At 71.6% G+C, this 44,959-nt stretch carries 33 protein-coding genes and 3 pseudogenes; 33 read left to right on the forward strand and 3 right to left on the reverse strand.

Translation table 11 applies throughout. The features are described from left to right. The 19 genes and pseudogenes from BM430_RS34885 to yghU form a co-directional block, all read left to right on the forward strand. Positions 1-475, forward strand: a pseudogene (locus BM430_RS34885) (hypothetical protein); the annotation flags it as partial. A gap of 440 nt (positions 476-915) precedes the next feature. Further along, positions 916-2,106 carry an acyl-CoA dehydrogenase family protein gene (locus BM430_RS28190; protein ID WP_244539694.1) on the forward strand — a complete coding sequence of 397 codons (1,191 nt, stop codon included), beginning with the start codon at positions 916-918 and terminating at the stop codon, positions 2,104-2,106. Further along, entirely contained in the window at positions 2,103-3,230 is a 1,128-nt protein-coding gene (locus BM430_RS28195) for an acyl-CoA dehydrogenase family protein (RefSeq protein ID WP_093570554.1), read from the forward strand. The genes BM430_RS28190 and BM430_RS28195 overlap by 4 nt, the downstream gene beginning before the upstream one ends. 52 nt (positions 3,231-3,282) lie before the next feature. Beyond that, positions 3,283-4,080: an enoyl-CoA hydratase/isomerase family protein gene (locus BM430_RS28200; protein WP_093570555.1), complete on the forward strand. Its 798-nt coding sequence runs from the start codon at positions 3,283-3,285 to the stop codon at positions 4,078-4,080. 67 nt (positions 4,081-4,147) lie between these two features. Beyond that, positions 4,148-5,398 carry an ABC transporter substrate-binding protein gene (locus tag BM430_RS28205; protein ID WP_093570556.1) on the forward strand — a complete coding sequence of 417 codons (1,251 nt, stop codon included), beginning with the start codon at positions 4,148-4,150 and terminating at the stop codon, positions 5,396-5,398. A 52-nt stretch (positions 5,399-5,450) separates the two neighbouring features. Continuing rightward, positions 5,451-6,335 carry a branched-chain amino acid ABC transporter permease gene (locus BM430_RS28210; protein WP_093570557.1) on the forward strand — a complete coding sequence of 295 codons (885 nt, stop codon included), beginning with the start codon at positions 5,451-5,453 and terminating at the stop codon, positions 6,333-6,335. Then, the gene (locus tag BM430_RS28215) at positions 6,332-7,357 is read left to right on the forward strand and encodes a branched-chain amino acid ABC transporter permease (RefSeq protein ID WP_093570558.1); all 1,026 of its coding nucleotides are present in this window, start codon (positions 6,332-6,334) and stop codon (positions 7,355-7,357) included. The genes BM430_RS28210 and BM430_RS28215 overlap by 4 nt, the downstream gene beginning before the upstream one ends. Next, positions 7,354-8,115 (forward strand): ABC transporter ATP-binding protein, encoded by a 762-nt coding sequence (locus tag BM430_RS28220; protein ID WP_093570559.1) that lies wholly within the window; start codon positions 7,354-7,356, stop codon positions 8,113-8,115. The genes BM430_RS28215 and BM430_RS28220 overlap by 4 nt, the downstream gene beginning before the upstream one ends. A gap of 13 nt (positions 8,116-8,128) precedes the next feature. Further along, positions 8,129-8,833 (forward strand): ABC transporter ATP-binding protein, encoded by a 705-nt coding sequence (locus tag BM430_RS28225; protein WP_093570560.1) that lies wholly within the window; start codon positions 8,129-8,131, stop codon positions 8,831-8,833. 10 nt (positions 8,834-8,843) lie between these two features. Further along, the gene (locus tag BM430_RS28230; RefSeq protein ID WP_093570561.1) at positions 8,844-10,487 is read left to right on the forward strand and encodes an AMP-binding protein; all 1,644 of its coding nucleotides are present in this window, start codon (positions 8,844-8,846) and stop codon (positions 10,485-10,487) included. Next, a complete protein-coding gene (locus BM430_RS28235; protein WP_177303194.1) occupies positions 10,484-11,227 on the forward strand; it encodes a TetR/AcrR family transcriptional regulator in 744 nt (247 codons plus the stop codon). The genes BM430_RS28230 and BM430_RS28235 overlap by 4 nt, the downstream gene beginning before the upstream one ends. 54 nt (positions 11,228-11,281) lie before the next feature. Continuing rightward, positions 11,282-11,761 carry a lipocalin-like domain-containing protein gene (locus tag BM430_RS28240; RefSeq protein WP_177303195.1) on the forward strand — a complete coding sequence of 160 codons (480 nt, stop codon included), beginning with the start codon at positions 11,282-11,284 and terminating at the stop codon, positions 11,759-11,761. A 567-nt stretch (positions 11,762-12,328) separates the two neighbouring features. Continuing rightward, entirely contained in the window at positions 12,329-12,661 is a 333-nt protein-coding gene (locus BM430_RS34890; protein ID WP_177303196.1) for a GCG_CRPN prefix-to-repeats domain-containing protein, read from the forward strand. 55 nt (positions 12,662-12,716) lie between these two features. Next, positions 12,717-13,898: a lipase family protein gene (locus tag BM430_RS28250; protein ID WP_244539695.1), complete on the forward strand. Its 1,182-nt coding sequence runs from the start codon at positions 12,717-12,719 to the stop codon at positions 13,896-13,898. A gap of 36 nt (positions 13,899-13,934) precedes the next feature. After that, positions 13,935-15,533 (forward strand): FAD-dependent monooxygenase, encoded by a 1,599-nt coding sequence (locus BM430_RS28255; RefSeq protein ID WP_210188465.1) that lies wholly within the window; start codon positions 13,935-13,937, stop codon positions 15,531-15,533. A gap of 256 nt (positions 15,534-15,789) precedes the next feature. Beyond that, the gene (locus tag BM430_RS28260) at positions 15,790-17,280 is read left to right on the forward strand and encodes an FAD-dependent monooxygenase (protein WP_093570565.1); all 1,491 of its coding nucleotides are present in this window, start codon (positions 15,790-15,792) and stop codon (positions 17,278-17,280) included. 298 nt (positions 17,281-17,578) lie between these two features. Next, complete coding sequence (locus tag BM430_RS28265) at positions 17,579-20,614, forward strand: PAS domain S-box protein (RefSeq protein ID WP_093570566.1); 3,036 nt, start codon at positions 17,579-17,581, stop codon at positions 20,612-20,614. Positions 20,615-20,689: 75 nt separating this feature from the next. Then, the gene (locus BM430_RS28270; RefSeq protein ID WP_093570567.1) at positions 20,690-22,180 is read left to right on the forward strand and encodes an FGGY-family carbohydrate kinase; all 1,491 of its coding nucleotides are present in this window, start codon (positions 20,690-20,692) and stop codon (positions 22,178-22,180) included. Positions 22,181-22,291: 111 nt separating this feature from the next. Continuing rightward, positions 22,292-23,170: a glutathione-dependent disulfide-bond oxidoreductase gene (gene yghU, locus BM430_RS28275; RefSeq protein WP_093570568.1), complete on the forward strand. Its 879-nt coding sequence runs from the start codon at positions 22,292-22,294 to the stop codon at positions 23,168-23,170. Between the two features lie 383 nt (positions 23,171-23,553). Here the strand turns inward: yghU and BM430_RS28280 are convergent, their stop codons facing one another. Continuing rightward, positions 23,554-24,255, reverse strand: coding sequence for a GntR family transcriptional regulator (locus tag BM430_RS28280; RefSeq protein ID WP_244539696.1), 702 nt, complete (start codon positions 24,253-24,255; stop codon positions 23,554-23,556). Between the two features lie 201 nt (positions 24,256-24,456). Between BM430_RS28280 and BM430_RS28285 the strand changes: the two genes are divergently transcribed. The 8 genes from BM430_RS28285 (at position 24,457) to atzF (ending at position 34,306) form a co-directional block, all read left to right on the forward strand. Next, positions 24,457-26,058 (forward strand): ABC transporter substrate-binding protein, encoded by a 1,602-nt coding sequence (locus BM430_RS28285; RefSeq protein ID WP_093570570.1) that lies wholly within the window; start codon positions 24,457-24,459, stop codon positions 26,056-26,058. Positions 26,059-26,397: 339 nt separating this feature from the next. Then, positions 26,398-27,411: an ABC transporter permease gene (locus BM430_RS28290; RefSeq protein ID WP_093570571.1), complete on the forward strand. Its 1,014-nt coding sequence runs from the start codon at positions 26,398-26,400 to the stop codon at positions 27,409-27,411. After that, positions 27,408-28,304 carry an ABC transporter permease gene (locus BM430_RS28295; protein ID WP_093570572.1) on the forward strand — a complete coding sequence of 299 codons (897 nt, stop codon included), beginning with the start codon at positions 27,408-27,410 and terminating at the stop codon, positions 28,302-28,304. Before BM430_RS28290 ends, BM430_RS28295 begins: the two co-directional genes overlap by 4 nt. After that, positions 28,301-29,965 (forward strand): dipeptide ABC transporter ATP-binding protein, encoded by a 1,665-nt coding sequence (locus BM430_RS28300; RefSeq protein ID WP_093570573.1) that lies wholly within the window; start codon positions 28,301-28,303, stop codon positions 29,963-29,965. The genes BM430_RS28295 and BM430_RS28300 overlap by 4 nt, the downstream gene beginning before the upstream one ends. Positions 29,966-30,273: 308 nt before the next feature. Beyond that, entirely contained in the window at positions 30,274-30,492 is a 219-nt protein-coding gene (locus tag BM430_RS28305; RefSeq protein WP_093570574.1) for a DUF4089 domain-containing protein, read from the forward strand. Further along, complete coding sequence (locus BM430_RS28310) at positions 30,489-31,874, forward strand: AtzE family amidohydrolase (RefSeq protein WP_093570575.1); 1,386 nt, start codon at positions 30,489-30,491, stop codon at positions 31,872-31,874. Before BM430_RS28305 ends, BM430_RS28310 begins: the two co-directional genes overlap by 4 nt. A 255-nt stretch (positions 31,875-32,129) precedes the next feature. Continuing rightward, a complete protein-coding gene (hpxZ, locus tag BM430_RS28315) occupies positions 32,130-32,519 on the forward strand; it encodes an oxalurate catabolism protein HpxZ (RefSeq protein ID WP_093570576.1) in 390 nt (129 codons plus the stop codon). Next, positions 32,516-34,306 carry an allophanate hydrolase gene (gene atzF, locus BM430_RS28320; protein ID WP_093570577.1) on the forward strand — a complete coding sequence of 597 codons (1,791 nt, stop codon included), beginning with the start codon at positions 32,516-32,518 and terminating at the stop codon, positions 34,304-34,306. The genes hpxZ and atzF overlap by 4 nt, the downstream gene beginning before the upstream one ends. Positions 34,307-34,600: 294 nt before the next feature. Here the strand turns inward: atzF and BM430_RS28325 are convergent, their stop codons facing one another. Together BM430_RS28325 and BM430_RS28330 are read right to left on the reverse strand one after the other, a co-directional pair. Beyond that, on the reverse strand, positions 34,601-34,966 hold the full coding sequence (locus BM430_RS28325; protein WP_093570578.1) for a response regulator: 366 nt from the start codon (positions 34,964-34,966) through the stop codon (positions 34,601-34,603). Between the two features lie 55 nt (positions 34,967-35,021). Beyond that, positions 35,022-35,309, reverse strand: a complete 288-nt coding sequence (locus BM430_RS28330) for an STAS domain-containing protein (protein WP_093570579.1) — start codon at positions 35,307-35,309, stop codon at positions 35,022-35,024. 205 nt (positions 35,310-35,514) lie between these two features. Here BM430_RS28330 and BM430_RS35605 point away from each other — a divergent pair, with 205 nt between their 5' ends. The 6 genes and pseudogenes from BM430_RS35605 to BM430_RS34895 all read left to right on the forward strand — a co-directional run. Next, positions 35,515-36,759 carry a methyl-accepting chemotaxis protein gene (locus tag BM430_RS35605; protein WP_093570580.1) on the forward strand — a complete coding sequence of 415 codons (1,245 nt, stop codon included), beginning with the start codon at positions 35,515-35,517 and terminating at the stop codon, positions 36,757-36,759. 509 nt (positions 36,760-37,268) lie between these two features. After that, complete coding sequence (locus BM430_RS28340) at positions 37,269-39,302, forward strand: chemotaxis protein CheA (RefSeq protein WP_093570581.1); 2,034 nt, start codon at positions 37,269-37,271, stop codon at positions 39,300-39,302. Further along, positions 39,302-39,763, forward strand: coding sequence for a chemotaxis protein CheW (locus BM430_RS28345; protein WP_093570582.1), 462 nt, complete (start codon positions 39,302-39,304; stop codon positions 39,761-39,763). The genes BM430_RS28340 and BM430_RS28345 overlap by 1 nt, the downstream gene beginning before the upstream one ends. 119 nt (positions 39,764-39,882) lie before the next feature. Next, positions 39,883-42,120 (forward strand): HAMP domain-containing methyl-accepting chemotaxis protein, encoded by a 2,238-nt coding sequence (locus BM430_RS28350; protein WP_093570583.1) that lies wholly within the window; start codon positions 39,883-39,885, stop codon positions 42,118-42,120. Positions 42,121-42,347: 227 nt separating this feature from the next. Beyond that, positions 42,348-44,440, forward strand: a pseudogene (locus BM430_RS28355) (methyl-accepting chemotaxis protein). Between the two features lie 121 nt (positions 44,441-44,561). After that, positions 44,562-44,959: pseudogene (locus BM430_RS34895) on the forward strand (methyl-accepting chemotaxis protein); the annotation flags it as partial.

Consider the following 44,959-nt stretch of genomic DNA (forward strand, 5'->3'; position numbering starts at 1 on the left):
CCATGTCGGGGTCGGCGGGCAGGTGATCCACCCGGTCCTGGACGGCGCGACGGCGCGGTTCCGGTTGCCGGCGGGTTGCGGCGACGTGCGACTGCGCTCCCTCGCGAGCACGCCGTCGGGGGTGAGCGACAGCCGGGACGGGCGCCGGCTGGGCGTCGATCTCAAGCGGCTGGCGCTGTGCGACGGGCGAGGCGTCCGGCGTGAGATCGGCCTCGACGACGCGCGCCTGGGCCGGGGCTTCTACCCGGTCGAGCCGCTTGCCTCGGGCGGCCTGCACCGCTGGACCGATGGGGATGCGCTGCTGCCCCGGAGCCTGTGGCAAGGGGACGAGGAAGGGCACGAGGGGGAGGTCACGCTCCTGGTCGAGGTCGCGAAGCGGGATCTTCTGCGCTGGCGGGCGCCGGGCGCCGGGACCGAGGCCGGTGACGCCGACAACGCAGCCCCCGCTCTCCATGTCGCTCGCCCGGCCGCCTGATCGGGACAGCGCGCGAGAGGGCACGTGACCTGATCGCGCGAAACCACGCTCGCCTCTAGACAAGCCCGCCGCGGGGTGACCCGGGCGGGCTTCGTCATTTTCCTCCTCGCGCCTGCGCGGGGGGCTCTCTGAGCGCGCCTTCCGTCGATGCGCAGCATCCGACCGGTGACGAGCTCGCCGGTGCGAGTGGGAAGGCTGATCGGGACAGGAGCCGGCTTGGCAGAGCCCAGGAACGGCATGGCGCTCGCGGATTGAGAAGGGCCGGCGCGGATTCCAACCGACCGTCCGGGAATTTGGCCCGCCGGCTCCAGCGGCCCCGACTGGGCCGCCGCGCCGTGCCCGCGGCAACGGATCGCCGGTCTGCCCCGCCCGTGAAAGCGCTTGACACGGCACGATTCCCGGCATTTTCTGACTGGCAAGTCAAAAATCATGGGATGGAAATGCTGCTGCCCCCGGAATTGCGGGCGTTTCGCGCGGAGGTGCGAGCGTTTTGCCGCGCCTCCCTGCCGGCCGACATCCACCGCAAGGTCGAGCGCAACCTGTCGCTGACGCGGGAGGACCACGCGCGGTGGCAGAAGATCCTGCACGGCCGGGGCTGGATGGGCGGGCACTGGCCCGCCGAATGGGGTGGCCGGGGCTGGGGCTCGGCGCAGCGCTGGCTGTTCGAGCAGACGCTGGCCGAGGAGGGTGCGCCGTGGCTCATCCCGCTCGGCGTCGCCTATGTCGGGCCGGTCCTCTACACCTTCGGCAACGAGGCCCAGAAGCGGCGCTTCCTGCCCCCGATTCTGTCCGCCGACGAGTTCTGGGCGCAGGGCTACTCGGAGCCGAATGCGGGATCGGATCTGGCGGGTCTCAGGACGCGCGCCGTGCGCGACGGCGACGCCTACATCCTCAACGGTCAGAAGACCTGGACGACCTACGCCCAATGGGCGGACTGGATGTTCTGCCTGGCGCGCACGCAGACGGGGGACCGGCCCCAGGACGGGGTGTCCTTCCTCCTCGTCGACATGACGGCGCCGGGCGTGACGGTCCGGGCGATCCCGACGATGGACGGCAAGCACCACGTCAACGAGGTGTTCTTCGACGACGTCAGGGTCCCGGCGGAGAACCTCGTCGGCGAGGAGGGGAAGGCCTGGACCTACGCCAAGTTCCTGCTCGTCCAGGAGCGGCTGATCTCGGCCGAAACCGGAAAGGCCCGGCATCTCCTCGGTCGCCTGCGCCGGGCCGCCGGGGAGACCCTGGAGGGCGGGCGCCCCCTCGCCGGGGACGCCTCCCTGCAGCGGCGGATCGCCGAGGCCGAGATCGACATCCGGGCGCTGGAGGCGGTGTGCCTGCGCCTGCTCGGCCGGGCTGAGGGCAACGTCCCGACCGGCGTGGAAGCGAACCTCCTGAAGATCCGCGGCACCGAGATCGAGCAGGACGTGACCGAGCTGATGATCCGCGTGACGTCCCGCCGGGGCCTGCCGTTCGATCCGGCGGCGTTCCGCCCGGACTGGAACGGGGCCGAGATCGGCCCGGACGGCGCGATCGGGCTCGCGGGCGAGTTCCTGCACCTGCGCGCCGCCACGATCTACGGCGGCTCGAACGAGATCCAGCGCGGCATCATCGCCAAGCAGGGGCTCGGCCTGTGAGCGCGGCGGCCGACGACGACCTGCGGGCGGCCCTCGTCGAGGGCGCGACGGGCTGGCTGGCCGGGGCCTACGGGTGTGAGCGCCGCCGCAGGACCCTCGCGGAATCCGGCTTCGACCGCGACGCCTGGCGGGAGATGGCGGCCTTCGGCTGGTTCGGCATCGCCGTGCCGGAGGAGCGGGGGGGCCTGGGGCTCGGGCTCGGCGACTTGGCGGCACTGATGCGGACGGTCGGGGCCGCGAACCTGCCGGAGCCCGTCGCCGCGGTGGCGGGGGTCGCGGCCCCGCTCCTCGCGCGGGCGGCGGAGAGCGGATCCGGCGCGTCCGCCGTGACCGGCGATCTGAATGGACTTCTCGCTGGCGAGCGGATCGTCGTCCTGGCCCACGCCGAACCCGCGAGCGGCTTCGACCGCGGCGTCGTGACGACCCGCGCGGTGCGGGACGGCGCGTCCTGGCGGCTCGACGGGGAGAAGAGCGCCGTCGAGGGCGGGGTGCAGGCGGACGTGCTGCTGGTGAGCGCCCGGACCGAGGCCGGCCTCGCCCTCTTCCGCGTGGGGCCGGCGCTGCCGGGCGTGACGGTGACGCCGTTCCGCTCCCTCGACGGGCGCGCCCTGGCCGACATGCGCTTCGAGGGCGCGCGGCTTCCCGACGACGCGCTCCTGCCGGTCGCCGACCCTGAGGCCGCGATCGACGCGGCGTTGGAGCGCGGCGCCCTGCTCACGATGGCGGAGGCGGTCGGCGCGATGGAGGTCCTGGTCGCCGACACCGTCGCCTATCTCAAGACGCGTCGGCAGTTCGGCCAGCCGATCGGCAAGTTCCAGGTGCTCCAGCACCGCGCCGTCGACATGCAGATCGCCCTCGAGGAGGCGCGCGCGGTCGTGGACCTCGCGGCCGAGGCCGATCCCGGCGATGCCGCCGAGCATCGACGGGCCGTCGCGACCGCCAAGGTCGTGGGTGTGCGTGCGGCCCGCCGGATCAGCCGGGAGGCGGTGCAGCTGCATGGCGGCATCGGCATCACCGAGGAGCTGCGCGTCAGCCATCTCTTCCGGCGGCTCGTCGTAGCGGAGAGCCTCTACGGCGACGACGACTATTACCTGCGCCGGTTCCAGGACGCCGCGGCGGCGTAACGACGAGAAACGACAAGAACAGTACGGCAAGAACCGATCGGGAGGAGCGACCGTGGGACTCTATGACGGCTACGAGACCATCGTGGCGGAGCGGCGCGGCCGCATCCTCACGCTGACGCTGAACCGCCCCGAGCAGCTGAACGCCGTCAATGCCAGGCTCCATACCGAGCTGTCGCGCATCTTCGTCGACGTGCGGCGCGATCCCGAAGCCGACGTGATCGTGCTCACCGGGGCAGGACGGGCGTTCTGCGCCGGCGGCGACATCGACTGGATGCAGAGCTCGATCGACCGTCCCGCCGATTTCGAGGAGACGGCGCGCGAGGCCAAGGAGATCGTGTTCGGCCAGCTCGACCTCGACAAGCCGATCATCGCCCGCGTCAACGGGCACGCGACGGGCCTGGGCGCCTCCCTCGCCCTCCTGTGCGACGTCGTCGTCATGGCGGAGACGGCGAAGATCGGCGATCCGCACGTCTCGGTCGGGCTCGTGGCCGGCGACGGCGGCGCGCTGATCTGGCCCCAGCTCGTCGGCTACGCCAAGGCCAAGCACTACCTGTTCACCGGTGACCTGATGACCGCCCGGGAGGCCGAGCGGATCGGCCTCGTGACCGACGTCGCTGCCGAGGGCGAGCTCGACGCCAAGGTCTACGGCCTCGCCGAGCGCCTCGCCTCGGGCCCGCTCAAGGCGATCAAGTGGACGAAGGTGACGGCCAACCTGCCCCTCAAGGCCCTCTTCCACTCGCATTTCGACGCCGGCGTCGCCTGGGAATGCGCCTCGAACCTGACCGCCGACCACCAGGAGGCGGTGAACGCCTTCCGGGAGAAGCGCAAGCCCGTCTTCACCGGGCGCTGACGCCGACCGACACCCGGGCGGCAGGCCCGGGATTTCAAGACGAACGAAGACGATCCGGGGAGAAACCATGATCTCACGTCGCGCCTTGCTCGCCGGCGGCGCCGGTTCCGCGCTCGCGCTCTCGGCCAACCCGCGCATCGTGGTCGGCCAGACCAACGAGCCGATCAAGATCGGCGTCGTCACGCCGCTCTCCGGCCCGCAGGAATTCATCGGCTCCTTCGTGAAGTCCGGGGCCGAGGTCGCGGCGGAGATGATCAACAAGGCCGGCGGCGTGAAGGGCCGGCCGCTCCAGCTCGAGTTCCGCGACGAGAAGGCGAACCCGGCGGCCGCCACCACGGTCGCCCGCGAGCTGCTCGGCCTCGGCTACAACCTCCAGCTCGGGACGATCTCCTCGACCGTGGCGCTCGCCTACGGCCCGCTGATGCAGCAGGAGAACGGCATCAACCTGACCTGCGGTGCCGGGACCGAGAAGCTCAACCACGAGAACTACACCCCGAACGTCTTCCGGGTCGGGGACGGCACCTACCGCATGCGGGCGCAGGCCCGCTTCATGGCCGAGAAGCATCCCGAGGTCACGAGCTGGACCGGCATCATCCCGGACCACGAATACGGCCGGACCGTCTGGGCCGTGTTCGTCGACGGCCTGCTCGAATTCTACCCGGCCCTCACCGGCAAGACGCCGACGATCGTTCCCCCCGTCCTCGTCCCCTACGGCAGCGGCGACTACCGCAACTTCATCACCCAGATGATGAAGTCGCCGGCCAAGGGCGTCGTGAACGCCACCTATGGCGGCGACGCCGCGACGTTCTTCCAGCAGGCCCGCCCCTACGGCCTGTTCCGCGACCGCATCCTGATGGACGCCGCCAACGAGTTCATCGTCGCGAACGCCCTGAAGGATCAGGTGCCCAAGCACTGGACCGGCAGCCACTGGTACTACGCCAACAACAAGTCTCAGCTCTCGCAGGACTTCTACCAGGCCTACGTCGCGAAGACCGGCAACAGGATGCCGATGGGCTGGGCCGGCGAGGCCCAGGCCGCCGTCTCGGCCTACGCCGCCGCGATCGCCAAGGCCGGCTCCACCGACACGAAGGCGGTGATCGCGGCGCTCAAGGGCCTGACCTGGGACACGGTGACCGGGCCGCGCACGATCCGGGCCGAGGACAACCAGGCGATCAAGAACCTCGAAGTCATCCAGATCGAGCCCGCCCCGGGCACGGATGTCGGCTTCAAGGTCTCGGATTCCGTCCAGATCCCGGGCGCGCCCGTGATCGAGCCCGCCACGCCCGGGCAGAAGATGACGCTGCGCTCGGCGTCCTGACCGGGCCGATCGAGGCCCTACCCGGCCCCTTCCCTCACCCGACGAGGCGCGCATGCTCGCCGACTGGCCTTCCCTGCTCTTCAACGCCCTCGGCTGGGGGATGGCGACGTTCCTGGTCGCGGCCGGGCTGACGCTCGTCTTCGGGATCCTGCACGTCCTGAACTTCTCCCATGGCGGCTTCTTCATGATCGGCGCCTACCTGGCGTTCACGATCAGCGCGGCGATCGGATCGACGAGCCTCGTCGCGTTCCTCGGGGCGAGCCTCGCCGCCGCCCTGGTGGTCGGGATCCTGGGCCTCGCGGTCGACCGCGCCGTGTTCCGGCGCCTCGCAGAGGTCGACGGGGCCTACGTGCTGGTCGCGACCTACGCGCTGCTCCTCGTCTGCAACGGCGCGGTGAAGCTGATCTGGGGGCTCAACGTGCAGAGCGCCCAGCCGCCGGCGGCCCTGTTCGAGGTCACGATCCTCGGCGACCTCGTGATGCCGCACTACGCGATCTTCGTGATCGCCGCCGGGATCGTGGTCTATCTGGCGCTCGAATGGCTGCTCAACCTGACGGCGGCCGGCAAGCTGATCCGCGCCATCGCGGCGGATCCCTGGATGGCGCAGTTGCTCGGCGTCAATGTCGGGCTCGTCTACTCCGCCACCGTCGCGCTCGGCTTCGCCCTCGCGGGGCTCGCGGGCGGGTTCCTGGTCGCCAACCAGAGCCTGTCGCCGGACCTCGCGGGCATCTTCATCATCCAGGCCTTCGGCGTCGTCATCATCGGGGGGATGGGCTCGATCCGCGGCGCCTTCCTGGCCTCGCTGCTGCTCGGCCTCGTCGACAGCTTCGGGACCGCCCTCCTGCCCGACATGCCGGGCATCCTGTTCTTCGTCGCCCTCGCGGTCCTCCTCCTCGTCAGGCCGCAGGGCCTCCTCGGCTCCGGGCGGCTGGCATGACGCGCACCCGCTCCCCCGCTCCGATCTTCCTGCTGACGCTCGCCCTCGTGGTCGGCTGCGCGCTGGCGCTCCCGGCCTTCGTGAACCGCGGCGTCGTCTTCATGGCGGGCATCGTGGCGATCAACGTCGTCCTCGGGCTCTCCTACAACTTCCTGTTCTCGACCGCGGGTCTCCTGTCCTTCGGCCAGGCCGCCTTCTCGGCGGCGGGCGCCTACGCGACGGCACTCCTGCTCCTCAACGCGCCGGGCATCCCCTTCCTGCTCGTGCTCCTGGCTTCCGCCCTCGTCGGAGCGGTCCTGGCCGTGCTGATCGGTGTCATCGCCCTGCGCCGCACCGAGGGCGTCTATTTCGCGATCCTGACGCTCGCCTTCAGCGAGCTCGTCCACGCCGTCATCGCCAAGACGCGGTTCTTCGGCCGCAACGACGGGCTCACCGGGATCCCGCGCCCGACGCTCTCCTTCGGCCTCGGCGCGATCGATCTCGGCCCGGGCGACCGCTACTACGCCTTCGTGGTCGTGACGGCGGCGCTCGTGACGGCGATCCTGTGGTGGATCACGCAGTCGCGCCTCGGGCGCTCGCTCCGGGCGGTGCGGCTCGACCCGATGCGCGCGGCCTTCCTCGGCATCGACGTCCAGCGGCGGCGCCTGCAGGCCTTCGCGATCGCCGGCGCCGCGACGGGCCTCGCCGGGGGGCTCGGGGCGCCGCTGACCTCACTCGTCAGCCCCGACCTCGCCCATTGGGCGGAATCGACGAAGCCGATCCTGTTCACGCTGCTCGGCGGGGCCGGGACGTTCTGGGGGCCGGCCGTCGGGGCGCTCGTCTACGCCGCCGTCGAGTACGGCACGCGCAGCCTCGCCGGCGCGTCCGACCTGATCACCGGCGGGCTGCTCCTCGGCGTCGTGCTGGCGGTGCCCGGCGGGATCCTCGGCCTCGCGGCGCGGCTATTGCGCCGCCGGGATCCGGCGCGCCCGCGGACGGCCGCCGTCGCCCCGCGCGCCGCACCCGCCGGAGGTGCGCCATGACGAGCAGCCTGTCCGTCCAGGGGCTGTTTGCCGGATACGGCAAGACCACGATCCTGAAGGACGTGTCGGTCGAGGTCGCGACCGGCGAGCGCCACGTGGTGATCGGGCCGAACGGAGCCGGCAAGACCACGTTCTTCCGCTCGCTCTGCGGCGAGGTCCCGGCGATGGCGGGCCGCATCCTGTTCGAGGGGCGGGACGTCACGGCGCTGGCGGGGTTCCGGCGCGTGCGGGCCGGGATCGGGCGCTCGTTCCAGGTGGCGCGGATCTTCGGCGAGATGAATCCGATCGAGAACGTCGTCGTGGCGATCGAGGCGCGCGGCGAGGCAACGCCCCGCCCGAGCCTGCGGGTCCGCCCGCGGCCGGACATCCGCGACGAGGCCGAAGCGATGCTGGCCGATCTCGGCCTCGACCCGCGCGAGGACTCCCCGGCCCGCATCCTCAGCCACGGCGACAAGAAGCGCCTGGAGCTCGCGATGATGCTGGCCTTGCGCCCGCGCCTGCTGCTCCTCGACGAGCCGACGGCCGGGATGGCGTCGGGCGACCGCAGGGCCTCGGTCCGCCTCGTCGAGCGGATCGTCCGCGAGACCGGCGCCACCCTGATCCTGACCGAGCACGACATGGACGTGGTCTTCCAGATCGGCACGCGGATCAGCGTGCTGCATTACGGCGAGATCGTCGCCTCGGGCACGCCCGACGAGGTGCGGGCGAATGCCTTCGTGCGCGACATCTATCTCGGGCGGGGCGGACATCATGGGTGAAGGCAGGGAGCCCATGCTGGAGGTCGGCCCGCTCGACGCTTTCTACGGCGACAGCCACGTCCTGCACGGGGTCGTCCTCGCGGTCGGCGCCGGCGAGGGCGTGGCCCTGCTCGGACGCAACGGGGCCGGCAAGTCGACGCTCCTCAAGGCGCTGCTCGATGCCGGACCGCGCAGCGCCGGCCCGGTCCGGTTCGAGGGTCGGCCCCTCGACGGGCTGCCGACGCACCGGCGCGCCCGGCTCGGCCTGTCGCTGGTACCGGAGGACCGGCGCATCTTCGGCCACATCTCGGTGGCCGAGAACCTCGAACTCGCCGCCCATGCCTGCGGGCCCGGCATCGTGCCGCGCAGCGTCGCCGAGGTCGCGGCGCTGTTCCCGCTGCTGCAACCGATCCTCGACCGGGGCGGCGCGCGGCTCTCGGGCGGTCAGCAGCAGATGGTGGCCGTCGGGCGCGGCCTCGTGCCCCGGCCGAAGTTGCTCCTGCTCGACGAGCCGGCCGAGGGGCTGGCGCCGCTGATCGTCGAGGACCTGGCGCGGGAGATCGCCCGGGTGCGCCGGGCCGAGAACCTCGCCCTGCTCGTGACCGAGCAGAACGTCGACTTCGCCCGCGCCTGCACCGACCGCCTCTACCTGATCGATTCGGGCACCATCGTGTTCTCCGGGGACTGGGCCGCCTTCGACGCGCGGCCGGAGCTCGAGAGCGAGTATCTCGCGCTATGAGGTTGAAGCCATGAGGGATCTCGGCGGCTGGGACACGCGGATCGACGCGGGCGAGATCGCGCGCCGGCGCGCGAGCGGCGCGTGGCGCGCCCGCACCATAGCCGAGGATGCCCGCGACTGGGCCCTGCGCGAGCCAGACCGGACCTGCGCCCGGACCGCCGACGACGCCCTCACCTACGGCGAGGCCCTGGTGCGGGCCGAGCGGCTCGCCGCCGGCCTGTGGGCCTTGGGCCTGCGCCCCGGCGACGTGCTCGCCTTCCAGCTGCCGAACTGGCTCGAAGCCGTCGCGGTCGACCTCGCCTGCGCGCTGATCGGCGTGGTGGTGGTCCCGATCGTGCCGATCTACCGCGGCGCCGAGGTCGCGCAGGCGCTCGCCGATTGCCGGGCCAGAGCGATGATCGTGCCCGAGCGCTTCCGCAATTTCGACTACGCGGCGATGCTGCGCGACCTCGCCCCGGCCTTGCCCGACCTGACGCACCGGATCGTCGCCCGCGGCGAGGCTCGGGCCGGCGAGATCGCGCTCGACGACCTGATGCGGGCGGGCGGCGCCGTGCCGTGGCCGGCGCAGCGGGCCGAGGCCGTGAAGATGATTCTCTACACCTCTGGCACGACCGGCCGGGCGAAAGGCGTGCTCCACACCCACGAGACGATGCCGCGCTCCCTCGAGCGCTGCCTCGTCCAATGGGGCCTGCGGCCCGGCGACGTCTCTCTCATGCCCTCGCCCGTGACCCACATCACCGGGTTCAGCTGGGGGCTGGAGATGCCGTTCTACCACGGCGTCGGCACGGTCCTGATGGAGCGCTGGCAGGCCGACGAGGCCGTCGCCCTGATCGACCGGCACGGCGCGGCGGTCACGGTCGGCGCGACCCCGTTCCTCGCCGAACTGGTGGAGGCGGCGGAGCGCGCCGGCTCCCGCCTGCCCTCGCTCAAGGTCTTCGCCTGCGGCGGCGCCGCGGTCCCGCCGGGCCTGGTGCGGCGCGCCAATGCGTGCTTCGCGAACGGGCGCGCCTGCCGCGTCTACGGCTCGACCGAAGCCCCGATGGTGACGCTCGGTTGGGTCGGGGACGGCACGGCGGATCTCGCGGCCGAATCCGACGGCGAGATCGTCGATTACGACACGCGGGTCGTCGACGAGGCGGGCGCCGCCGTCGCGCCGGGGCGGGAGGGCGAGTTCCAGGTCCGCGGCCCGGCCCTGTTCGCCGGCTACGCCGACCCGCGGGAGACGGAAGCCGCCTTCACGCCGGACGGCTGGTTCCGAATGGGCGATATCGGATTCGTCTCGCCGGAGGGGGCCGTCGTCGTCACCGGGCGCAAGAAGGACCTGATCATCCGCGGCGGCGAGAACATCTCGGCCAAGGAGATCGAGGACGCCCTGCACCGGCACCCTCTCGTGCGGGAGGTCGCCGTCGTGGCGATGCCGCATCCGCGCCTCGTCGAGACGGTCTGCGCCTACGTCGTGCCGTCCGAATCCGGCGCACCGGACCTCGCCGAGCTCGCGCGGCATCTGGAAAAGGCCGGCCTCGCCCGGCAGAAGATCCCCGAATGCCTCGAGATCGTCGAGGAACTGCCGCGGACGGCCTCGGGCAAGATCAAGAAGGACACCCTGCGCGCCATGATTGCCGACATCGTCGCCAAGCGGGCCGTGTCCGCGTGAACGAGGACCACCTTGCCCGGGAGGATCGCGCCGGGGACGAGCCGGCGGAGGCTCCGGACGGCAAGATCCCGGGCGGCAAGACCCCGGGCGGCAAGGCGCCGGGCGCGCGCAAGCGGCCGAGCACCCGCCGCCAGCTCGCCAAGAACGAGGCGACGCGCAAGACCCTCGTCGAGGCGGCCGGCCGGGTCGTCGGCCGGCACGGCTATGCGGGGGCTTCCATCGCCCGGATCACCGCCGAGGCGGGCATCGCGCACGGCGCCTTCTACCTCCACTTCGCGAGCCGGCAGGCCCTGTTCGACGTCCTGCTGCTCGAGATCGGCAACGACATGCTCGACGCGATCAGCGCCGCCATCCGCGACAGCCACTCGCTGGAAGAGATCGAGCGCCGCGGCATCACCGCCAACTTCGCCTATCTGGCGCAGCGCCCCGAGATCGACCGGGTGATGAACGAGGCGGAGGTGGTCGCACCCGACGCGTTCAACCGCTTCATGCGTCAGATGCAGGAGCGCTACCGGCGCTCGCTGATCCGAAGCCGCGCGGCGGGCGAGCTGCGCGGCTTCTCGGACGACGAGATCGAGGTGGTCGCCGCGCTCCTCACCGGCGCGCGCTCCTACCTCCTCAGGCTCTTCGCCCGCGGCGGCGGCAGCGCCATCCACCCGCTCGCGCAGACGCATATCGACGTCTACCTCGACGTCTTCCTCAACGGGATCCGCGCGCGATCCCCGAGAAGCAAGAAGTAACACTGAAGAACGGAAGGTTGGACGATGACCGGTTTTCGGATGGGACCCACCGCGATGGCAGCACTGCTCTGCGTGGTCGCCGCGGTCGACGCGCAGGCGGCGGAGCCGGCCGACTTCTACGGGACCTGGAAGCTCCGCTCGGTCTCCGCCTGGATCGACGGCCGCGAGGTCAACCCGGCCGCCTACGGTCCGCACCCGACGGGCTTCATCCACTACCTCCCGGGCGGCCGCATGGCGGCGGTGATCTCCTACGACGGCCGCAAGCCGATGAAGGGCGACCGGCTCAAGGCAGCGGAATCCGAGAAGGCGGAGGCCTATGCGAGCTTCCTGGCCTATGCGGGGACGTTCCGCGTCGAGGGCGACAAGGTCATCCACCACGTCGAGGCCTCGGCCTATCAGAACGACGTCGGGTCGGAGCAGGTCCGCTTCTTCCGGCGCGACGGGGACACGCTCCACCTCGAGAGCGTCCCGCTGATGCGGGACGGCAAGCCGCAGGTCTACAAGCTGGTCTGGGATCGCCTTCCGGACCGCTGAGCCGCCGCGCGCCGGGCGAGCCCGCCTCCGGCAAAGCCCGGAAGACCACGAGGTCGTGACGAGAACGGTGGCGATCGCGGCGGGGTCGGTCCGGCGATCGGAGGCTTCGGCGGCGCCCTCGCGGGGCACGCGCCGGGCAAACACGGTCGACCTCTTCGTCGCCGTCGTCGAGGCGCGGAGCATCGCGGCGGCGGGGTTCGCGAGCGGCTACGACACGGATCTGCAGTCTTCCCGCGATCAGGTCCATCGCGAAAATGCCGAGGGACTGGCCGGACCTCGTAATCGCAAGGCGTTATCGCCGTGGCTGAACCCGATGGAGCCGGTCTGGCAGGATCCGCGCCAGAACAAGCGTGCCGACCGGATATTCCGCGTCGATCAGCCGATCTCCGACGCCTGCTGCGATGCCCGGACCTTCTTTGCCGGTAGCCCGGACCTCGCCATATCCGTTACCATGGGGAATAAGGCGCAGCACAAGATCGTGCCCGTTGCCATCGTTATAAGCACGATCCGACTTGCCAAGCTTGTAAGTTCTATGTTTGATCGTTGGCAGACAGGGAGATCCGCCCCATGCATCGCGCGATCGTGCTCTTCGCCGCGTCCTTCGCCCTCGCCATTCCCCTCGCCATCCCCCTTGCCGGAGCGGCCCGGGCCCTGCCCGTACCGGTCGGTCCCGCGGCCTCGGCCCCGGTCGAGTTCGTGGCCGGCGGGTGTGGGCCCGGGCGCTGGCGCGGCCCCTGGGGCCATTGCCGCAGCACACCCTATGTCGGGCCGCTGCCCGGCGGCTGGTATCAGGTGCGCGGCGGCAACGGCTGTCCGCCGGGATACTGGCGCGGCCCGTGGGGCCATTGCCGCAACACGCCGTATTACGGGCGCCTGCCGGGCGGCGGCTGGAAGCCGTGAGCGCCCGCCTCACGGGCGGATCCCCCGGTCGATGCCGGCCTCATCGGAGAGCGACGTGCTGAAGAGAGCGATGCAGGCCGCGCGGTGCGCCCGGCTGGCCGGGGCCCTGGTGATCGTACTGGGCGTCGCCGCCGCGGCGACGCGGGCCGAGGCGCGGCCGGCCGCCGTTCGCGGGGCGCCCGGGACGCTGCTCGACGCGCAACCCCTGCCGAACGCACCCGACGGCGCTACGGCGTATCGCGTGCTGTACCGCTCGACCGGCCTGCGCGGCGAGCCGATCGCGGTCTCGGGCGCGATCATCGTGCCGGCCGGGCCGGTGCCCCCCAGCGGCCGGCCGATCGTCGCCTGGGCCCACCCGACCACCGGCGTCGTCGACAAGTGTGCGCCCTCCCTCGCCCGGGTGCTCTACCGCTCGATCCAGGGCCTGCAGGAGATGCTGGCGCGCGGCTATATCGTCGCCGCCACCGACTATCCGGGCCTCGGCACGCCGGGCGTGCATCCCTACCTCGTCGGCCCCAGCGAGGGGCGGGCGGTGCTCGATTCGGTGCGGGCCGCCCGGCAGCTCGCCGGCCCCGGGGCTGCGACGAACGCCTTCGCGGTCTGGGGGCACTCGCAGGGCGGCCACGCCGCGCTCTTCACCGGTCTCCTGGCTCGCGCCTACGCGCCGGACCTGACGCTCGTCGGCGTCGCGGCGGCCGCGCCCGCCACCGAGCTCGCCACCCTGATGATGGCCGACCTCGACACCTCGGGCGGCAAGAACCTCACCGCCATGACCCTGTGGTCGTGGTCGCAGGTCTACGGCGCGCCGATGACGAAGGTGGTGGTGCCGGCCGCCCTCCCCGTCATCGACGAGCTGGCCAACGACTGCATCGAGACGATCCTCGACGTGCTGGAGCGGCGCGGCCCCTCGAAGGCGCTCGACCGAAGCTTCCTGTCGGTCGACGACCTCGCCGACCGGGAGCCCTGGCGCGCCCTGCTCGCCCGCAACACGCCCGGTCCGCTGCCGCCCCGCATCCCGGTCTTCCTCGCGCAAGGCGCCGCCGACACCCTCGTGCTGCCGCGGGTGACGCAGGATTACCGGGAGCAGCTGTGCCGGGCCGGCAGCCGCGTCGAGTACGACCTCGTGCCAGGCGTCGGCCACCTCTCGATCGCCCGGGAGGCGGCGCCGGCCGCCCTCGACTGGATCGGCGACCGGTTTGCCGGCGCGCCGGCGCCGAGCAATTGCGGGGCGCAGTAGCCCCGCGCGAGGAAACCCGGGCGTGAGGAGGTGCCGGTGGCTAAGGTTCTGGTCGTCGGGGCCGGCCCGGTCGGGCTGACGCTCGCCTGCGAACTGGCCCGGCACGGGGTGCGCCCCCGGATCATCGACGCGGCGCCGCGCCCTTCCGCCTATTGCCGCGCCATCGGCGTCACGCCGCGGACGCTCGAGGTCTGGGACGACATGGGCGTCGCCCGCACGATGATCGATGCCGGTTTGTGGCTGACCGGCCTGCGCTCGATCGTGAACGGCCGGTCGACCGGCGACGCCGCCCAGCCCGACCTGGGCCTGCCCTACGCCGCCCTCGGCCTGCCGCAATATGAGACCGAGCGCATCCTCGCCCGGCATCTCGACCGCTTCGGGATCGCGATCGAGCGCGGTTCGACCCTGACCGCCCTGGAGCAGGACGGCACGGGCGTCACCGCGCGCATCGAGCGCGCCGGCCGGCCCGCCGAGGATGTCCGCGTAGCCTATGTGGTCGGCTGCGACGGCGCACACAGCGCGGTCCGGCGATGGCTCGGGATCGGCTTCGAGGGGGAGGCCTACCCTTGGCCGTTCATGCTCGGCGACGTCCGGATCGACTGGACCGTGCCCTACGGCCTGTCGGTGCGCGCCCTGCGGCTGGCGGAGGGCGGACCGCCCGACCTGTTCGTGGCCATCCCGCTGCCGGAGCCCGGCCGCTACCGCGTCTCGATGCTGGCCCCGCCCCACCTCGTTCCCGGCGGCGGGACCGATCACGGCATCCAGTCCGAACTCGCGGGCCCGACGCTCGCCGACTTGCAGGCGGTCGCCGACGATCTCCTGCCCGATCCGGCGCCGCTCTCGGATCTGCGCTGGTCCTCCGTCTACCGGATCAGCCTGCGGCTCGCCGCCGCCTACCGCCGGGGACGCTGCTTCATCGCGGGCGATGCCGCCCACATCCACCCGCCGACCGGCGGGCAGGGCATGAATACCGGGATCCAGGACGCCTACAACCTGGCCTGGAAGCTGGCCCTGGTCGCGACGGGCGCGAGCGCGGAACACCTCCTCGACAGCTACGAGGGGGAGCGCCGCCCGGTCGGGGCCGAGGTGATCGCGCGGACCCGCCGGGCGAGCGAGGCCTACGGCCGCGAGCGCGGCGGTGCGCCCGACCGGGCCGCCGACGCCCAGGTCTCGATCTCGTACCGGGGAACGGGCTTCGTCGCGGAGGAGGCAGAGGAGCGAGGTGGCCCCGCGGCCGGCGACCGCGCGCCGGACGCGAACGGCCTCGTTCGGCCGGGTCTCGGCTTCCCGCTACGCCTCTTCGACCTGCTGCGCGGCACGCGGCACGTCCTGCTGGTCCACCCGGATGGCGCCTGCGAGCAGGAGGAGACGCAGGCCCTCTCCGACTGGATGCAGTACCACGCCGCCCTGCTGCGGGACCACTTGCGCGTCGTCGTGGTTGCGAGTGCCGGGGCGGACCGCGCGCTGCCGGGGGCCGAGCTGATCGAGGACCGCGCGGAGACGTTCGCCGAGGCCTATGGGCGCCAGGCGATGAGCTACCTCGTCCGCCCCGACGGCCATCTCGGCTGGCGCGGCCGCTCGTGGCGGGAACCCGGCCTCGGGGCGTATCTGCGAAAACTGTTCTTGATTGGCTAGGCCGACCAACTTGCGGAAGCCGGAGAGGCTGTTCGATTCATCAATGTCCCTCTATCCCACCCACGACCTCATCCTGAGGTGTTAGTCGATCGAAGATCGACTGACCTCGAAGGAGGCTTCCAGAAATCTCGGAGATGCCTGGAGGCCTCCTTCGAGGCTCCTTCCAGTCGCACCTCAGGATGAGGTCGCGGATGGGATAGAACATTTCGTCGCGGTGCTGTCCTCGCACGATAAACAGGCTCCGGGAGACCACCAGATGACGGACATTCTCATCGTCGGCGCCGGCCCTGTGGGCCTGACCATGGCGGCGGAGCTCGCCCGCTACGGCGTCGGCGTGCGCCTGGTCGACCGCGCGGCGCATGCCACCGGGACCTCCAAGGCCCTCGTGGTCTGGTCGCGCACGCTCGAGCTCATGGACCGCATGGGCTGCACCCAGGCCTTCCTCGATGCCGGCCTGCGCGCGCCCGGCGCCTCGATCCGCAGCGGCGGGACGGTTCTCGGTGCGCCGCGCTTCGCCGACATCGCGAGCGCCTACAACTTCGCCCTGATGGTGCCCCAGCGCGACACCGAGCGCCTGCTCGCCGCGCACCTGCAAACCCTCGGCGTCGCGGTCGAGCGGCAGGTGGAGCTTGTCGGCTTCACCGAGGCCGCGGACGGCATCGCGGCGCGCCTGCGTCACACGGACGGGCGCGAGGAGCGCGTGCGGACGCCGTGGCTGATCGGCTGCGACGGCGCCCACAGCACCGTGCGGCACGGGCTCGGCCTCACCTTCGCCGGGTCGGCCCAAGGCGACGACTGGCTGCTCGCCGACGTGCGCGTCGACGGCCCGGGCGCCCCGCCCCCGGACGAGGTCGCGACCTACCTGCACCGCGACGGCCCCTTCGTGATCTTCCCGATCCCGGGCGGCCGGGCGCGGGTCGTCGCCACGGTCGGCCGGACGGATCCGGCGCATCCGCGGCCCGACCCCATCCTCGCCGAGGTGCAGGCCCTGATCGACCGGCGAGCGGGGGGCGGCTTTCGCGCCTCCGACCCGGTCTGGCTGACGCATTTCCGGATCAACGAGCGCAAGGTGGCCGAGTACCGGCACGGCCGGGTCTTCCTCGCCGGCGACGCCGCCCACATCCACAGCCCCGCCGGCGGCCAGGGCATGAATACCGGGATGCAGGACGCGGTGAACCTCGCCTGGAAGCTGGCGATGGTGGTGCGCGGCCGGGCCGACGACGCGCTGCTCGCCAGCTACAGCCCCGAGCGGAGCGCGGTCGGCGACCTCGTGCTGCGCAATGCCGGCCGGCTCACCGACATGGCGACGTTGTCGAACCCGGCGGCGCAGGCGGCGCGCAACCTCGCGCTGCGCTTCCTGCTCGGCCTGCACGCCGTCCGCGACAGGATGGCGACGCAGATGAGCGAGATCGAGATCGCCTACGGGAGAAGCCCCCTGTCGCGGGGGCCCGGAGCCGGCGCGCGCTGGGAGCCCGAGGCCGATGGCGGCGCGCCGCCGGGCGCCGGGCGCGAGCCGCTCTTCGTGCTCTACGCCGCCGACGCGGCGGGCGGCCGGGCGTTGACGGCGCGCTTCCCCGGCCTCGTGGAGGCGGCGCCGCGCAGGCCGCCGGACCCGTCCCGCCTCTTCCTCGTCCGGCCGGACGGGTATCTCGGCCTCTCGGCGGGAGGAAGCGGCTGGGACGAGGCCGAGCGATACCTCCGGGCGCTCGCGCCGGGTGATCGCGGCGCCGGCGCCCCCGCCGCGTGACGGGGAGGACGGGCGGCGCTCCCGTCCGGCCGGCCCCCGGGACGCGGGCGCCGCGCGGACGGGATCCCGCGATGAATCTTTGACAGACGCGGTTCCCTGTGAGACCGCTCACGCTTGCCGCACCGGCACGCGACGACCGCCTTCCGCGACGGACGAGCCGGATCGGCCGATTCATGCCCGAGGCGTCCCGAGTGACCACCAAAATGTCGAAGTGGTGGCGCTCCTGCTTCCTTGGCCATTCGTGCGACGGGTCGGCCGGGCGCGCCACCGCCGCCCCGTGAGGCAGGGACAGGACGTCATGCACGGCAGATCCGACGCCATTCTGATCGTCCCGGCCTTTCCCGTCGACGGCGGCGCGATGAGCGCGCTGATGGGCAGGCACGACTGGCGCGCCTCGCCGCTCGGCGATCCGGCGACCTGGCCGCCCTGCCTCTCGACGCTCGTCGGCGTGATGCTCGCCGCGCACCAGCCGATGTTCCTCGTCTGGGGCAGCGAGCGGACGCTCCTCTACAACGATCTCTATGCCGAGATCCTCGGGGACCGGCACCCCGCCGCGCTCGGGCGCGACTACCTCCAGGTCTGGGCCGGAATCGAGGCCGTCCTCGCGCCCCTCGCGCAGGCAGGTGCGTCCGGCCGCCCGGCCCGCTCCGACGACGCCGTGCACGTCCTGGACCGGGATGGCGGCCGTGAGACGGCGCGATTCTTCCTCTCCTGCGTGCCGGTCCGCGACGCGGCCGGGCGGGTCGAGGGACTGTCCGGCACCTGCATCCAGACCGCCGCCACCGGGCCGACCGGCCGGGCGCCCGGCGCGCACCGGGAGGAGGCGCTGCTCCACGACAACGAGGAGCGGCAATCCTTCCTCCTCGACCTCAGCGACACGCTGCGGACGCTGAGCTCGCCGACGGACATCGCCGAGGTCGCGGCCCGGCGTCTCGGCGAGCGCGTCGGTGCCAGCCGGGTCTTCTACGCCGAGATCGGCGGCAGCCTGATGAAGGTCGAGCGGGACTACACGAACGGCGTCGAGACGATCGTGGGGGAGCACTCGCTCGCGGCGTTCGGCCCGGACCTCCTGGCCGCCTACCGCGACGGCGCGGTCGTGGCGGTCGAGGACGTGCCCGCCGATCCCCGGTTCAGCGACGAGGCCCGCGCCGGCCTGAAGATCCGGCAGGTCGCCGCCTTCGTCGACGTCATCCTGTTCCGGGAGGAACGGTGGGTGGGCCTCCTGGCGGTGCAGAACGCGACCCCGCGCGCCTGGACCCAAGCCGAGGAGAACCTGATCCGGGAGGTCGGCGAGCGCGTCAAGGCGGCGATCGAGCGCGGCCGCGCCGAGACGGCTTTGAGCGAGAGCGAGGCGCACCTGGCGGCGATCTTCGCCGGGGCCTCGGTCGGCCTGTCCGAGGTGAGCGCCGACGGTCGCTTCCTGCGGGCGAACACCGAATTGTGCCGCATCCTCGGACGACCGGCCGAGGAAGTCTTGCGGCTCGACCTCACTGCCGTCACCGACCCTGCGGACCACGCGCCGAGCCTGGCGGCGGTCGCGGAGGCGATCGCGACCGGACGCAGCATCTCCCTCGACAAGCGCTACCGCCGCCCGGACGGCACGGCGATCTGGGCCAACAGCACCATCGAGCGCCTCGACGACGCGGATGGACGCCTCAAGAACCTGCTGGTGGTGACCGCCGACCTGAGCCGGCGCAAGGAGGCCGAGCAGCGCCTGGCCGAGGGCGAGCGCCGCCTGCAGGAGCTGAACGAAACCCTGGAACAGCAGGTCTCCGAGCGTACCGCCGAGCGCAACCTGTTCGCCACCATCGTCGAGCGAACCGACATCATGGTGATGGCTGCCGCCCTCGACTACACGATCCTCGCCATCAACAAGGCCAATGCCGACGAGTTCGAGCGCATCTACGGCGTGCGTCCGAAAGTCGGCGACAACATGCTCGCTCTCCTGGCCGACCAGCCCGAGCACCAGGCCCAGGTGCGGGCCGGCTGGGGCCGGGGCCTCGCCGGCGAGGAGATCACCCTGGTGGAGGAGTACGGCGATGCGGCCCGCGCCCGCCCCTGCTACCAGATCAGCTTCCGCACCTTGCGCGACGCGAACGGCGCGCGCACCGGCTGCTACCAGTTCGTGATGGACGTGACCGACCGGTTGCGGAGCCAGGCCGAGCTGGCCCAGGCCCAGGAGGCCCTGCGCCAGTCGCAGAAGCTCGAGGCGGTGGGTCAGCTCACCGGCGGCGTGGCGCACGACTTCAACAACCTGCTCACCATCATCCGCTCCTCGGTCGACTTCCTGCGCCGTCCCGACCTGCCGGAGGCGCGCAAAGCGCGCTACCTCGACGCGGTGTCGGACACGGTCGAGCGGGCCGCCAAGCTCACGGGACAGCTCCTGGCCTTCGCCCGCCGCCAGGCCCTCAAGCCGGAGGTCTTCGACGTCGGCCAGAAGGTCCGGGGGATCGCCGACATGCTCGACACCCTCACGGGCTCGCGGGTGCGCGTCGTCACCGAGGTCCCGCGGGCGCCCTGCCTCATCCGGGCGGATGTGAGCCAGTTCGAGACGGCGCTCGTCAACATGGCGGTCAATGCCCGCGATGCGATGGAGGGCGCCGGCACCCTGACCCTGCGCGTGTCCTGCGGCGCGGCCCTGCCCGCGATCCGCGGCCATGCCGGATCCCAGAACCCCTTCGCGGCCGTGGCCCTGGTCGATACCGGCGCGGGCATCCCGGCCGAGCAGCTCGGCCGGATCTTCGAGCCGTTCTTCACCACCAAGGAGGTCGGCAAGGGCACGGGCTTAGGGTTGAGCCAGGTCTTCGGCTTCGCCAAGCAATCGGGCGGCGACGTCGACGTGCGCAGCGTGCTCGGACAGGGGACCACGTTCACGCTCTACCTGCCGGAGGTCGTCGCCGAGGACAGGTCGACCGCCGAGCGGCCGCAGGATCTCGGGCTGGCCCCGCTCGGGACCGGCCAGCGGATCCTCGTCGTCGAGGACAATGTCGGCGTCGGCCAGTTCGCGACGCAGATCCTGGAGGATCTCGGCTACCAGCCGATCTGGGCCGCCAATGCCGAGGAGGCGCTGGAGCAGCTCGGCCGCGACGGCAGCCGGTTCGACCTGGTGTTCTCCGACGTGGTGATGCCGGGCATGGGCGGCGTCGCCCTGGCGCAGGAGATGCAGAAGCGCTCGCCGCACGTCCCCGTGGTGCTGGCCTCGGGCTACAGCCACGTGCTCGCGCAATCGGACGCGCACGGGTTCGAGCTGCTGCACAAGCCCTATTCGGCCGAGCAGCTCGGCCGCATCCTCCACCAGGCCCTCGGTCCGCGCCTGAGCGCCGAAGCGGTCTAGGGCGGTCCTCCACCCGCTCACCCTCGCCGTATCCCGTCGTCCCACCCCCGGGTCCCCGACCCGCAAGGAGCCCTCATGAGCGTCGTCATCGGTCTCGACGGGGGCACGGAGGGCATCCGGGCCGGTGTGTTCGACCTCGCCGGCCGGCCCCTCGCCTTCGCGGCGCAGGCCTACCCCACGCACTTCCCGCGGCCGTCTTGGGCCGAGCAGAACCCGCAGGACTGGTGGAACGCGGCGGGCCTCGCGGTGCGCGAGGCGGTCGCCAAGGCCGGCATCGATCCCCGGGAGGTCTCGGCGATCTGCGCCGACACCACCAACTGTTCCGTCGTGGCGCTCGACCGCGACGGGGTCCCGGTGCGCCCGGCGCTGATCTGGATGGACGTGCGTGCCGCGGAGGAGGCCGCCCTGGTGCTCGCCACCGGCGACCCCGCGCTGATCCTGAATTCCGCCGGGGCGGGACCGGTCTCCGCCGAGTGGATGATCCCGAAGGCGCTGTGGCTCGCCCGGCACGAGCGCGACCTCTTCGACCGCGCGGCGACGATCTGCGAGTACCAGGATTACATGAACCTGCGGATGACGGGGCGGCGCGCCGCCTCGATCACCAACGCGGCGATCCGCTGGCACTACCGGTCGCGGGAGGGCGGCTACGCCCGCAGCCTGATCGAGCGCTTAGGGATCCCGGAGCTCGCGGAGAAATGGCCGGCGGAGGTGCTGCCGCTCGGCGAGGTGGTGGGCGGCCTGACGCCCGAGGCCGCGGCGCATTTCGGGCTCCCGGTCGGGCTCCCCGTCGCGCAGGGCGGGTCCGACGCCGAGATCGCGATGATCGGCCTGAACGTCACCGCGCCGGGCAAGCTCGCCTTCATCACCGGGTCGTCGCACCTGCATCTCGGGCTCTCGGCCAAGCCGTTCCACGGACGCGGCATCTGGGGCACCTATGCCGACGCGGTGATCCCGGGCCTGCACGTGGTCGAGGGCGGGCAGACCTCGACCGGCTCGATCGTCAACTGGCTGCGCCGGATCGTCGGCACCGACTGGTCCTACGACGCCCTCAACGCCGAGGCCGCCGCCCTGCCGCCGGGCTCGGACGGGGTGCTGGTGCAGGACCACTTCCAGGGCAACCGCACGCCGCACACCGACGCGGCCTCGCGCGGCGCCTTCACCGGGCTGACCCTGGCGCATGGCCGCGCCCACCTGTTCCGCGCCGCGATGGAGGGCGTGGCCTTCGGCACGGAACTCATCTTCGAGACGATGCGCGCGGGCGGCTACCGGCCGGACGAGATCGTGATCTGCGGCGGCGCCACCCGCTCGGCCCTCTGGATGCAGATCCACGCCGACGTCTGCGGCCAGCCGCTGACCGTGACCGAGGTGGGCGAGGCGCCGGCGCTCGGCAGCGCCATCCTGGCGGCGAAGGCGGCGGGCCATTACGGCTCGATCGAGGAGGCGGCGGGCGCGATGGTGCACGTCTCCCGCCGCATCGCGCCGAACGAGGCGGCCCACGCGCAATACCGGCCGGTCTACGAGCGCTACAGGCAGGCCTACCACGCGCTCGCGACCCTGCGCGGCTGATCCCGGCGGGGGCGGGCTCGCGCCCGCTTCCCGTCAGCTCTGCAAGCGGGGCCCTTCTCGCCGGGCGGTCGGAGCGCCTATCTGTTGCCTCGCAACACCGGAGAGCGCCCCATGAGCGATCGAGCCGATTACGTGCCGCCGAAGGTCTGGACCTGGGACAAGGAGAGCGGCGGCCGCTTCGCCAGCATCAACCGCCCGATCGCGGGCGCGACGCACGACAAGCCCCTGCCCGTCGGCAAGCACCCGCTCCAGCTCTACTCGCTGGGCACGCCGAACGGCCAGAAGGTCACGATCCTGCTGGAAGAGCTTCTGGCGCTCGGGCACGCGGGCGCCGAGTACGATGCGTGGCTGATCCGCATCGGCGACGGCGACCAGTTCGGCTCCGGCTTCGTCGAAGCCAACCCGAACTCGAAGATCCCCGCCCTCGTCGACCGCAGCGGCGCGACGCCGATCCGGGTCTTCGAATCGGGCGCCATCCTGACCTACCTCGCGGAAAAGTTCGGCGCCTTCCTGCCGACCGAGCCGGCGGCGCGGGCTGAGACCCTGTCCTGGCTGTTCTGGCAGATGGGCTCGGCGCCGTTCCTCGGCGGCGGCTTCGGCCACTTCTACGCCTACGCGCCGCAGAAGTTCGAGTACCCGATCAACCGCTACGCGATGGAGTCGAAGCGCCAGCTCGACGTCCTCGACCGGCGCCTCGCCGAGCACGAATTCATCGCCGGCGACGCCTATACGATCGCCGACATGGCGATCTGGCCCTGGTATGGCGGCGTGGTGAAGGGCTGGCTCTACGAGGCGGCCGAGTTCCTGGACGTTCAGAGCTACCGCAACGTCCTGCGCTGGGCCGACCAGCTCCTCGCCCGCCCGGCGGTGCAGCGCGGGCGCAAGGTCAACCGCCTCACCGGCGATCCGGCCGACCAGCTCCACGAGCGGCACGACGCGGCGGATTTCGAGACGAAGACGCAGGACAAGGTGGGTGGGGCGCAGGGATGATTGAGGCTGTGCCTGATCTATCGCTCCACCAGTAAAGCACGAAATCCCCTCTCCCGACGCGCGCAGGGCTGTCCGGGGAAATGAGTGGCGCGGGTTTCCCCTCCCCCCTCTGCGGGGGAGGGTGCCCGGCGGAGCCGGGCGGGAGAGGGGTAGCGCGACGCTGTTCCAGATGGCGCTCTTCATGGAGCGCGCGACTGCTCCGGAAACGGCGTCCCCTCTCCCGCCCCACTCCGTGGGGCACCCTCCCCCGCAGAGGGGGGAGGGAGAAATCCGAGCCCTTCCTGTCCCCCGGACAGCCCTGGAATGACCTCGTGGCTGTCAAGACCGCCAGAGTCAGTCGGACAGGTTCAACGACATCACGTCGACTGCCGCGCGCCGCCGCGTTATCCCGACTCGACCGCACCGCCCTCCCCCGCCAGCAACCCCTCCACCGAACTCTCCACCAGCGTGACGTGGCGCAGCATCGCCGCGTGCGCCTCCGCCGCCTGGCCCGCCAGGATTGCCGCCACCACCGCCCCGTGCTCCGCATGCGAGCGGGCGAGGCGGCCGCTCAGGCGGAACTGCGCCTCGCGATAGGGCTGGAGGCGGCGGCGCAGGCTCGAGGCGAAGTCGGACAGCACGGCATTGTGCGCACCGGCATAGATCGCGCCGTGAAAGGCCGTGTTGGCCCGCGCATAAGCCGCCCAGTCGCCCGCCCGGGCGAGGCCGCCCATGGCGTCGTGCAGCGCGTCGAGGCGGCGGCGCTCGAGCGGGCTCATCGACTGGGCGGCAAGGCGCGCGCAGGTCGCCTCGACCTCCGCCATGGCGACGAACAATTCGGCGAGCTGGTCGGCCGTCACCTGCGCCACCACCGCCCCCCGGCGCGGCCGCACCTCGACGAGCCCCGACGTGCCTAGCTGGCGCAGGGCCTCGCGCACCGGCGTGCGGGAGACGCCGTACTGGTCGGCCAGCGCCTGCTCGTCGAGGCGGCTGCCCGGCGCGAGCGCGCCGGTGACGATCGCCTCCGCGATCTCCGCCGCCAGCCGCTCGGTCCGCGTCCGTCCTGCCGCCTCGTCCATCCCGCCCCCGCCCAGACCGGTCGTCACCCTGCCGCATCGGAAGGCCGCAGGCCTGCCTGAAAATGCGGCGGCGGCGCACAAACTCCATGCGTGCAACATCGCCACAATGCATGCACTCTACCTGAGTTGCATGCAATTTTGAGTGCCGGTCCGAACCTTGCCTCCTGTCGGCGGATGCCCGCTGGCGCGAGCATCCGATCCCTCTCGCCCGATGAAGGCCCGCGCCGCATGATTACCCGCCGCACCGCCCTCGCCGCCGGACTCGCCGCGCCGTTCGTGGTACGCCGCGAGGCGAGCGCGCAGAACCCGACCCGCAACGAGACCCTGCTCCTGGTGCAGGAATACGGGCCGAATTCCCTCGACATGCAGGGCATCGGCGCCTCGCAGCCGGTGAACGGGGTGGCACTGAACTGCTACGACCGGCTCCTGCGCTTCAAGCCGGTGCCGATCCCGGGCGGCGGCGGCAACGCCGTCAAGATGGGCGAGCTGGAAGGCGAGCTCGCCGAGAGCTGGCAGGTCGCCTCCGACGGGATGAGCTGCACCTTCAAGCTTCGCGACGCCAAGTTCCATTCCGGCCGGCCGGTCACCGCGAAGGACGTGAAGTGGTCCCTCGACCGGGCGGTGTCGATCGGTGGCTTCGCCACCACGCAGATGAATGCCGGCTCGCTGGAGAAGCCCGAGCAGTTCGTCGCCGTCGACGACAAGACGTTCCGCATCGACTTCGTCCGCAAGGACAAGATGACGATGTCGAACCTGGCGGTCACGATCCCCTTCGTGATCGATGCGGAACTCGCGAAAGCCAACGGCGGCGGCGATCCCTGGGCCAAGGAATGGCTGAAGAACAACGTCGCGGGCTCGGGCGCCTACCGGGTCGAGAGCTGGAAGCCCGGCGTCGAGACGATCTATGCCCGCAACGACGCCTGGGCGTCGGGCAAGCTGCCCCAGCTGCGCCGGGTCATCGCCCGCGACATCGCCTCGCCCTCGACCCGCCGGGCGCTGATCGAGAAGGGCGACGCCGACATCTCGTACGGCCTGCCGCCGAAGGACTTCAAGGATCTGATCGACGCCGGCAAGATCAAGGTCGTCGGCGTGCCGATCCCGAACGGGGTCTGGTCGGTCTATCTCAACAGCGCCGTCGGGCCGTTCACCGATGTCCGCCTGCGCCAGGCGGTGGCCTGGGTACTGCCCTACGAGAAGATCCTGCAGGCCTCGCTGTTCGGCCGAGGCCTCGACATGTCGGGCGGGCCGGAGACGCCGCGCGTCGCCTGGCCGCAACCCTTCCCGTACAAGACCGATCCGGCCAAGGCGAAGGCTCTCGTGCAGGCGGCAGCGCCGGGCGGGTTGACGACCACGCTCCTGTTCGACGCCGGCAACGCCACCGTCGCCGAGCCGATGGCGGTCCTGATCAAGGAGGCGCTCGCCGGCATCGGCATCACGGTCGAGATCGGCAAGATCCCCGGCGCGAATTTCCGCGGGGAGATCTCCAAGAAGACCAACCCGATGGTGCTCAACCGCTTCGCCGGCTGGCTCGATTATCCCGACTACTACCTGTTCTGGACCATGCACGGGGCGAACTCGATCTTCAACATCGCCTCGTACCAGAACCCGGCCCTCGACAAGCTGATCGATACGGCCCGTTTCACCGAGGATCCGGAGGTCTACCGGAAGAGCGTCATCGACTTCGTGTCGCTGGCCGAGCGCGAGGTGCCGATGGTGCCGATCGCCCAGCCGACCCACGACGTCGCGATGCAGCGCACGATCAACGGGTACCAGTTCCAGCCGTGCCGCGAGCCGGACTTCCGGTATCTGACCAAGGGGACGGCGTCGTGAGAGGCGGCTGTACGCACCGCTGAACCCTTCCTCTTCCGCTGAACTGCCCAAGGAGAGGCGCAGGTTTCCCCTCCCCCCTCTGCGGGGGAGGGTGCCCCACGGAGTGGGGCGGGAGAGGGGACGCCGCTTCCGGAGAGGTCGCGCGCTCGATGAAAGGCGCCCACTGGATCAACGTCGCGCTGCCCCTCTCCCGCCCCGCATCCGCGGGGCACCCTCCCCCGCAGAGAGGGGAGGGAGAATCCGCGCCTCGTCTTTCCGCGGAACGTCTAGCGGGTCGGAAAAGCCCGGGCCGGCAAGCCTGACACCCGCGACCCCACACGAAAGGAGAGCCACACGACGATGCTGCGCACGCTCCTCGACCGCCTCGCCACCACGCTCCCGGCGCTTGCCGGCGTCGTCGTGGTGTCGTTCCTGCTCACTCGGGTCCTGCCCGGCGACACCGCAGCGTATTTCGCCGGGCCCGCCGCGACGCCGGAGGCGATCGCGCAGATCCGCACCGAACTCGGCCTCGACCGGCCGCTGCCGGAGCAATTCGCCCGCTACGTCGCCGACCTCGCCCGCGGCGACCTCGGCCGCTCGCTCACCACCGGCCAGCCCGTCACGGTCGATCTCGGCAGCCGGCTGCCGGCCTCCGCCGAGCTGACCCTGTTCGGCCTCGTCCTCTCGCTCCTCGTGGCGATCCCCCTCGGCGTCGCGGCGGCGTTGCGCCAAGGCTCCCTCGTCGATCACGCCTGCCGCGTGGTGGCGACCGCGGGCGTGTCGCTGCCGGTGTTCTTCACCGGGCTCCTCCTCGTCTACGCGTTCTATTTCGTCCTCGGCTGGGCCCCCGCACCGCTCGGGCGCCTCGACGCCTTCGCCTCGCCGCCGCCGACGCGCACCGGCTTCTTCCTCCTCGACAGCCTGCTCACCGGCGATCTCGAGACCTTCCGGGCCGCGCTCGCCCAGATCGCCCTGCCCGGCCTGACGCTGGCGATCTTCGCGCTGGCCCCCATCGCCCGCATCACCCGGGCGGCGATGCTCGCCGTGCTCGCCGCCGAGTTCGTGCGCACTGCCCGGGCCGCCGGCCTGTCGAGCCGCCGGGTCGTCGTGACCTACGCGCTGCGCAACGCCCTGCTACCGGTAGTGACGACGCTCGGCATGGTGTTCTCCTTCCTGCTCGGGGCCAACGTGCTGGTCGAGAAGGTGTTTGCCTGGCCGGGCGTCGGCTCCTACGCGGTCGAGGCGCTGATCGCTTCCGACTTCGCCCCCGTCCAGGGCTTCGTGCTGGCGATGGCCCTGCTCTATACCGTGCTCAACCTCCTGATCGACCTCGCCTACGGGCTGATCGACCCGCGCGTGAGGGCTAACCCATGAGCGCCACCGGCTCCCCCGCCCTCGTACCCGAGCGGTCCCGCAGCGGCCTGTCCGCGACGCTCGCCCATGCCGGCTCGGTCGTCTCCGGCAACCCGGTCACCGGCTTCGCCTTCGCGCTGCTGCTGGGCCTCGTCGCCTGCGCGGTCGTCGGCCCCTCGCTGGTACCCTACGATCCACTGGCCTCCGACACCTCCGCCGCGCTCCAGGCCCCGACCTGGGCCCACCCCTTCGGCACCGACCAGCTCGGGCGCGACATCCTCTCGCGGGTGGTGGTGGCCGCCCGGCTCGATCTCGCCATCGCGGTCTTCTCGGTGGCTCTGGTCTTCGTTGCCGGGGGGCTTGCCGGGATCATGGCCGGGTTCTTCGGCGGCTGGACCGACCGGATCGTCGGGCGGCTCGCCGATACCATCATGGCCTTCCCGCTCTTCGTCCTGGCGATGGGCATCGTGGCGGCGCTCGGCAACACCGTCGGCAACATCGTGCTGGCCACCGCCATCATCAACTTCCCGCTCTATGCCCGCCTCGCCCGCGCCGAGGCCGCGCAGAGGCGCAATGCCGGCTTCGTGCTGGCGGCGCGGCTGACCGGCAACACCGACCTGCGCATCGTCCTGACGAGCATCCTGCCCAACATCCTGCCGATCATGATGGTGCAGATGTCGCTCACCATGGGCTACGCCATCCTCAACGCCGCCGGCCTGTCCTTCATCGGGCTGGGCGTGCGGCCACCCACTCCCGAATGGGGGATCATGGTGGCCGAGGGCGCGAGCTTCATCGTCTCGGGCGAGTGGTGGATCGCGCTGTTCCCGGGCCTCGCGCTGATGCTCGCGGTGTTCTGCTTCAACCTCATCGGCGACGGCCTGCGCGACATCGTCGACCCCCAGAGGCGCACGTGACCGCGATCCCGCTCCTCGCCATCCGCGACCTCACGGTCGAGTTCGCTACCCGCCGCGGGCCGGTCCAGGCGGTGCGCCAGGTCGACGTCACGGTCGCCAAGGGCGAGACCGTCGGCATCGTCGGCGAGTCGGGCTCCGGCAAGTCGGTCACCTCCTACGCGGTGATGCGCATCCTCGACCGGGCCGGGCGCATCGCCGGCGGCGCGGTCGACTTCTCCGGCATCGACCTGCGCGCCGCGACGGAGCGCCAGATGCGCGACCTGCGCGGGCGGGAGATCTCGATGATCTTCCAGAACCCCCGCGCGGCCCTCAACCCGATCCGCAAGGTCGGGCTCCAAATCGAGGACGTGCTGCGCCAGCACGCCGAGGCCGGCTCCGGCGACGCCAAGGCGAAGGCCATCGCGGCGCTGGAGCAGGTGAAGATCGCCCGGTCTGAGGAGCGCTACCACGCCTACCCGTTCGAATTGTCCGGCGGCATGTGCCAGCGGGTGGTGATCGCGCTGGCGCTGGCGTGCCGGCCGCAGCTCCTCATCGCCGACGAGCCGACCACCGGCCTCGACGTGACGACCCAGAAGGCCGTGATGGACCTCGTCACCGCCCTGACCCGGGAGCGCGGCATGTCGACCGTTCTCATCACCCACGATCTCGGCCTCGCCGCGGCCTATTGCGACCGGATCGCCGTGATGGAGCAGGGCCGCGTCGTCGAGACCGCGCCGGCGGACACGATCTTCCGCGCGCCCGCCCACGCCTATACTCGCAAGCTGATGCAGGCGACGCCGCGCCCGGGCGTCTCCCTTCGCGACCTCCTGCCGGCGGGCGCGCCGGCCGCCCCGCTGAAGCGGGCGGAGGCCGCGGGCGCGCCGCTCCTCGCCGTCTCGGGGCTGGTGAGGGAATACCCGAAGCCGAAGGCCCTGCTCGCGCGCAAACCCGCGGAGGCGCCGTTCCGGGCGGTGGACTCGCTCAGCTTCACGGTCGACCGCGGCGAGAGCGTCGGGCTCGTCGGGGAATCGGGCTGCGGCAAGTCCACGACCTCGACGATGGTGATGCGCCTCGCAGACCCGACGGAAGGCTCGATCGTGTTCGCCGGCGAGGAGATCGGCCGGGTGCCGGCCGCCCGCTTCGCCCGCCATCCCTTGCGGCCGAAGATCCAGATGGTGTTTCAGGATCCGACCGAGTCCCTCAACCCGCGCTGGACCGCGGCGCGGGCCATCGCAGATCCGCTCCTGCGCTTTCGCACCGTGACGGGGGCGGACGCGATCCGGGCGCGCTGCGAGGAGCTGGCCCGCCTCGTCGGCCTGCCGGTCGATCTCCTGGACCGCTTCCCGCACCAGCTCTCCGGCGGCCAGAAGGCGCGGGTCGGCATCGCGCGGGCCATCGCGCCCTCCCCGGACCTCGTGATCCTCGACGAGCCGACCGCGGCCCTCGACGTCTCGGTCCAGGCGGTGGTGCTCAACCTGCTGGCCGACCTCAAGCAGGCGCTCGGCATGAGCTACCTGTTCGTCAGCCACGACCTCCAGGTGGTGCGGATGCTGTGCGACCGGGTGATCGTGATGCGCGCCGGCCGCATCGTCGAGGAGGGGCCGACCGCTGAAGTGCTGGAGGCGCCGCAGGCCGAGTACACCCGCGCGCTGCTCGCCGCGATCCCGCATCCACCGGTGTGAGGAGCGACGTCATGCTTGCTCGCCCCATCCCTACGCTCGTCGACGGTCTCGACGTCGCTCACACCCTCCGCGTCATCCCGGGGCCGCGAAGCGGAACCCGGGATCCATAACCGCCGACGGTGCAGACCATGGCTTGATGCGTTCTGCTTCCTCCTGAACCGTCAGCGGTTATGGATCCCGGGTTCTCGCCTCCGGCGAGCCCCGGGATGACGTCGAGACCTCTCGATCGACCGATCAAGCCAATTCCATCGGTCATACGACCAACCGCGATCCTTCGCCCCAATCTACCCGATCCCCGAGGTTCGACCATGACGACACCTCCTCTCCCCCTCGACGACGCGCAAGCCGGCGCAATCGTCGACGCGATGATGCCCCTCGTCGGCATTCCGATGGCGCCCGAGTGGCGCGAGACGGTGATCGCCAGCGTCAAGGCGACGGCGGCGGCGGCGCGCCTCGTGCTGGATTTCCCCCTCGACGACACCGTCGAGCCGGCGCCGGTGTTTCAAGCAAGCGGACCCCTGGCATGAGCGCGCCCGACAACGCCGCCGCAATCGCCGCCGCCGTGGCGGCGGGCCGGCTCACCGCCACAGCCGCGGTCGAGGCCGCGCTCGCGCGGATCGCCGCCCTCGATCCGGGTGTCAACGCCTTCACCGACGTGACGGCCGAGCGCGCCCGGGCCCGGGCGGCCGCGCTCGACGCGCATATCACCGCCGGCAAGGCGCCCGGCCCGCTCGCGGGCGTGCCCTTCGCGGTCAAGAACCTGTTCGACGTCGAGGGTCTTGCGACCCGCGCCGGCTCCAAGATCAACCGCGAGCGCGCGCCCGCTGCCCGCGACGGCGCCCTGGTGCGGCGGCTGGAGGCGGCCGGCGCGGTGCTGGTCGGCGCCCTCAACATGGGCGAATACGCCTACGACTTCACCGGCGAGAACGCCCATGACGGCCCCTCGCGCAACCCGCACGATCGCGAGCGGATGTCCGGTGGCTCGTCGGGCGGGTCGGGGGCGGCCGTCGCGGCGGGGCTCGTGCCCCTCGCCCTCGGCTCGGACACCAACGGGTCGATCCGGGTACCCTCGGCCTTCTGCGGCACCTTCGGGCTCAAGCCCACCTTCGGCCGGCTGTCGCGGGCCGGCTCCTTCCCGTTCGTCGCGAGCTTCGATCATCTCGGGGCCCTCGCCCGCTCGGTCGCCGATCTGGCGCTCGCCTACGACGCGATGCAGGGCGCCGATCCCGACGATCCCTGGCAGACGCCGCGGCCGGTGGAGCCGGTGTCGGAGGCGCTGGCGCAGGGCACGACGGGTCTTCGAATCGCGGTCGCCGGCGGCTACTTCGCCCGGGGCGGCGAGCAGGATTGCTTCGCGGCCGTCGCGCGCGCGGCCGAGGCGGTCGGCGCTACGAGCGGCGTCGAGATTCCCGAGGCGGCGCGCGCCCGCGCCGCGGCCTTCGTCATCACCGCCTCGGAGGCGGCGGGCCTCCACCTCGACCGCCTGCGCGAATGCCCCGGAGACTACGACCCCGCGGTGCGCGACCGGCTCATCGCCGGCACGACGATCCCCGCCGCCTGGGTCCACCGCGCCCAGCGCTTCCGCAGCTGGTACCGCGCGCGGGTGCTGGCCCTTTTCGACGAGGTCGACGTGATCCTCGCCCCCTGCACGCCCTGCCGGGCGCTGCGCCTCGGCCAGACGACAATGGAGCTCGACGGCGTGACGGTACCGGCGCGGCCGAATATCGGGGTGTTCACCCAGCCGATCTCGTTCATCGGCCTGCCGGTCGTGGCGGTGCCGGTGCGGGTCGGGGGCGGATTGCCGCTGGCCGTGCAGGTCATCGCGGCGCCGTGGCGGGAGGACCTGGCGCTGCGGGTCGCCGGGGCGATCGAGGCAGCGGGGGTCGGAGCGGCGCCGGTGGCGGGGTGAGCCACGTCCGACACCGGCCAAGTCGCTGATCTGAAACCCTCGGTGTCATCCCGGGGCCGCGCGAGCGGAACCCGGGATCTATAACCTCTGTGGCTTCAGGATGAAGCGGGACGCGTCCCACCTCGTTCGGCACCCGCAGCGGTTGTGGATCCCGGGTTCTCGCCTGCGGCGAGCCCCGGGATGACACGGGGGGTTGGTAACGAAGCAGCCTACGAACCGCACTTGCGGGAGCAGGCACTGATAAGGACCATCCCCATGGACATCGACCACCCCGACGTCAAAGCCGAGGTCGAGGCGGCCTTCGCTGCCTACGAGACCGCCCTCGTCACCAACGACGTCCCGACCCTTGAGGCCCTGTTCTGGGACAATCCCCGCACCATCCGGTACGGCATCGGCGAAAATCTCTACGGCATGGATGCGATCCGGGCCTTCCGGCGGGCACGCTCGCCGGTCGGGGTCGAGCGCCGCATCGGCGAGACGGTCATCACCACCTTCGGGCGCGACTTCGCCACCGCCTCGACCCTGTTCTGGCGCGAGGCGCATCCCGGCAAGGTCGGGCGCCAGATGCAATCCTGGGCCCGGCTGCCGGAAGGCTGGCGGGTCGTCGCCGCCCATGTCAGCCTGATCGACGAGGTGCCGGCGTGACCGACTTCCCCCTCACCCTCGCCCAGTACCGGGAGGCCTACGCCTCCGGCTCGCTCACGCCGGCTCGGGCCGTGCGCGAGGTCTACCGGCGCATCGCGGCACTCGCCGATCCGGCGGTCTTCATCACCCTCCGGCCCGAGGCCGAGGTGGCGGCTGAAGCAGAGAACCTGCCGGCGGGCCCTCTCCACGGCATTCCGGTCGCCGTGAAGGACAACATCGCGGTGTCAGGTCTCCTCACCACCTGCGCCTGCCCCGATTACGGGACGATCGCGGCGGAGGACGCCGCCGTGGTGGCGCGGCTGCGGCAGGCCGGGGCGCTCGTCATCGGCAAGACTAACCTGGACCAGTTCGCCACCGGCCTCGTCGGCGTGCGCTCGCCCTACGGCGTGCCGCGCAACGCCCTCGATCCGGCACTCGTGCCCGGCGGCTCGTCGTCGGGATCGGCGATCGCCGTGGCGGCGGGTCTCGTGCCCCTGGCGCTCGGCACCGACACCGCCGGCTCCGGCCGGGTGCCGGCAGGGCTCAACAACATCGTCGGGCTCAAGCCCACCCTCGGCGCCCTCTCGACGCGCGGCGTCGTGCCGGCCTGCCGCACCCTCGACTGCGTCTCGGTCTTCGCGCTGACCGCCGCGGACGCCTTCGAGGGTTTCTCGGCGCTCGCGGGGTTCGACGCCGCCGATCCGTTCTCGCGCGCCCTGCCGGTCGGCCAGCCTGGGCCGGTTGCGAAACGGATCGGCGTGCCGGATGGGACGAGCCGGCGCTTCTTCGGCGACACCCTGTCCGAGGCGGCCTTCGACGCGAGCCTCGCGGATCTCGCGGCGCTGGGCGCGACCCTGGAGCCGGTCGACCTGACTCCGTTCTTCGCCGCCGCCGCCCTCCTCTACGACGGTCCGTGGGTGGCCGAGCGCTGGGAGGCGATCCGCGGCTTCATCACCGAGCGGCCGGAGGCGCTGCACCCGGTTACCCGCGCCATCACCGAGCGCGCCACCGCCTTCTCGGCCGCCGACGCCTTCGCGGGCCGCTACCGGCTGGCGGAGCTGCGCCGGGCCACCGAGCCGGTCTGGCAAGGAATCGACGCCTTGTGCGTGCCGACCTTCCCGCGCCCCCAGACTCTTGCGGGCCTCGCCGCCGACCCGGTCGGTCCCAATGCCGAGCTCGGCACCTACACCAACTTCGTCAACCTGCTCGATCTCTGCGCGCTGGCAGTGCCGGGCCATCCCCGCGCCGACGGGGGCCCGGCCGGCGTGACGCTGATCGCCCCGGCCGGCCGGGACGCGACCCTCATTTCCCTCGGCGACGCCCTCCACCGCGCCGGCGGCACGCCGATGGGGGCGACCGGCGCGCGCCTGCCGCCGGCGCCCGAGCCGAGGCCGCCGCTTGCCATGGGCGACGAGATCGAGCTGGTGGTGGTCGGCGCGCACCTCTCGGGTCTTCCGCTGAACGGCGAGCTGGCCGCCCTCGGCGCCCGGCTCCTGCGGGCGGTCGAGACCGCGCCCGACTACCGGCTCTACGCCCTGCCGGGCGCGGGCCCGCGGCGTCCCGGCCTGGTGCGGGTGGCGGCGGGCACGGGCACCGCGATCGCCACCGAGGTCTGGGCGCTGACGCCCGAGGCCTTCGGGCGCTTCGTCGCGGCGATCCCCGCCCCCCTCGGCATCGGCACCCTGCGGCTTTCCGACGGCACGGCGCCGAAGGGGTTCCTGTGCGAGCCGGAGGGCGTGCGGGAGGCCGAGGATGTGTCGCGCCACGGAGGATGGCGGGCTTACCTCGCGGCGGGTCGGGGGGCTTGAACGAACGACAGGGTAAAAGACTGTCGGTCTAATGCGACAGTATCTCCACCCTCCTCGTCATTCCGGGGCCGCGCAGCGGAGCCCGGAGTGCCGAAGGCACGCCTAGACGCGCAGGTGTTGCAGGAGGAAGCGGCACGCTTTCCGCCATCGCCTGAACTGTCCGCGGTCCTGGATTCCGGGCTCCGCTGCGCGGCCCCGGAATGACCCTGTGGGTTTCAAGACGTTCGGTGCGTATCGAACAGATCTTTCATCGCGAAGGGAGCGGCTCGACCGCCCCCTCCCTCGCAGACGAGATCACGCCCGGGTCAGCTTCGACACCACGGCGAGCAGCTGCTCGGGCTTGAACGGCTTGGTGATCCAGCCCGTGGCGCCGGCGGCCTTGGCCTGCTGCTTGATGCCCTCGTCCGATTCCGTGCTGAGGAACAGGATCGGCACGCCGGTCAGGGCCGGCAGCGTCCGCAGGGTCTTGATCATGTCGAGGCCGTTCATCACCGGCATGTTGAGATCGGTGATGACGAGGTTGAGCGCGGAGGACTTCGCCTTGGCGACGCCCTCGGCGCCGTCCCCGGCCTCGATGATGGTGTGGCCGGCGGGACCGAGGACCACCTTGATCATCTGCCGGATGCTCGGGGAATCGTCGACGGCGAGGACGGTAGCCATGGAACGGGAACTCCGGGGAACGCGTACGGGAAGGAAGTGACGATCGGCGCGGCGCTCAGGCGGCGCGGAGGAAAGAGACTTGCGCGCTCAGGCCGGCCCGCGCGAAGGCGCCCTCGACGATGTCGGGCGCGTCGACGAGGGCGAGGCGCTTGGCCTTCCGCTCCGCCGTGCCGGCCGCCGCGACGACGAGCTGCACGAAGGCGATGTCGGCGCGCTCGACGCCGGAGCAATCGAGGGTCAGGTTCGCGGTCACGGCGAGGGCGGCAGCGATCTCGCCGTGTAGCGTGCGGACCGCCCGCAAGGTGCAGTCGCCCGGCATGGTGATGACGAGGGTATCTGACATGACGGCGCCGAGGTCCTGCGAGGCGTCCGAACCGCGCCTCGAAGAAAGACTATGCGGTGGGTCCGTAAAACTTCCTTGAATCGATTGGTCCGGTCACGGACAGAACGCTAACGCTTCCGCAAGCATGCGGCCCGTAGCGTCACCGGAGCCCGGGGCTCGCGATGACCGGCCCGGACGTAATGAACGGTCCTACGGAGACAGGACGATGATTTCCGAGGTGGCGCAGGTGACGCGGGAGCGCCCCCGTCCACGGTGGCTGCGGCTCCGCGCCGAGGTGCCGGCCCCAGTTCCGGTCGACATCGCTCCCGCTGCGGTCGGCACAGGCGTCGAGGCTCCCACCGCGGCGGCGCCCGGCGGCGATCGGCAAGTTTCCGGTCCCCAAGTCTCCGATCGTCAGGCCTGCGACCTGCTGCAATCCTGGCTCGGCCTGTCGGTCCTGCAGCGGCGGGCCCTGGAGGCGCTGGTCGGCGAGCTCGGCCTCGCCTCCTCCCACATGGAGGACAGCGTCCAGGGCCTGACCCACCGCTTCGAGAACATCGCCGCCACGACCCGCGACCAGGCCGGGATCGTGCAGGGCCTCGTCGCCTCGATCCAGGCCGTCGAGATCGACGGGCGCATCGTCCCCCTCGCCGAGGTCGCCACCGGGCTCGGCGGGACGCTCACGGCACTGATGGACAAGGTCGGCCGGCTCTCCCGCGACGGCGGCGCGACGGCCCGCGCCCTCGACGGGGTGCTCGCCGAGATCGACGCGGTCGAGGGCAGCGTCGCGCGGATCGAGACGATCAACCGCCAGACCAACCTGCTCGCGCTCAACGCCAAGATCGAGGCGGCGCGGGCCGGCGAGGCGGGGCGGGCCTTCGCGGTGGTGGCCGACGAGGTCCGCCAGCTGGCGCAGTCGATCAACACGCTCTCGGGCACGATCAAGGACCAGATCGGCTCGATCGCCACCGGCCTGCGCGACAGCCACGGCCTGCTGCAGGACATCGCCACCGTCGACGTCTCGGACGAGAGCCGCAGCGCGGAGGCCCGGGTCCACACCGTGATGCAGGCGCTGGTCGCGCAGACTACGCGCTTCGCCGGCGTGCTGCAGCAGACCGCCGAGACGACGCAGACGATCACCGCCGACGTGTCGGGCGCGATCATCGCCATGCAGTTCCAGGACCTGACGAAGCAGCGCCTGCAGAACGGCGGGACGGTGCTGCGGGCGCTCGCCGCCGAGCTCGACCGGATGGCCGAGCGGACCATGGCACAGGACGTCGGCGGGCAGGGCTTCGACGCACGGGAGCCCGATCGTTCCTGGGCCGAGGCGATGATCGCGGCCTGCACCCTCGGCGAGGTCCGGGACCGCCTGCGCCACCAGGTGCTCGGGCAGGAGCCGCGCGGACCGGCCGACGGGGCTGCGGGCACGCCCGCGGCGGCGGACGAGCTCGACGGCATCGATCTGTTCTGACGCGAGCCGACACATCCCGCCCGCTCCGTTCGGATAAGGCGAAGGTGTGCGATCCCCTCCTCGTGCGGTCTCGCGCTTGCGCGACATTGCAGGGTGAGAGGAGATCGCACGCTCACCTTGTATCGGCATAGATCAAGCTCGAGCCGTATCGCGCGACGAAGCACAGTCGAGCCGTCGACCCATGGGCGCGATTTATGCCGTCTGTCGCACGGGCTCGCCCCACGACGTCTGTCGCGTCCCCCGGGTCAGCCGGCAATTTTTACCGTAAGGTTTCGACGATTGTCCGAATGCTAACCGAAAATTATCGGATTTTGGACACAATCTGATCACTGCGAAATTCCGTAGTTCTCAGCACCCACCGCTGATCTCACGCTTCTCGCCGCCCGCTCGACCGGGGCGGGCGCGGGGAGCGCGAGCGACGGCGTGGGCCGGAGCGGCGTGACGCATTCGTCTTCGTGAATCCCGCGCGAACGAACCAGCGTCCGCGCGAGCCAAGGGTCGATGCCGACATGACTTCCCTCAACCCGGTCGACGTGTTCCGCATGGAGGCCGACGAGCTACTCGCCTGCCTGGAGGCCACGCTGCTCGACCTCGGCGAGAAGCCGCAGGACAGGGCTCTGATCGACACGGCGTTCCGCGCGCTCCACACCATCAAGGGCTCGGGGGCGATGTTCGGCTTCGAGCGGGTGGCGGCCTTCACCCACGACTTCGAGACCGCCTTCGACCTCGTGCGCCAGGGCCGCGTGCCGGCGAGCCTCGACCTCGTGAACGTCGCCCTCTCGGCCAAGGACTACATCCGTCTCCTGATCGAGGATCCCGACGGGGCCGAGCCGGTCTTCGGCCAAGCCATCCTCGACGAGCTCGGCGGCCTCGTCGGGCGGGCGACGGGCCGGGCGGCTCCGACGCCTGAGCCCGAGCCCGAGGCGGCGCCCGCCGGGGCGGCCGGCTGGCAGGTCGGGATCGCCTTCGCGCCGGACGGCCTGCGCAACGGCACCAACCCGCTCGCCCTCCTCGACGACCTGCGCGACCTCGGCGCGCAGGCGGTGGTGCCGCGGCTCGACGCGATGCCCGACCTCGCGGCGCTCGATCCCGAGGCCCTGTCGATCGGCTGGGACGTCACCCTGCCGGCCGGGGTGGCCCGGGAGGCGATCGAGGACGTGTTCCTGTTCGTCCAGGACGAGATGACCCTCACCCTGACGCCGCTCGGCGCCGAAGACGAGGCGCCGGCTCCGCCGGCCCCGGCCGTGGAGGCCGCGCCGCTCCCCGTCCCCCAGGTGGCCGCGGAACCGGTCCGGCTGCACCCGGCGCCGGCATCGCCTCCCGTCCCCTCGCCCGAGCCGCGTGCGGGCGCGCGCCGGAGCGAGGAGCGCACCAGCACCGTCCGGGTCGAGGCCGGGCGCCTCGACGAGCTGATGGACCGGGTCGGCGAGCTCGTGATCGCCCAGGCCCGGCTCAGCCAGCTCGCCGGCCTGCACGCCGATGCCGGCATCAAGACCGTGGCCGAGGAGATCGAGCGCCTGTCGGCCCGGCTCCGCGACACCACGATGAGCATCCGCATGGTGCCGATCGGGGCGTTGTTCGGCCGCTTCCGGCGCCTCGTCCACGACCTGTCGCGGGATCTCGGCAAGCCGGTCGACTTCGTCACCGAGGGCGAGGACACCGAGCTCGACAAGACCGTGATCGAGCGCCTGGCCGATCCGCTGGTCCACCTGATCCGCAACGCCATCGATCACGGCATCGAGGACCCGGCCCGGCGGGCCGAGAGCCCCAAGGGGGCCACCGGCCGCATCACCCTCTCGGCCGAGCATGCCGGCGCCCAGGTGCGGGTCAGCGTGCGCGACGACGGCGCCGGGCTGGATGCGGCCCGCATCCGCGCCAAGGCCGAGGAGAAGGGGCTCGTCGCCCCCGGCACGCCGTTGAGCGACCAGCAGGTCTACCAGTTCCTGTTCGCCCCCGGCTTCTCGACCGCCGCGACGATCTCGGCCCTGTCGGGCCGCGGCGTCGGCATGGACGTGGTCAAGAAGACCATCGAGGGCCTGCGCGGCACGATCGACATCGCGACCGTGCCGGGGGCCGGCACCACGGTCACGCTGCGCCTGCCGCTGACGCTCGCGATCATCGAGGGCCTGCTGATCCGGGTCGGCGAGGGGCGCTACGTCGTCCCGCTCGCGGCGGTCGAGGAATGCGTCGAGCTGCCCGAGGGCGACCGGGCGAGCCGCGGGCGCGACTTCCTGAACATCCGCGGCGCGCTGGTGCCGTTCCTGCGCCTGCGGACGCTGTTCGGCGCGGAGGGCGAGCCCGACCCGTACCAGAAGGTCATCATCGTGTCGGTCGGCGAGACCCGGGTCGGGCTCGTTGCCGACCAGATCATCGGCAACCACCAGACGGTGATCAAGTCGCTGTCGAAGCTGCACGCCGACGTGACGACCTTCTCGGGGGCGACGATCCTCGGCGACGGCACCGCCGCCCTCATCATCGACGTCGGACGGCTCGTCTCCGGCGGCCAGGCCGAGATGCCGCGCGAGTTCCAGGAGGTGGCATGATGACCGGCACGACGGAATCCTCGCGGCAGGCGGACGGCCTGCAGGTGGTGATGATGCGCATCGGGACGGAGACCTTCGCGCTCGATGCAGGCATGGTGCGCGAGATCATCGACCCGATCCCGGCGACCCGGGTGGCGGGGGCGCGGGCGCATCTCGACCGGGTGGTCAACGTGCGCGGCAACGTCGTGCCGCTGGCCGACATCCGCGAGCGCTTCGGCATGAAGCCGGAAGCGGCGACGCCGGACACCCGCTTCGTGGTGATCGAGGTCGGCATCGCGGGCGATCCGGTGATCGTGGCCCTCGTCGCCGACAAGGTCTTCGAGGTGACCGAGGTCCAGACCGGCACGGCGCAGCAGGTGCCGAAGGTCGGCACCTCGTGGCGGCCCGAATTCATCAAGTCGATCGTCAAGTGCGGGGACGATTTCGTCATCCTGCCCGACGTCGAGCGAATCCTGAACTGAGCCGGGGCGGCGCCTGATCGCGGTGCGGTCGAGCGCTGCTCCAGATCTTCATTGTGCCGCATTGTCGCCGACGAACCGGTGCTCGCGTCGTCGGACAATCCTCGGGCCGGAGTTGTTTCATGCGTTTTACGATCAAGGCGAAACTGGCCGGCGGCTTCGCGTCGGTCCTGGTCCTCGCCGGCGCGGCCGGCGCCGTCGGCTACCAGAAGCTGACGGCGGCCGACGAGGCGATGAAGTTCGTCGTCAGCCGCTCCGAGGTCCAGACGCACGTGCTCGACGCCAAGGCCCATGCCCTCCGGGGCATCTCGAACACGCGCGCCGCCGTGATCAGCTCGGATGACGCCCAGATGGCCCATTTCAGCAAGCGCGCGGCGGACAACGCCGCCGACACGCTCGCCGCGATGGCGAAGGCCAAGACCTACATCACCTCCGACGAGGGCCGGCGGCTCTTCGAGATCCTGTCGGGCAAGTACGACACCGTGCGGGCGCTGGGCGCCAAGGCGCTGGACCTGACCCGGCTCAACTCGAACGCCCGGACCTGGTCGGAGATCGCCGCGACCGGGCGTCCCGCCACGGCCGCCCTGCGGGCCGAGCTCGACGCGATCGTGAAGGGCCGGCCGGGCCAGGCGGGCGACGACGAGTTCGTCCGTGCCGCGGCAGCCTTCCAGGTCCGCGTGGAGCGGGCCTGGGGCGAGATGCAGTCGGCGACCGGCGCCACGACCGTCGAGGCGCTGGAGCACAGCGTGACCGCGGCAAAGCAGGTGCGTGAGGAGCTCTCGCGCGCGATGGACGAGCTCATCCGCGTCGGCGCCGCCCGCAACCTCCCGGTCGAGGCGATCCGGCAGAAGTACACTGCCTGGGCGGCCTCGTTCCAGAAGGCCCTCGCGACCGTCGAGACCGGGAGCACCATCCAGGCCGCCTCCCTCGCCTCGGGCGACTACTCCACCGCGAGCACGGCCGCGACCGATGCCTTCGACGCCCTGGTCGCATTCCAGGGCAGGCGCATGGCCGATGCGGTGGCCCGCGCCAAGGCGGATGCGAACGAGGGCCAGACGATGCTGCTCGCCGTGCTGGCGGGCGCGCTTCTCGCCGGCCTCGCGATCGCGACCTGGCTGGCCGTGACGATCTCCCGCGGCTTGAGCCGCGCGGTGTCGCTCGCCGACGCCGTGGCCGTGGGCGATCTCGGCCAGACCGTGACGGTGACCTCCCGCGACGAGATCGGCGACCTCGTCACCGCGATGAACCGCATGACCGCCAACCTGAACGCGACCGCCGGCCTCGCCGACGCGATCGCGGAGGGCGACCTCACGGTGGAGGCCAAGCCCCTCTCCGAGAAGGACCGGATGGGCCTCGCCCTCCAGACGATGCTGACGCGCTTGCGTGCCGTGGTGACGGATGCGGCGGCGGCGGCGAACAACGTCTCGGCGGGCTCGCAGGAACTGTCGGCCTCGGCCGAGCAGCTGTCCCAGGGTTCGACCGAGCAGGCGGCCTCGACCGAAGAGGCCTCGGCCTCGATGGAGGAGATGGCCGCCAACGTGAAGCAGAACGCCGACAATGCCGGCCAGACCGAGACCATCGCCCGCCAATCGGCCAAGGATGCCGAGGCGAGCGGCGTGGCGGTCGGCCGCGCCGTCGAGGCGATGCAGACGATCGCCCAGAAGATCACCATCGTGCAGGAGATCGCCCGCCAGACCGATCTGCTCGCGCTCAACGCCGCGGTCGAGGCGGCGCGGGCCGGCGAGCACGGGCGGGGCTTCGCGGTAGTGGCTTCCGAGGTGAGGAAGCTCGCCGAGCGCTCTCAGGCTGCGGCGGCCGAGATCGGGACCCTGTCGATCGACACGGTGAAGGCGGCGCAAGCCGCGGGCGACATGCTGGGGCGGCTCGTTCCGGACATCAAGCGGACGGCGGCTTTGGTGGAGGAGATCTCGGCGGCGTGCCGGGAGCAGGACGTGGGATCGGGTCAGATCAACCAGGCGATCCAGCAGCTCGACAAGGTGACGCAGCAGAACGCGTCGGCGTCGGAGCAGGTGTCGGCGACGTCGGAGGAGCTGGCGGCGCAGGCCGAAACGCTGCAGGCGACGATCGCGTATTTCCGCATCGACGGGAGCGAGGCTGCGGCGGGGTCGCGTGTGATCGACGGGGCGGTGTCGCAGTTGCGCGCCACGGCCTCCCGGATGGCGGCTCCCTCGGCGGTGGTGAAGTCGCCCGCGCAGGGGACCGCCAAGCGGGTCGCCCCGGGCCGCCCGGCGTCGAGGATCTCGGCCAAGACCGCCGCCACCCGGTCCGCGGGCGGAGGCTTCGCCCTCGATATGGGTGAGGGCGACGACCGCGACGCCGACTTCACGCGCGTCGCCTGACGCGCGGCATCCTCGGTCCGCGCGGGATCGACCTCCGCGCGGATCGCCGGCCCAGCGGCCGATCCGAGGGCCGCGCGGTCGGGTCGGCGCGCCCTCCGCCCGCGCGGCTCGCGCAGGGGGCTCCAGGGCTTCGATTTCGCAGCATGTCCTCCGACGACCGGCATCCACCCCGTCGGACGATGCTCTGCTCGACATTTCAGCGATCAAGAACGAGGGGCGACGGTCACATGCGGTTCACGATCAAGGCCAAGCTCGGGATCGCCTTCGGGCTGATCCTGCTGCTTCTCGGGGGAGCCGGGACGCTCGCGGTCTCGAGCCTCAGTCAGTCCAACGACCGGATGCAGGCCTTCGCGGCCCGCCCGTTCACCCAGGTCCAGCGTGTGCTCCGCATGGAGGCGATGTCCTACGACGCGGCCCGCATGTTCGCGCGCGCGATGCTCGAGCCCACGACCCCGGCCCGCGAGAAGCTGTTCTCGGACTTCAAGGCGCACGACGCCAAGTTCCAGGGCATCCTCCGGGACTACACTGATCTCTCCCCCGTGGAGGAGCGCGCTCGCGTGCAGGCCCTGCGTGACGATTGGGGCAAGCTCGTCGAGGCGGTGACCAAGGGGATGGAGTTCGCGCTCCTGAACGGCAACAACACCGCCAACACGATCGCGACGACCGAGCAGATGTCGGCCTACGCGGCCGTGATGGCGCGCATCGAGGACCTCAAGGCGCGGCCCGGCCTCTCGACCGAGGATCGCGGCCTGGTCTCAGCCCTCGAGCTGAAGATGGTCCGCTTGCGCGGCGAGATCTACCGCTCGATCGTGATCACCGACGACGACCTTCTGGCCAAGATGGCGACGGACTTCAGCGAGAACCAGAAGGCCCTCGGGCGCGATGTCACCAAGCTGGTCGAGGCGGGCCGGGCTGGCGGCTTCGCGGACGCGGCTGGCGCCCTCCTCGTCGCCGTGAAAGCCTGGGAGCCCTCGGCCGAGAAAGTCTCTGCTCTCGGCGTCGCCAATACCGACGCCAAGGCCCTGCGCTACTACGTCGGCCCCTTCACCGATGCCCGCCGGGCGCTGCTCGACGACGTGGCCAAGCTGCGCACCTACGAGGAGTCCGTGGCCCAGGGCTTCGTGCGCGACACGCAATCGGCCTACGAATCGACCCGCTCGATCCTGGTCGCCGTCGTCGCCGGCGCGGTGGTCCTCGGGCTCGCCATGGCGTTGTGGATGGCCGTCTCAATCTCCCGCGGCCTGTCGAAGGCGGTCTCCGCGGCCCAGAGCGTCGCGGCGGGCGACCTGACCAAGGACGTGGTGCCGACCGGGCGGGACGAGGTGACGGACCTCCTGCGGGCGATCCAGGCGATGAACGCGAAGCTGCGCGACGTCGTCGGCCAGGTGGTGACCGCGGCGAGCAACGTCTCGGCGGGCTCGCAGGAACTGTCGGCCTCGGCCGAGCAGCTGTCGCAGGGCTCGACCGAGCAGGCGGCGTCGACCGAAGAGGCCTCGGCCTCGATGGAGGAGATGGCCGCCAACGTGAAGCAGAATGCCGACAATGCCGGCCAGACCGAGACCATCGCCCGCCAGTCGGCCAAGGATGCCGAGGCGAGCGGCGTGGCGGTCGGACGCGCGGTCGAGGCGATGCAGACGATCGCCCAGAAGATCACCATCGTGCAGGAGATCGCCCGTCAGACCGATCTGCTCGCGCTCAACGCCGCGGTCGAGGCGGCGCGGGCCGGCGAGCACGGACGTGGTCACACAAAAACGCGGTGGTGGCTTCCGAGGTCCGCAAGCTCGCCGAGCGGAGCCAGGCGGCGGCGGCCGAGATCGGGACCCTGTCGATCGACACGGTGAAGGCGGCGCAACAGGCCGGCGACATGCTGGGGCGGCTCGTTCCGGACATCAAGCGGACGGCGGCCCTGGTGGAGGAGATCTCGGCGGCGTGCCGGGAGCAGGATGTCGGGTCTGGGCAGATCAACCAGGCGATCCAGCAGCTCGACAAGGTGACGCAGCAGAACGCGAGTGCTTCGGAGCAGGTGTCGGCGACGTCGGAGGAGCTGGCGGCGCAGGCCGAAACGCTGCAGGGGGCGATCGCCTATTTCCGCATCGACGGGAACGAGGCTGCGGCGGGGTCGCGCGTGATCGACGGGGCGGTGTCGCAGCTGCGCGCCACGGCCTCCCGGATGGCCGCCTCGTCGGCGGTGAGGTCGCCCGCCCGGTCGACGGTCCGCTCGGTCGCCAAGTCTTCGGCCCGCGCTCCCCGCGGGACCGGCTTCGCCTTCGACATGACCGACGTCGAGGACACCCGCGACCAGGACTTCAAGCGCGCGTGAGTCCGACGATCCGGGCGCCGCGGCGTCCGGATCGTCGAACGATCGTCACCCGGCGCGGCCGTCAGCCCGCGCCTTCACCCCCTCCCATCGACCCGCCCCATTTTTTCGTGAAAGAACGCTCATGTCTCTCTTCGTCGGAATGAAGGGTTCCTCCAAGACGCGCGTGGCCCTGGAGGAGATCCGTCGGCTGGGGCAGGCGATGGCTGGCGGCGACCTGTCGGCGCGCGCCGATTTGGCGACGGCGACGGGTGACGCGAAGACGATCCTGATCGCCGTCAACGAATTGCTCGAGACGGCGACGCGTCCGGCCATCGCCCTCGGCGAGGGCATCGGCCGGATGTCGGCGGAGCACAACAAGGGCGATATCGACGTGCTCATCCCCGTCGATCGGTTCAAGGGCGACTTCGCCGCGATGGCACGGGACGTCAACGGCCTGGTGACCAGCCACATCGCCGTGAAGAAGAAGGCGATGGCCTGCGTCAAGGCGTTCGGCGAGGGCGACTTCGACGCCCCCCTCGA

The sequence above is a fragment of the Methylobacterium sp. 174MFSha1.1 genome (assembly GCF_900116815.1).
Classification (GTDB): domain Bacteria; phylum Pseudomonadota; class Alphaproteobacteria; order Rhizobiales; family Beijerinckiaceae; genus Methylobacterium.

What these genes read in the sequence shown, in the direction of transcription:
- BM430_RS28325 (WP_093570578.1), bottom strand. Translation starts at nt 34,966, where the DNA reads ATGGCTACCGTCCTCGCCGTCGACGATTCCCCGAGCATCCGGCAGATG.
- BM430_RS28270 (WP_093570567.1), top strand. Translation starts at nt 20,690, where the DNA reads ATGAGCGTCGTCATCGGTCTCGACGGGGGCACGGAGGGCATCCGGGCC.
- BM430_RS35605 (WP_093570580.1), top strand. Translation starts at nt 35,515, where the DNA reads ATGATTTCCGAGGTGGCGCAGGTGACGCGGGAGCGCCCCCGTCCACGG.
- BM430_RS28190 (WP_244539694.1), top strand. Translation starts at nt 916, where the DNA reads ATGCTGCTGCCCCCGGAATTGCGGGCGTTTCGCGCGGAGGTGCGAGCG.
- BM430_RS28290 (WP_093570571.1), top strand. Translation starts at nt 26,398, where the DNA reads ATGCTGCGCACGCTCCTCGACCGCCTCGCCACCACGCTCCCGGCGCTT.
- BM430_RS28230 (WP_093570561.1), top strand. Translation starts at nt 8,844, where the DNA reads ATGAGGGATCTCGGCGGCTGGGACACGCGGATCGACGCGGGCGAGATC.
- BM430_RS28265 (WP_093570566.1), top strand. Translation starts at nt 17,579, where the DNA reads ATGCACGGCAGATCCGACGCCATTCTGATCGTCCCGGCCTTTCCCGTC.
- BM430_RS28350 (WP_093570583.1), top strand. Translation starts at nt 39,883, where the DNA reads ATGCGTTTTACGATCAAGGCGAAACTGGCCGGCGGCTTCGCGTCGGTC.
- BM430_RS28305 (WP_093570574.1), top strand. Translation starts at nt 30,274, where the DNA reads ATGACGACACCTCCTCTCCCCCTCGACGACGCGCAAGCCGGCGCAATC.
- BM430_RS28225 (WP_093570560.1), top strand. Translation starts at nt 8,129, where the DNA reads ATGCTGGAGGTCGGCCCGCTCGACGCTTTCTACGGCGACAGCCACGTC.
- BM430_RS28215 (WP_093570558.1), top strand. Translation starts at nt 6,332, where the DNA reads ATGACGCGCACCCGCTCCCCCGCTCCGATCTTCCTGCTGACGCTCGCC.
- BM430_RS28340 (WP_093570581.1), top strand. Translation starts at nt 37,269, where the DNA reads ATGACTTCCCTCAACCCGGTCGACGTGTTCCGCATGGAGGCCGACGAG.
- BM430_RS28285 (WP_093570570.1), top strand. Translation starts at nt 24,457, where the DNA reads ATGATTACCCGCCGCACCGCCCTCGCCGCCGGACTCGCCGCGCCGTTC.
- yghU (WP_093570568.1), top strand. Translation starts at nt 22,292, where the DNA reads ATGAGCGATCGAGCCGATTACGTGCCGCCGAAGGTCTGGACCTGGGAC.
- BM430_RS28345 (WP_093570582.1), top strand. Translation starts at nt 39,302, where the DNA reads ATGACCGGCACGACGGAATCCTCGCGGCAGGCGGACGGCCTGCAGGTG.
- BM430_RS28295 (WP_093570572.1), top strand. Translation starts at nt 27,408, where the DNA reads ATGAGCGCCACCGGCTCCCCCGCCCTCGTACCCGAGCGGTCCCGCAGC.
- BM430_RS28220 (WP_093570559.1), top strand. Translation starts at nt 7,354, where the DNA reads ATGACGAGCAGCCTGTCCGTCCAGGGGCTGTTTGCCGGATACGGCAAG.
- BM430_RS28205 (WP_093570556.1), top strand. Translation starts at nt 4,148, where the DNA reads ATGATCTCACGTCGCGCCTTGCTCGCCGGCGGCGCCGGTTCCGCGCTC.
- BM430_RS28260 (WP_093570565.1), top strand. Translation starts at nt 15,790, where the DNA reads ATGACGGACATTCTCATCGTCGGCGCCGGCCCTGTGGGCCTGACCATG.
- hpxZ (WP_093570576.1), top strand. Translation starts at nt 32,130, where the DNA reads ATGGACATCGACCACCCCGACGTCAAAGCCGAGGTCGAGGCGGCCTTC.
- BM430_RS34890 (WP_177303196.1), top strand. Translation starts at nt 12,329, where the DNA reads ATGCATCGCGCGATCGTGCTCTTCGCCGCGTCCTTCGCCCTCGCCATT.
- BM430_RS28330 (WP_093570579.1), bottom strand. Translation starts at nt 35,309, where the DNA reads ATGTCAGATACCCTCGTCATCACCATGCCGGGCGACTGCACCTTGCGG.
- BM430_RS28310 (WP_093570575.1), top strand. Translation starts at nt 30,489, where the DNA reads ATGAGCGCGCCCGACAACGCCGCCGCAATCGCCGCCGCCGTGGCGGCG.
- BM430_RS28240 (WP_177303195.1), top strand. Translation starts at nt 11,282, where the DNA reads ATGGCAGCACTGCTCTGCGTGGTCGCCGCGGTCGACGCGCAGGCGGCG.
- BM430_RS28210 (WP_093570557.1), top strand. Translation starts at nt 5,451, where the DNA reads ATGCTCGCCGACTGGCCTTCCCTGCTCTTCAACGCCCTCGGCTGGGGG.